The 42,871-nt window shown below is 72.2% G+C and carries 37 protein-coding genes and 1 tRNA gene (1 of these 38 cut by a window edge); 21 read left to right on the top strand and 17 right to left on the bottom strand.

The genetic code is table 11. The features are described from left to right. A partial coding sequence (locus tag ACZ69I_RS31155; RefSeq protein WP_470835912.1) for a homocysteine S-methyltransferase family protein occupies window positions 1–1,304 on the bottom strand: 1,304 nt, incomplete at its 3' end. A 281-nt stretch (window positions 1,305–1,585) separates the two neighbouring features. On the opposite strand from ACZ69I_RS31155, the gene ACZ69I_RS31150 reads away from it, so the two are divergent. The 12 genes from ACZ69I_RS31150 (at window position 1,586) to ACZ69I_RS31095 (ending at window position 15,131) form a co-directional block, all read left to right on the top strand. Beyond that, window positions 1,586–2,350 carry an IclR family transcriptional regulator gene (locus tag ACZ69I_RS31150; RefSeq protein ID WP_470835911.1) on the top strand — a complete coding sequence of 255 codons (765 nt, stop codon included), beginning with the start codon at window positions 1,586–1,588 and terminating at the stop codon, window positions 2,348–2,350. Between the two features lie 435 nt (window positions 2,351–2,785). Next, on the top strand, window positions 2,786–3,577 hold the full coding sequence (locus tag ACZ69I_RS31145; RefSeq protein WP_467680798.1) for an MIP/aquaporin family protein: 792 nt from the start codon (window positions 2,786–2,788) through the stop codon (window positions 3,575–3,577). A gap of 70 nt (window positions 3,578–3,647) precedes the next feature. Next, complete coding sequence (gene glpK, locus ACZ69I_RS31140; protein WP_467680796.1) at window positions 3,648–5,195, top strand: glycerol kinase GlpK; 1,548 nt, start codon at window positions 3,648–3,650, stop codon at window positions 5,193–5,195. 5 nt (window positions 5,196–5,200) lie between these two features. After that, entirely contained in the window at window positions 5,201–6,811 is a 1,611-nt protein-coding gene (locus ACZ69I_RS31135) for a glycerol-3-phosphate dehydrogenase/oxidase (RefSeq protein WP_467680794.1), read from the top strand. Between the two features lie 78 nt (window positions 6,812–6,889). Continuing rightward, entirely contained in the window at window positions 6,890–7,663 is a 774-nt protein-coding gene (locus tag ACZ69I_RS31130; protein ID WP_467680792.1) for a phosphorylase family protein, read from the top strand. A gap of 79 nt (window positions 7,664–7,742) precedes the next feature. After that, window positions 7,743–9,092 (top strand): amidohydrolase, encoded by a 1,350-nt coding sequence (locus ACZ69I_RS31125; protein WP_470835909.1) that lies wholly within the window; start codon window positions 7,743–7,745, stop codon window positions 9,090–9,092. Next, window positions 9,089–9,718: a sulfite oxidase-like oxidoreductase gene (locus ACZ69I_RS31120; protein ID WP_470835908.1), complete on the top strand. Its 630-nt coding sequence runs from the start codon at window positions 9,089–9,091 to the stop codon at window positions 9,716–9,718. The genes ACZ69I_RS31125 and ACZ69I_RS31120 overlap by 4 nt, the downstream gene beginning before the upstream one ends. Continuing rightward, window positions 9,711–10,478: a ferredoxin reductase gene (locus tag ACZ69I_RS31115; RefSeq protein WP_470835907.1), complete on the top strand. Its 768-nt coding sequence runs from the start codon at window positions 9,711–9,713 to the stop codon at window positions 10,476–10,478. Before ACZ69I_RS31120 ends, ACZ69I_RS31115 begins: the two co-directional genes overlap by 8 nt. A 95-nt stretch (window positions 10,479–10,573) precedes the next feature. Further along, entirely contained in the window at window positions 10,574–11,245 is a 672-nt protein-coding gene (locus ACZ69I_RS31110) for a FadR/GntR family transcriptional regulator (protein WP_470835905.1), read from the top strand. Window positions 11,246–11,419: 174 nt separating this feature from the next. Further along, entirely contained in the window at window positions 11,420–12,406 is a 987-nt protein-coding gene (locus ACZ69I_RS31105; RefSeq protein ID WP_467680782.1) for a PAC2 family protein, read from the top strand. 259 nt (window positions 12,407–12,665) lie between these two features. Then, window positions 12,666–14,423: a S8 family peptidase gene (locus tag ACZ69I_RS31100; RefSeq protein ID WP_470835903.1), complete on the top strand. Its 1,758-nt coding sequence runs from the start codon at window positions 12,666–12,668 to the stop codon at window positions 14,421–14,423. A 96-nt stretch (window positions 14,424–14,519) separates the two neighbouring features. Further along, window positions 14,520–15,131, top strand: a complete 612-nt coding sequence (locus tag ACZ69I_RS31095; RefSeq protein ID WP_467680778.1) for a hypothetical protein — start codon at window positions 14,520–14,522, stop codon at window positions 15,129–15,131. A gap of 90 nt (window positions 15,132–15,221) precedes the next feature. On the opposite strand, the gene ACZ69I_RS31090 is transcribed toward ACZ69I_RS31095, so the two are convergent. The 5 genes from ACZ69I_RS31090 to ACZ69I_RS31070 all read right to left on the bottom strand — a co-directional run bounded on the left by ACZ69I_RS31090 (window position 15,222) and on the right by ACZ69I_RS31070 (window position 21,938). Then, on the bottom strand, window positions 15,222–18,293 hold the full coding sequence (locus tag ACZ69I_RS31090) for an NPCBM/NEW2 domain-containing protein (protein ID WP_470835902.1): 3,072 nt from the start codon (window positions 18,291–18,293) through the stop codon (window positions 15,222–15,224). 147 nt (window positions 18,294–18,440) lie between these two features. After that, window positions 18,441–19,670 (bottom strand): cysteine--1-D-myo-inosityl 2-amino-2-deoxy-alpha-D-glucopyranoside ligase, encoded by a 1,230-nt coding sequence (gene mshC / locus ACZ69I_RS31085; protein ID WP_470835901.1) that lies wholly within the window; start codon window positions 19,668–19,670, stop codon window positions 18,441–18,443. A gap of 109 nt (window positions 19,671–19,779) precedes the next feature. Continuing rightward, window positions 19,780–20,601 carry an SCO1664 family protein gene (locus tag ACZ69I_RS31080; RefSeq protein WP_470835900.1) on the bottom strand — a complete coding sequence of 274 codons (822 nt, stop codon included), beginning with the start codon at window positions 20,599–20,601 and terminating at the stop codon, window positions 19,780–19,782. Then, window positions 20,565–21,155, bottom strand: coding sequence for a DUF3090 domain-containing protein (locus ACZ69I_RS31075; protein ID WP_467680770.1), 591 nt, complete (start codon window positions 21,153–21,155; stop codon window positions 20,565–20,567). The genes ACZ69I_RS31080 and ACZ69I_RS31075 overlap by 37 nt, the downstream gene beginning before the upstream one ends. Before the next feature lie 96 nt (window positions 21,156–21,251). Beyond that, a complete protein-coding gene (locus ACZ69I_RS31070; protein ID WP_470835898.1) occupies window positions 21,252–21,938 on the bottom strand; it encodes a histidine phosphatase family protein in 687 nt (228 codons plus the stop codon). 62 nt (window positions 21,939–22,000) lie between these two features. Here ACZ69I_RS31070 and corA point away from each other — a divergent pair, with 62 nt between their 5' ends. Then, window positions 22,001–23,002, top strand: coding sequence for a magnesium/cobalt transporter CorA (gene corA, locus ACZ69I_RS31065; protein ID WP_470835897.1), 1,002 nt, complete (start codon window positions 22,001–22,003; stop codon window positions 23,000–23,002). 15 nt (window positions 23,003–23,017) lie between these two features. Here corA and ACZ69I_RS31060 read toward each other — a convergent pair whose 3' ends face one another. Both ACZ69I_RS31060 and ACZ69I_RS31055 read right to left on the bottom strand, forming a co-directional pair. Beyond that, window positions 23,018–23,806 (bottom strand): ferritin-like domain-containing protein, encoded by a 789-nt coding sequence (locus ACZ69I_RS31060; protein ID WP_470835896.1) that lies wholly within the window; start codon window positions 23,804–23,806, stop codon window positions 23,018–23,020. Between the two features lie 235 nt (window positions 23,807–24,041). Further along, window positions 24,042–25,097, bottom strand: a complete 1,056-nt coding sequence (locus ACZ69I_RS31055; protein WP_470835894.1) for an LLM class F420-dependent oxidoreductase — start codon at window positions 25,095–25,097, stop codon at window positions 24,042–24,044. 171 nt (window positions 25,098–25,268) lie between these two features. Between ACZ69I_RS31055 and ACZ69I_RS31050 the strand changes: the two genes are divergently transcribed. Beyond that, the gene (locus tag ACZ69I_RS31050) at window positions 25,269–26,249 is read left to right on the top strand and encodes an aldo/keto reductase (RefSeq protein WP_467680760.1); all 981 of its coding nucleotides are present in this window, start codon (window positions 25,269–25,271) and stop codon (window positions 26,247–26,249) included. Continuing rightward, window positions 26,246–28,495: a helix-hairpin-helix domain-containing protein gene (locus ACZ69I_RS31045; RefSeq protein ID WP_467680758.1), complete on the top strand. Its 2,250-nt coding sequence runs from the start codon at window positions 26,246–26,248 to the stop codon at window positions 28,493–28,495. The genes ACZ69I_RS31050 and ACZ69I_RS31045 overlap by 4 nt, the downstream gene beginning before the upstream one ends. A 101-nt stretch (window positions 28,496–28,596) precedes the next feature. On the opposite strand, the gene ACZ69I_RS31040 is transcribed toward ACZ69I_RS31045, so the two are convergent. Then, window positions 28,597–29,379, bottom strand: coding sequence for a hypothetical protein (locus ACZ69I_RS31040; protein ID WP_470835892.1), 783 nt, complete (start codon window positions 29,377–29,379; stop codon window positions 28,597–28,599). Window positions 29,380–29,426: 47 nt separating this feature from the next. Between ACZ69I_RS31040 and ACZ69I_RS31035 the strand changes: the two genes are divergently transcribed. Then, window positions 29,427–29,615 carry a DUF5703 family protein gene (locus tag ACZ69I_RS31035; protein WP_389717222.1) on the top strand — a complete coding sequence of 63 codons (189 nt, stop codon included), beginning with the start codon at window positions 29,427–29,429 and terminating at the stop codon, window positions 29,613–29,615. 97 nt (window positions 29,616–29,712) lie between these two features. Here the strand turns inward: ACZ69I_RS31035 and ACZ69I_RS31030 are convergent, their stop codons facing one another. The 3 genes from ACZ69I_RS31030 to ACZ69I_RS31020 form a co-directional block, all read right to left on the bottom strand. Then, on the bottom strand, window positions 29,713–30,561 hold the full coding sequence (locus ACZ69I_RS31030; protein WP_470835891.1) for a chaplin: 849 nt from the start codon (window positions 30,559–30,561) through the stop codon (window positions 29,713–29,715). Between the two features lie 141 nt (window positions 30,562–30,702). Beyond that, the gene (locus ACZ69I_RS31025) at window positions 30,703–30,936 is read right to left on the bottom strand and encodes a chaplin (RefSeq protein WP_389717219.1); all 234 of its coding nucleotides are present in this window, start codon (window positions 30,934–30,936) and stop codon (window positions 30,703–30,705) included. A 189-nt stretch (window positions 30,937–31,125) separates the two neighbouring features. Further along, window positions 31,126–32,451, bottom strand: a complete 1,326-nt coding sequence (locus ACZ69I_RS31020) for a M20/M25/M40 family metallo-hydrolase (RefSeq protein WP_389717217.1) — start codon at window positions 32,449–32,451, stop codon at window positions 31,126–31,128. A gap of 188 nt (window positions 32,452–32,639) precedes the next feature. Here ACZ69I_RS31020 and ACZ69I_RS31015 point away from each other — a divergent pair. Continuing rightward, window positions 32,640–32,727: transfer RNA gene (locus ACZ69I_RS31015), tRNA-Leu, on the top strand. Between the two features lie 42 nt (window positions 32,728–32,769). Here the strand turns inward: ACZ69I_RS31015 and ACZ69I_RS31010 are convergent. Next, on the bottom strand, window positions 32,770–34,053 hold the full coding sequence (locus tag ACZ69I_RS31010) for a caspase family protein (protein WP_470835890.1): 1,284 nt from the start codon (window positions 34,051–34,053) through the stop codon (window positions 32,770–32,772). A 172-nt stretch (window positions 34,054–34,225) separates the two neighbouring features. Here ACZ69I_RS31010 and ACZ69I_RS31005 point away from each other — a divergent pair, with 172 nt between their 5' ends. Together ACZ69I_RS31005 and ACZ69I_RS31000 are read left to right on the top strand one after the other, a co-directional pair. Continuing rightward, window positions 34,226–34,891 (top strand): SIS domain-containing protein, encoded by a 666-nt coding sequence (locus ACZ69I_RS31005; protein ID WP_470835888.1) that lies wholly within the window; start codon window positions 34,226–34,228, stop codon window positions 34,889–34,891. 2 nt (window positions 34,892–34,893) lie between these two features. Beyond that, window positions 34,894–36,366: a trehalose-6-phosphate synthase gene (locus ACZ69I_RS31000; RefSeq protein WP_470835887.1), complete on the top strand. Its 1,473-nt coding sequence runs from the start codon at window positions 34,894–34,896 to the stop codon at window positions 36,364–36,366. Window positions 36,367–36,404: 38 nt separating this feature from the next. Here ACZ69I_RS31000 and ACZ69I_RS30995 read toward each other — a convergent pair whose 3' ends face one another. Continuing rightward, window positions 36,405–38,738, bottom strand: coding sequence for an ATP-binding protein (locus ACZ69I_RS30995; RefSeq protein WP_470835885.1), 2,334 nt, complete (start codon window positions 38,736–38,738; stop codon window positions 36,405–36,407). A gap of 125 nt (window positions 38,739–38,863) precedes the next feature. Here ACZ69I_RS30995 and ACZ69I_RS30990 point away from each other — a divergent pair, with 125 nt between their 5' ends. Then, on the top strand, window positions 38,864–40,234 hold the full coding sequence (locus ACZ69I_RS30990; RefSeq protein ID WP_470835883.1) for a glucose-6-phosphate dehydrogenase: 1,371 nt from the start codon (window positions 38,864–38,866) through the stop codon (window positions 40,232–40,234). A 60-nt stretch (window positions 40,235–40,294) separates the two neighbouring features. On the opposite strand, the gene ACZ69I_RS30985 is transcribed toward ACZ69I_RS30990, so the two are convergent. Beyond that, the gene (locus tag ACZ69I_RS30985; RefSeq protein ID WP_470835882.1) at window positions 40,295–41,323 is read right to left on the bottom strand and encodes a glucokinase; all 1,029 of its coding nucleotides are present in this window, start codon (window positions 41,321–41,323) and stop codon (window positions 40,295–40,297) included. Between the two features lie 112 nt (window positions 41,324–41,435). On the opposite strand from ACZ69I_RS30985, the gene ACZ69I_RS30980 reads away from it, so the two are divergent. After that, window positions 41,436–41,792, top strand: coding sequence for an effector-associated constant component EACC1 (locus ACZ69I_RS30980; RefSeq protein ID WP_470835881.1), 357 nt, complete (start codon window positions 41,436–41,438; stop codon window positions 41,790–41,792). 14 nt (window positions 41,793–41,806) lie between these two features. Here ACZ69I_RS30980 and ACZ69I_RS30975 read toward each other — a convergent pair whose 3' ends face one another. Together ACZ69I_RS30975 and kdpB are read right to left on the bottom strand one after the other, a co-directional pair. Beyond that, a complete protein-coding gene (locus tag ACZ69I_RS30975; protein WP_470835879.1) occupies window positions 41,807–42,475 on the bottom strand; it encodes a potassium-transporting ATPase subunit C in 669 nt (222 codons plus the stop codon). 7 nt (window positions 42,476–42,482) lie between these two features. Beyond that, window positions 42,483–42,871 carry the 3' portion of a potassium-transporting ATPase subunit KdpB gene (gene kdpB, locus ACZ69I_RS30970; protein WP_470835877.1) on the bottom strand. Its footprint extends 1,756 nt past the window's final position, so 389 of the gene's 2,145 nt are visible here — the last part of the coding sequence; the start codon falls outside the window, past its right edge; it ends in the stop codon at window positions 42,483–42,485.

Here is a 42,871-nt window from a genome sequence, read left to right as displayed (position 1 = left end):
AGTTCGGTGGAGTCCAGCACCAGCGGCAGGGTGGAGGCGGTGGCGAAGCGGCCCGCCAGCTCGGCCATGTCCGCCACCCCGTCACGGCCCACATAATCCACACACAGGTCCAGCATGTGCGCGCCCTCACGGATCTGATCGCGCGCCATCTCCACGCAGTCGTCCCAGCGGCCCTCCAGCATCGCCTGACGGAACTTCTTCGACCCGTTGGCGTTGGTGCGCTCCCCGATCGCCAGATAGGCGGTCTCCTGACGGAAGGGCACGCTCTGATACAGCGACGCGGCACCCGGCTCCGGACGCGGCTCGCGACGCGTGGGCTCCACGCCGCGCACCCGCTCCACCACTTGGCGCAGGTGCTCCGGAGTCGTGCCGCAGCAGCCGCCCACCAGGGACAGACCGTAGTCGCGGACGAAGTTCTCCTGGGCGTCGGCCAGCTCCGGGGCGGTCAGCGGGTAGTGGGCGCCATCCTTGCCCAGGACCGGCAGGCCCGCGTTGGGCATGCAGGAGATCGGAACACGCGAGTGGCGGGCCAGATAGCGCAGGTGCTCGCTCATCTCGGCCGGGCCCGTGGCGCAGTTCAGGCCGATCATGTCGATGCCGAGCGGCTCCAGAGCGGTCAGCGCGGCGCCGATCTCGGAGCCCAGGAGCATGGTGCCGGTGGTCTCGACGGTGACCGAGCAGATCACCGGGAGGTTCGCGCCGGTGGCGTCCAGAGCGCGGCGGGCGCCGAGGATGGCGGCCTTGGTCTGCAGGAGGTCCTGGGTGGTCTCGACCAGGAGGGCGTCGGCACCGCCCGCGATCATGCCCTCGGCGTTCTTCTGGTAGGCGTCGCGCAGGACGGCGTACGGGGCGTGGCCCAGGGTGGGCAGTTTGGTGCCCGGGCCCATCGAGCCGAGCACCCAGCGCTGCCGGCCGGTGTCGCGGGTGAACTCGTCCGCGACCTCGCGGGCGATGCGGGCACCGGCCTCGGAGAGCTCGAAGTTCCGCTCGGGGATGTCGTACTCGTTCAGAGCCGCGAAGTTCGCGCCGAACGTATTGGTCTCCACGCAGTCGACGCCGACCGCGAAGTACTCCTCGTGCACCGAGCGCACGATGTCGGGGCGGGTGATGTTCAGGACTTCGTTGCAGCCCTCGAGCTGCTGGAAGTCCTCCATCGTGGGGTCCTGCGCCTGGAGCATCGTGCCCATCGCGCCGTCGGCCACCACCACACGGGTGGCCAGGGCCTCGCGGAGGGCGTCGGCTCGGGTCCTGCTCTCGGACGAAACAGGCGTGGACTGCGACGACGGGGTTGGCGACGAGGCCATGAAAGAGCTCCCTGGAGTGCGACGGCTGTCGGCTTTGCGCCTTCTGGTTGGAGGGCGCACTCGGTCAGGGTAGCCGGGACCAAGGTCCCGCGGTGAAGTAGTCCACGAGACGGACGTGCGGGGCGGACATGGCTCGTTCGCATGCTTGACACGGGGAGCACGGGCAACACGGTCTGTCCGCGCATTAGCGAGAGGTCGACAACGACCGATAGTGTTCAGCATTGTCGAACGTCGACACAGGTGCGGCGACATACTGCGAGGGGACGGAGGTCGGGGCTGCGATGGCACGCAACATCCAGTCGCTCGAGCGGGCCGCGGCGGTACTGCGACTGCTCGCGGGCGGCGAACGGCGGCTCGGCCTCTCGGAGATCGCCTCCGCCCTCGACCTCGCCAAGGGTACGGCGCACGGGATCCTGCGCACCCTCCAGGCGGAGGGCTTCGTCGAGCAGGACTCCGCGTCGGGCCGCTATCAGCTGGGGGCGGAGCTGCTCCGCCTCGGCAACAGCTATCTGGACGTGCACGAGCTGCGGGCCAGGGCCCTGGTGTGGACCGACGACCTGGCCCGTTCCAGCGGCGAGAGCGTGCACCTGGGCGTGCTGCACCAGCAGGGCGTGTTGATCGTCCACCACGTGTTCAGGCCCGACGACAGCCGTCAGGTCCTGGAGGTGGGAGCCATGCAGCCGCTGCACTCCACGGCGCTCGGCAAGGTCCTCTCCGCGTACGACCCGGTCGCGCACCACGAAGCCGTCGAGGCCGAGAGCAAGACCTTCACCGTGCACACGGTGACCGATCCCGACGCCTTCGAGGACGTCCTCGACGTGACCCGCGCGCGCGGGTACGCGGCGGACGTAGAGGAGACGTGGGAGGGCATCGCCTCCGTCGCCGCCCCCATCCACGACCGTCGGCGGATGCCGGTGGGCGCGGTCGGCGTCACCGGCGCCGTGGAGCGGGTCTGCCGGGACGGGGAGCTGCGGCCCGAGCTGATCGCCGCGGTGCGGGACTGCGCGCGTGCCGTCTCCCGCGATCTCGGAGCCGGGCGCTTCTGACGCGGGCCGTCGGCCTCTCTCCCGCCCACCCTCCGCAGAACACCTGCGGGCCCGCCCGTCCTCGCCCCCTGCCGCTCCCTCCGCGGCGCCTCGTCGCCGCCCCCCCCGCCGCCCCGCTCGCGAAGCCTCAACATGCAGGTGACACCCGTTCGCGCGACGATCGACAGGCGTGCGCGGCCTCCCGGACCGCGAGGCGCAGTCCGATAAGGCGAAACGATCAATAACGATCGTGTTTTCAATAACAGAACTCTTGACGAGCGAGTAACCACGGGGTGAGACTCGCGTCCATCGGTCGGCATTGTCGAACACCTAACGGCATTACGCGCTAGAGTGTGACAAGGCCAAGGGCCGGCACAACGACCTCACCTGAGGTCGCGGACCACCGGAGGGACCCGGGGTTCGCCTTCCCCTGGACGAAGGACAAAGGAGTCGCGGGTGTCCAGCTCCGACATCTTCATCGGCGAGACCATCGGTACCGCCGTGCTCATCCTGCTGGGCGGTGGCGTGTGCGCCGCCGTCACGCTCAAGCGCTCAAAGGCCAAGGACGCCGGCTGGCTCGCGATCACCTTCGGGTGGGGCTTCGCGGTTCTGACCGGCGCCTACCTCGCCGGCGGCGTCTCCGGTGCCCACCTCAACCCGGCGGTCACTCTCGGCCTCGCCATCGAGGGCGGCACCAAGTGGAGCGACGTTCCGCTGTACCTGGCCTCGCAGCTGCTTGGCGCGATGATCGGCGCCGTACTGGTGTGGGTCACCTACATGGGCCAGTTCAAGGCCCACCTGACCGACCCCGAGATCCTCGCGGCGCAGCCCGTCGAGGAGGGCATGGTCGACCAGAAGGCCGCCCCCGCGGCCGGCCCGGTGCTCGGCATCTTCTCGACCGGCCCCGAGATCCGTCACTACGTCCAGAACGTGCTCACGGAGATCATCGCGACGGTCGTCCTGGTCCTCGCCATCCTGACCCAGGGCCTGAACGACGGCGGCAACGGCCTCGGCACGCTCGGTGCGCTGATCACCGCGCTCGTCGTGGTCGGCATCGGCCTCTCCCTCGGCGGCCCCACGGGGTACGCGATCAACCCCGTCCGCGACCTCGGCCCGCGCATCATCCACTCGGTGCTCCCGCTGCCGAACAAGGGCAGCTCGGACTGGTCGTACGCCTGGGTGCCGATAGTCGGTCCGCTGATCGGCGGCGCCATCGCCGGCGGTCTCTACAACGTCGCGTTCAAGTAGACCCGCGACAGCGACCGATGACCGCCACAGAGGCCAGAGAGCCGTCAGCAAAGAACTTCTGGAGCACACCGTGACCGACGCACACACCGCAGGCCCCTTCATCGCCGCCATCGACCAGGGCACCACGTCGAGCCGCTGCATCGTCTTCGACAAGGACGGCCGGATCGTCTCGGTCGACCAGAAGGAGCACGAGCAGATCTTCCCGAAGCCGGGCTGGGTCGAGCACGACGCCGCCGAGATCTGGACCAACGTCCAGGAGGTCGTCGCCGGGGCCATCTCCAAGGCCGGCATCACCCGCGACGACATCAAGGCCATCGGCATCACCAACCAGCGTGAGACCACGCTGCTCTGGGACAAGAACACCGGCGAGCCGGTGCACAACGCCATCGTCTGGCAGGACACCCGCACCGACGCGCTCTGCAAGGAGCTCGGGCGCAACGTCGGCCAGGACCGCTTCCGCCGCGAGACCGGCCTCCCGCTGGCCTCGTACTTCGCCGGGCCCAAGGCCCGCTGGCTGCTCGAGAACGTCGAGGGCCTGCAGGAGCGCGCCCAGTCCGGCGACATCCTCTTCGGCACCATGGACTCCTGGGTCATCTGGAACCTGACCGGCGGTGTCGACGGCGGCAAGCACGTCACCGACGTCACCAACGCCTCGCGCACGATGCTGATGAACCTGCACGAGATGCAGTGGGACGAGCGCATCTGCCAGTCCATCGGCGTCCCGATGCAGATGCTCCCCGAGATCCGCTCCTCCGCCGAGGTCTACGGCGAGGTCACCGGCGGCCAGCTCGGCGACCTCCTTGGCGGCATCCCCGTCGCCTCCGCGCTCGGCGACCAGCAGGCGGCCCTGTTCGGCCAGACCTGCTTCGACGAGGGCGAGGCCAAGTCCACGTACGGCACCGGCACCTTCATGCTGATGAACACTGGTGACAAGGCCATCAACTCCTACTCCGGGCTGCTGACCACGGTCGGCTACCAGATCGGCGACCAGAAGCCGGTCTACGCCCTGGAGGGCTCCATCGCGGTCACCGGTTCGCTGGTGCAGTGGATGCGCGACCAGATGGGCCTGATCAACTCCGCCGCCGAGATCGAGACGCTCGCGTCGTCGGTCGAGGACAACGGCGGCGCCTACTTCGTACCGGCCTTCTCCGGTCTGTTCGCCCCGTACTGGCGCTCCGACGCCCGCGGCGTGATCGCCGGCCTCACCCGGTACGTCACCAAGGCGCACATCGCGCGCGCCGTCCTGGAGGCCACGGCCTGGCAGACCCGTGAGATCACCGACGCCATGACGAAGGACTCCGGCGTCGAGCTCGCGGCCCTCAAGGTCGATGGCGGCATGACCTCCAACAACCTGCTGATGCAGACCCTCTCGGACTTCCTCGACGCACCGGTGGTGCGCCCGATGGTGGCCGAGACGACCTGCCTCGGTGCCGCCTACGCCGCCGGTCTCGCCGTCGGCTTCTGGTCCTCGACCGACGAGCTGCGCGCCAACTGGCGCCGGGCCGCCGAATGGACCCCCCACATGGACGCGGGCACCCGCGACCGTGAGTACAAGAGCTGGCTCAAGGCCGTGGAACGGTCGATGGGCTGGCTCGACGAGAACGCTGCCGAGGAGTAAGAACCATGACCACCCTGCAGAGCGTCCCTGCCCTCGGGACGCATCCGGCTGCCGGTTCCCACCAGAGCCGCGCCGAGACCCGGGAGCAGCTTTCCAAGGCGACGTACGACCTCCTGGTGATCGGCGGCGGGATCCTGGGCATCTCCACCGCCTGGCATGCCGCGCAGTCGGGACTGCGGGTGGCCCTGGTGGACGCCGCCGACTTCGCCGGCGCCACCTCCTCCGCCTCCTCCAAGCTTCTCCACGGCGGTCTGCGCTACCTGCAGACCGGCGCGGTGAAGCTGGTCGCGGAGAACCACTTCGAGCGGCGCGCGGTGTCCCGCCAGGTGGCCCCCCACCTGGCGAACCCGCTCACCTTCTACCTGCCGGTCTACAAGGGTGGTCCGCACGGCGCGGCCAAGCTCGGCGCGGGCGTCTTCGCCTACTCGGCGCTCTCCGCCTTCGGTGACGGCGTCGGCCACCTGCTCAGCCCGTCGAAGGCCGCGCAGGACGTGCCGGAGCTGCGCACGGACAACCTGAAGGCCGTGGCCGTGTACGGCGACGACCAGATGAACGACGCCCGCATGGCCCTGATGACGGTCCGCGCGGCCGTCGAGGCCGGTGCCACCGTCCTCAACCACGCCGAGGTCACCGGACTGCGCTTCACCAAGGGCCGGGTCACCGGCGCGGAGCTCAAGGACCGCATGAGCGGCGACGAGTTCGGTGTCAACGCCCGCCTGGTCCTGAACGCGACCGGCCCGTGGGTCGACCACCTGCGCAAGCTGGAGAACCCCGACGCGGCGCCCTCCATCCGGCTCTCCAAGGGCGCGCACCTCGTCCTCAAGCGCACCGCCCCCTGGAAGGCCGCGCTGGCGACGCCGATCGACAAGTACCGCATCACCTTCGCCCTCCCCTGGGAGGACATGCTGCTGCTCGGCACCACGGACGAGGAGTTCGAGGGCGACCCGGCGGACGTGCGCGTCACGGAGGCCGACACCGCCCAGATCCTGGACGAGGCCGCCTTCTCCATCCGCGACCAGCAGCTGTCGCGCGACCTGATCACGTACTCCTTCGCGGGTCTGCGGGTGCTGCCCGGCGGCCCCGGCGACACCTCGAAGGCCAAGCGCGAGACGGTCGTCACCGAGGGCACCGGCGGCATGCTGTCGGTGGCCGGCGGCAAGTGGACGACGTTCCGCCACATCGGCCGTACGGTGATGAAGAAGCTGGAGTCGCTGCCGGGCCACCCGCTCGGCGACGACTACGAGCCGATCTCCGAGCTGCCGAAGAAGCTGCCGCTGCCCGGTATCGCCAACCCGCGCGCGGTCGCCCACCGCCTCCTGGTGGACGGCCCGGCCCCGGGCCCGCGGATGGCCGCCGACACCGCCCAGCACCTGGCGACGCACTACGGCTCGCTCTCCTTCGACATCGCCCGCCTGGCGAACGAGAACCCGGAGCTCGCCGAGCGCGTCCACCCGGACGCCCCGGAGATCTGGGCCCAGGTCGTCTACGCCCGTGACAACGAGTGGGCCGAGACCGCGGACGACGTGCTGCGCCGCCGCACCACGCTGACGATCCGCGGCCTGGCCACGGACGAGGTGCGCGGCAAGGTCGAGGACCTGCTGGGCAAGAAGGCCTGACCCCAGCGGCCGGGTGAGGGGCGGCTCCCGTCGGGGGCCGCCCCTCACCCGTGTCCGGCGCTGCGTACGATCACCCGCGTGAGCTCTCCCTCGACGTCACCCTCCGACGCGCTGCCCATCACCCGAGTCCCCCGCACCGGCCTGCCCGCGCGGGCGGTGGTCGTCGGTGACCCGGGGCGGGCGTCCGCCGTCGCCGACCTCCTGTCCGACGCGAAGGAGGTGTCGTACCACCGCGAGTACCGCACGTTCACGGGCAGTTGGCAGGGCACCCCGGTCGTCGTCGCCTCGCACGGCGTCGGCGCCCCCGGCGCGCTGCTCCTCTTCCAGGAGCTCGCCGAGGCGGGCGTCGGCACGATCCTGCGGCTCGGCACGGCGGGCGCGATCCGGCCCGGCATCCGCGACGGCGACCTGGTCATCGCGGACGCGGCGGTGCGCGACGACGGCGTGACCCAGCAGCTGATCCCCGCCGAGTACCCGGCGTTCTCGGCGCCCGAGGCGGTCCTCGCGCTGCAGCGCGCGGCGCGGGCGGCCGACGCGCCGCACCACCGCGGGGTGGTGTGGACGCGGGCCGCGTTCCAGCCGGGCTTCCTGCCGCTGCCCGGCGAGGCGTACGCGCGGGCCGGGATCGCCGCCATCGAGATGGAGCTCTCCGCGCTGCTCGTCTTCGCCGCCACGCACGGCCTGACCGCGGGCGGGGCGCTGGTCGTGGACGGCGCGAACGCCGACGAGCTGGTCGACAAGGACGCGACCGGCGGCTACGACCCGCACCGCGACGTGGTCGCTCTCGGGGTGGAGCGGGGCGCCCGGATAGCCTTGGACGCGCTGCGTCTGCTGGCCGCCGCCGAGCACTGAACGACGAGACCGAACGACCGAGCACCGGACGACGAGCACCGACGTCGGACGACGAACGACCAGGGAGAGCGCGACCCCGATGCATGCCACTGACCTGCCGGCCCAGGACCGCGGCGGCTCCATAGACCTGCTGGTGCACGGCGGCGACGTCCTGACGGTCGACGCCGAGGGCACCGTCGTGGCGGACGGCGCGGTCGCCGTCCGCGGGGGCCGGGTGGTCGAGGTGGGGCCCGCGGAGCGGCTGCGCACCGCGTACGAGGCGGCGGAGGAGATCGACGCGCGCGGCTGCCTGGTGCTGCCCGGCCTGATCAACACGCACACCCATCTCGCGATGACGCTGCTGCGCGGCATCGCCGACGACGTGACGCTCCAGGGATTCCTGGCCCGCGTGATCCCGCGCGAGGCCGAGCTGCTCTCGCCCGAGACGGTGGCAGCGGGCATCCGGGGCGCGATCGCCGAGTCCGTGCGCGGCGGGGTCACGACCGCGCTCGACATGTACTGGTTCCACGAGGCGGCCGAGGAGGTGGCCCGCGAGGCCGGGTGGCGGCTGCTCTGCGGCCCGACGTTCATGGACGTGCCGGTCCCGCCGGACGGCCGCCCCTACGCCGAGCGGCTCGCCTGGGCGACCCGGTCGCTCACCTCCCGCAAGGCCACGCCGGGCACCCGCCCGGTCGTCTTCGCGCACTCCGCGTACACGCTGGCCCCCGAGCAGCTGACGGCGATCGCCGGGCTCGCGCGCGAGCACGGCGCGCTGCTGCACCTGCACGCCGCGGAGAACGCGGGCGAGGTGGCGGCCGTCACCGAGCAGCACGGCATGCGGCCGGTGGAGCTGCTCGACTCGCTCGGCGTGCTCGGCCCCGACACGCTCCTCGCGCACGCCGTGGACCTGACCGACGCGGAGATCGCGACGCTGGCCCGCACGGGTACGAAGGTCGCGCACTGCCCGGTGTCGAACCTGAAGCTGGGCTGCGGCATCGCGCGCGTGCCCGAGCTCCTGGCGGCGGGCGTCACGGTCGGCCTCGGCACGGACGGCGCCGTGAGCTCCAACACACTGGATCTGCTCGGCGCGGTGCGGGTCGCCGCGCTCGTGCACAAGGCGGGCGGCGACCCGACGGCGGTCGGCGCGGAGCAGGCCGTGCGGATGGCGACCGTCGAGTCGGCGCGGGCCCTGGGCCTCGGCGACCAGCTGGGTTCGCTGGAGGCGGGCAAGCGCGCCGATCTCATCGTCCTCGATCTGGCGCGGCCGCACCTGGCGCCCCGCCACGACCCGTGGTCGACGCTCGCGTACGCGGCGTCGGCCGCCGACGTCCGGGACACCGTGGTGGACGGCCGCGTCCTGATGCGCGACCGCGCCCTGCTGACCCTCGACGAGCCCGCCGTGCTGCGGGAGCTGACGGCGGCCGCCCAGCGGGAGAGCAGCGCGGTATGACCCCGGGCACCGACTTCGAACCGACCCGCGGCTTCACCGGCCGCGCCCGCGCCGCCGACCGCGACCCGCGGCTGCCGCCGGGCCAGTACGACGCGGGCGACACCTGGCCCGTCCTGTCCGCCGAGGTGACCCCGCAACTGGCCGCCGCCGACTGGACGTTCCGGGTCGACGGGCTCGTCGCCGCCCCGCGGACCTGGACCTGGGACGAGGCGCACGCGCTGCCCGCCGCCGAGTACCGGGGCGACATCCACTGCGTGACGAGCTGGTCCAAGTTCGGGGTGCGGTTCGGCGGGGTGAGCCTGGACTCGTTCCTGGCGGCGGCCCGCCCGCTGCCCGGGGCGACGCACGTCATCGCGTACTCCCACACCGGCTACACCTCGAACCTGCCCCTTGCCGACGTGAGCGACGGCAGGGCGTGGATCGTGTGGGAGTACGGCGACGCGCCGCTGCCTCCCGAGCACGGCGGTCCCGCCCGCCTCATCGTCCCCCACCTGTACTTCTGGAAGAGCGCCAAGTGGGTGGCGGGGCTGCGGATCACCGACCGCGACGAGCCCGGCTTCTGGGAGCAGAACGGCTACCACCACCGGGGCGACCCGTGGGCCGAGGAGCGCTACTCCGGTGACTGAACCCTCGTACACCCCCGCGTCGGCGCCGTTCGTGCCGCCGACGGCGTTCGCCGTGCCCGGCCGCATCGACGTGAGCAGTCGCTCGGCGGCCGTGTGGCAGCGGGCGACCGTCGTGGAGATCCGCCGCGAGACCCCGCTCGTCTCGACGTTCCGGCTGAAGGTGCCCGAGTGGGAGGGGCACGTTCCGGGCCAGCACCTGATGCTGCGGCTGACCGCCGAGGACGGCTATGTCGCCCAGCGGCACTACTCGATCGCGTCCGCGCCCGACGGCAGCGGCGAGATCGAGCTGACCCTGGACCACGTGCCGGGCGGTGAGGTGTCGGGCCATCTGCACACCGTGGCGCGCGTCGGCGACACCGTCGAGGTGCGGGGGCCGCTGGCCGGCTTCTTCGCCTGGCCGGGCGACCGTCCCGCGCTGCTGCTCGGGGCCGGCTCGGGCGTAGTGCCGCTGATGTCGATGGTCCGCCACCGCCGCCTCGCGGGCCTTGACGTGCCGCTGCGCCTGATCGTGTCGGCGCGCACGCCCGAGGACCTGATCTACGCGAACGAGTACGCCGACGAGACCACCGTCGTCCTGACCCGCTCCGAAGGCCGCCTGAACGCGGGGCACTTGGCCGGCCTCCTCGGCGAGGCCGGACGGCCCGAGGGCGGCTGGGAGGCGTACATCTGCGGCTCCAACGGGTTCGCGGAGCACGCCTCGCGGCTGCTGGTGAGCGGCGGCCAGCCGGTGGACCGGATCAGGATCGAACGCTTCGGCTGACCGGAGCCGCGCCACGGGCCCATAATCGCCTGACACATCGGATGTCTTTTCGACACTTTCGACTTTGACACTTCTGACTGGCGAGGCGAGGTCCCATGGCTGTCACCGACGAGGCCATCGAGAAGATCAAGGGCATGATCGTCTCGGGCGCCCTGCGCCCCGGCGACCGGCTGCCCAAGGAGAGCGAACTCGCCGCCGAACTGGGACTGTCGCGCAACTCCCTGCGCGAGGCGGTGCGCGCCCTGGCGCTGATCCGCATCCTCGACGTGCGCCAGGGCGACGGCACATACGTCACGAGCCTGGACCCCCAACTCCTCCTGGAGGCACTCAGCTTCGTCGTCGACTTCCACCGCGACGACACGGTCCTGGAGTTCCTCGCCGTGCGCCGCATCCTGGAACCGGCCGCCACGGCGATGGCCTGCGCCCACATCTCGGACTCCGAACTGGACGCGCTGAGCGAGCAGTTGGACGCCCTGGGCGACGCGCCGTCCGTGGAGGAACTGGTCGCCTGCGACCTGGAGTTCCACCGCGGCATCGTCCAGTCGGCCGGCAACTCCGTCCTGTGCTCCCTGCTCGACGGCCTGTCCGGACCCACCACGCGGGCCCGCGTCTGGCGCGGCCTGACCCAGGAGGACGCCGTCAGCCGCACGCTGCGCGAGCACCGGGCGATCCTCGCCGCGCTGCGCGACCGCGACGCGGAGGCGGCCAGGTCGTGGGCGACGGTGCACATCGCGAGCGTCGAGCAGTGGCTGCGTTCGACGCTGTGAGATCACTCCGCTCCCCTGCGTGAACGCGCCGCGCCACCCGGCGCGAAGCCGCCGTTTCCCGGCCCCGGGCGTGGGCAGTGATCACTGCATTCCCCGTGCAAGGGGGCTGCGGACGGACCCCGCCGACGCCGTAAGGTTGGGGGGTACGCAAGGGAACGTCGGAAGGAGGCCTGGGTGATCGAGCTCGAGGGGGTTCCCGAGCTGGTCGACCCGGTCATGGTGGCCGCGTTCGAGGGCTGGAACGACGCAGGCGACGCCGCTTCCGCCGCGGTCGCGCATCTCGACAAGGAGTGGAAGGGCGAGGTGTTCGCGGCGCTGGACGCCGAGGACTACTACGACTTCCAGGTCAACCGTCCGACGGTCTGGCTGGACGGCGGGGTGCGGAAGATCACGTGGCCGACGACCCGGCTCTCGGTGGTGCGCGTCGGCGGCGACAAGCCCCGTGACCTGGTGCTCGTCCGGGGCATCGAGCCGTCCATGCGCTGGCGGTCGTTCTGCAACGAGATTCTGGGCTTCGCGCACGAACTGGGCGTCGAGCTGGTGGTGATCATGGGGGCGCTGCTCGGCGACACCCCGCACACCCGCCCGGTTCCGGTCAGCGGCGTGACCTCCGACCCGGACCTGGCGCGCACCATGGACCTGGAGGAGACCAAGTACGAGGGCCCGACCGGCATCGTCGGCATTCTCCAGGAGGCGTGCACGCACGCGGGCGTGCCCGCCGTCAGCCTCTGGGCGGCCGTCCCGCACTACGTGTCGCAGCCGCCCAACCCGAAGGCGACGCTCGCGCTCCTCAACCGCCTGGAAGACCTGATCGACCTGCGCATCCCGCTGGGCGAGCTGACCGAGGACGCGCGCGCCTGGCAGGTGGGCGTGGACCAGCTGGCGGCCGAGGACAGCGAGGTCGCGGAGTACGTCCAGTCGCTGGAGGAGGCGCGGGACACCGCGGAGCTCCCGGAGGCGTCGGGCGAGGCCATCGCCCGCGAGTTCGAGCGGTATCTGCGCCGCCGCGACGGGGGCGAGGGAGGGGCGTACCTGCGGGACACCCCGAGCGACCGCACCCGGCCCCCGAAGCCGAAGCCCACGCAGCGGCCCGGGCAGGGGACGGACGGCGAGAGCGACGCCGACGACCCCGGCAGCCCGTCCGATTCGTCGGACGACTGAGGGTTTCCTCCGCGTCTCCACCGGATCGCGTCGAACGTCATGAAGGGGGCGGCACCCGTGTGGTGCCGCCCCCTTCATGACGTTCATGGCCGAATTGCACGGGGTTCCCTCTTCAACTTCCCTTCAAACTCTGTTGCGCAAAAGTGGGGTGGACGGCTCGGTCCGCCCGTAGCAGGGTGTGCCCCGAAGACCTGGCCGAGCGCACAACACGGCAACACGGCAGCACGGCACCCGAAGGACGGAAGGGAGCGGTGAAGCGATGACCGAGCAGGCAGACCCGGCACGGGACCCAGGAGCGAGCGGGCCCGGCCCCGACGGAATGGGATTCACCTACCGAGGAGCCGAGCAGGAACTGATCGTCGTCGCCCGGCCCGAGGCCCGGCTCCGCGCGGGCGAGCAGGACGTCCGGTCGGCCTCCGGCGCCGACGTGTCGGCCCTGAACATGTTCCTGTCCGACGAACAGCTCACCCTGGAGCCCCTGTTCGGCAACGAGGAGCGGCTGCGGGCCGCGGCGCCGCCGGGGACGGGCGAGGAGGACCTGCCCGACCTGGCCCTCTTCTACCGCGTCCGGGGCGGCGATGACCGGTCCGAGGAGCTGAGCTCGCGGATGGCGGCGCTGCCGGGCATCGACACGGCCTACGTGAAGCCGGGCGCCGTACCCGCCTCCATCGAACCCTCGCCGACCCGGCCGCAGGACCTCGACGAGTCGGCCCGGCGCCGCAAGGAGGGCATGCCCGTCACGCCCGACTTCACCAGCCGCCAGGGGTACTTGGACCCGGCGCCCGAGGGCATCGACGCGCGCTGGGCGTGGCAGCGCCTCGGCGGCTCGGGCGAGGGCGTCACCGTCATCGACATGGAGGGCGCCTGGCAGCTGCGCCACGAGGACCTCGCCGCGAAGCTCGCGGGCGTCGTCGTCGGCAGCCCCATCGAGGACCTGGCCTGGCGCAACCACGGCACGTCGGTGATCGGCGTCATCGGCGGCGACCGCAACAGCCTCGGCGTCACCGGCATCGCGCCGGAGGCCGTGACGGCGGTCGCCTCGTTCCAGCCCCTCGGTACGGCGGCCACCCTCCACGCGGCGGCCGAACGGCTGAACCGCGGCGACATCATCCTGCTCGAACTGCACCGCCCCGGGCCGAAGTTCGACTTCGAGGCGCGCGACGACCAGAAGGGCTACATCGCCATCGAGTGGTGGCCCGACGACTACGCCGCGGTCCGGCACGCCACCGCGAAGGGCGTGCTCGTCGTGGGCGCGGCGGGCAACGGCGCCGAGTCGCTGGACGACGCGGTCTACGAGCGGCGCCCCGACGGCTTCCCGTCCTGGTGGCGCAACCCCTTCAACCCGGGCAACCGCTCCTCCGGCGCGGTCCTGGTCGGGGCGGGCGCGCCCCCGCCCGGCACCCACGGGCGCGACCACGGCCCCGACCGCTCGCGCCTGGCGTTCTCCAACTACGGCGCCCGCGTGGACGCGCAGGGCTGGGGCCGTGAGACCACCACGACCGGCGGCTCCTGGAACGGGCCCGGCGATCTGCAGGGCGGCGCCGAGGAGCTCGCCTGGTACACGGACACGTTCTCCGGCACGTCCTCCGCGTCGCCGATCGTCGTCGGCGCCCTGGCCGCGCTGCAGGGCATCCTGAAGGCGGCGGGCCGGCCCCCGATGACCCCGGACCGGGCCCGCGAGGTGCTGCGCTCCACGGGTTCGCCGCAGCAGGACGCGCCGGGCAGGCCCGCGTCGCAGCGGATCGGCAACCGCCCCGACATCAAGGCCGCGGTCACGCACCTGCTGCCGTCCGCGGTGGGTTCGGGGCAGGCCGAGCAGTACTGGGACGAGCTCCTCCCGTATCCGCCGGAACTCCCGCCGCGGCTGCGGCTGTTCGTGGCCGGGGAGTGGCGCAACCTCGCCAACCCCTCCCCCGAGACGCGCCAAGCGGTGCACGCCGCCTTCGCGGGAGGCCGTCCGGACGTCCGGGTCTGGTTCTCGGACGACGAGATCGTCGGCCTGGTCGTCACGGGCTGACCCAAAGCGGCACGACAGCACGACCGCGACAGCACGACCGCACTCAGCACTCAGCACTGCTGAAGGACCCAACCATTGAGGGAAGGTGGCACACGCATGAGCACCACCCCGCAGATGAGTCAGATGGGCCAGCAACAAGAACGGCAGTACGGCCAGCAGCAGTACGGCCAGCAGCAGAGCCCGACCACGGCCCCGCCGCAGCAGGGCCGCCAGCAGCAGTACCAGCAGCAGCCCTTCAGCCCGCAGCAGCCCTTCGGCCAGCAGCAGTCCGGCCCCCAGCAGGGAATCCAGGGGCAGCAGGGCCAGCAGGGCATGCAGCAGGTGCCGCCGCAGCTGCGCCAGCAGCTCGGCCAGCTCGGCCAGCAGCAGCCGTTCCAGCACCTGCTCCAGCAGTTCGGTCAGGGGCCGGAGCAGATCTCCCAGGCCCAGCAGCCGCAGGGACAGATCCCGCAGGCGCAGGCACCGGAGATCTCGACCCAGGCCCTCCAGTCCAACGTCGCGACGGCGTTCTGGGACGTCGTCCAGCCGCTCCCGGGTCAGGCGTCGATCCTCTACCTGTACATCGCCAACGCCTGGCGCGCGTACGTCGGCCCCGGTCCGCGGAGCCACGACCAGGTCCAGGAGGCGTTCGCCTACGGACACCAGGTGATCGGGTACTACGACGGCAACAACCCCGACTACCTGCTGGCCATCGTGATCACCAAGTGATCCGCACGAACGTCACGCGTCTCGCGTGAACGTACGGCGGCGCCGGGCGGAGACCTTCCCGCCCGGCGCCGCTCTCCTGTCCCCGACCGGCTACCCGGCCGGCCGCGCGCAGGTGAACCGGGCCGCGGCCCAGTCCCCGTGGTCCCCGCTCCTGGAGCCGTTGGTGTCGGTCACCTTCAGCCGCACGTGCCGGGCACCGCGCACGTCGACGTCGACCGGGACGGTCGCCGACGCACCCGTCACCTTCGGCGAGGTCCACAGCACCTCGCCGTCGGCCTCGACCGAGAAGGCCACCTCTCCGTAGCCGTTGATCTCGTCGTCGATGCCCGCGTCCGCGGTGAACTTCGAGCAGCGTCCGCCCGGGTAGACCTCGATGACGGAGTCGGCGTGGGCGCCGATCCCCTTCTCGTACGTCTTGCCCGCGAGGGTCAGGGTGCGGCCGTCGCTCGCGCCCGACTCGCCGTTGCTGCGGTCGCGTTCGGCGGGTCCGTAGCCGTTGGTGGACGTCAGCCACGTCATGTCGCTCGCCCAGGTGTCCTGCTCCGGCGCCTCGGGCATCACGCCGAGCGAGAACCGCCCGGTGGCGGTGCGCTCCTGGCCCGCCGCACGGTAGCGGGCGCTCGCGGTGAGCGGCAGGTCGCCGGGGGCCGCGTCGCCGGCCGGGGTGACGGCCAGTTCGACGCGGCGCGTGGTGCCCGCCGGGATCCGGCCGACCTCGGCGGCGGTGACGGTCCAGCCCTTCGGCGCGTCGAGCGTGACGTCGACGCCGGTGGCGTCCCTGGTGCCGGCCGTGACGTCCACGGCGACCTTGCCGGGCGTGCCCGCGCCGAGCTCCTGGCCCGCCGGGACGCTCACCGCGGCGTTCGCGCCGGGTACCGCGCCGCCGACGGCGCTGGTGTCGTCGAGCGTCAGCTCGAAGGAGCGGTCGGTGCGCCGGGAGGCCGTCTTCACCTTCACGACGCCGCCCCGGTCGTCCCGGTCGTAGAACCAGCCCTGCCGGGCGCTGTCGTACGCGCCGCGCGACGCGAGCCGCGGCAGCCGGTGCCCGTCGAGCGCGACCCGGCTCGGCGCGTCGCCGGTGTGCAGCGTGAACGCGTAGGGCCTGCTCGCCTGCTTGCCCCGGAACTCGCCCTTGCTCGCGCCGATCCGCACGCTCACGTCACCCGCGCCCGAGCGCGGCGCCCGCACGTCGGCGCGCTGCGTGGCGTACTTTCCGGCGCGGTGGGCCCGGGTCACGCCGTCGTCCTCGTACAGCTCGAAGGAGGACCTGCCCTGCGGGTAGATGTCCCAGGCGAGTGGGGAGTCCGCCGTCCGGTCCCGGTAGGAGCGGATGCCGCCGGGCCACATCGGCACGCTCGCGCCGCCCTTGACGAAGAGGGGCAGCGTGTCGAGGGGCGCGCTGTAGCCGTCGACCGTGGTCGGCCCCTGGTAGGTCCGCCCGGTCCAGTAGTCGGTCCAGGTGCCCTCGGGCAGGTAGATGCCGTCGCGCGTGGTGGTGTCCCGGTAGACGGGTGCGACGAGGAAGTCCTCGCCGGTCAGGAACTCGTACTTGGCGGCGTCGGTCGCGGCCTTGGTGTCATGGGGGTACTCCAGGGCCAGCGGACGGACGGCGCCCACGCCGGTCTCCGTCGCCTCGTGGGCGTACGAGTAGAGGTAGGGCAGCAGCGACTCGTGCAGCTTGAGGTACTTGCGGTTGATGGAGGTGTGGGGCTCCCCCTGCCGGAAGGGCTGCTTGTCGCTGGCGGCCCAGCCGTCCATCGTCATCGTGACGGGCAGGAACATCTTCCACTGCAGATCGCGTACGTACGTCTGGGGACTGCCGCCGAAGATGCCGTCGACGTCACCGGTCGTGTACGCCATGCCGGACATGGTGGACCCGGCGTACGTGGGGATCTGCCAGCGGATGTACTCCCAGCTGCCGCTCTGGTCGCCGGACCACTGCACGCCGCAGCGCTGCGCGCCGGACCAGCTCTCGGGCGCCCAGGTGAAGCCGCGGGCGTCGCTGTTGTCCTCGATGCCCTGGTACGCGTCCTTGCAGCCGTCGAGCGCCTTCTTGTAGCCGTCGCCGACCCAGGCGACGTCGAGCTTGGCGACGCGCTGGCCCGCCTTGACCTGCTCGGCGATCTTGTCGAGGCCGTCCTCGGTCCACAGGCCCATCTTCATCTTGCGTTCGGCCAGGCCCTTGGAGGTCTCGGCGAGGTTCTCGTAGCCGCAGCCGTAGCCGTCGTTGACGAGCATCCAGCCGTTGGGCATGTCGTTCTCGACGTAACCGTCGGCGACGTCGAGGGAGTCCAGGGTGTGGCGCTCGCCGCGGTTGGCGTTGTGCAGATAGCAGTCGGCGTCGCCGATCTCCATGCCGTAGACCGGCGGCATGAAGGGCTTGCCGGTGAGTTTCGTGTACTGCCCGATGACGTCCTTGGCCGCGTCGCCGCCGCGCCCCGCGAAGTAGTAGGCGTCGAAGCGCTGTTCCTTCGCGGTGGCGGTCACCGGCTCGGCGAAGTCGTAGGTGTTGGGGGCGTAGGTGTTGCGGAAGACGCCGTATCCGGCCGAAGAGAGGTAGAACGGGACGGAGTTGGGGTGGCCGCCGTCGTCCCACTCGTAGTCGACGCTGACCTCGACCTTCTTGCCGCGGTGCGAGGTGTTGCCGCGGCCGTTCTGCATCCCGGCGCCGTAGAACTGCTCGTCGGCGCCGCGTGCCAGGCTCTGCGTGGTGGTGTCCTTCGTCCAGGACAGGCCCTTGGACTCGGCCCAGACCCGGCTGCCGTCGGCGCGGTACAGGGCGAAGCGCAGCGGCGACTTGTAGGCGCGCAGCGTCACCTCGGAGGTGCTCAGCTCGTACCGGTCGCCCTTGTCCGCCCACGTGGTGCGCGGCGCCTTGCCCTGCGGCAGGACGATGTCCTTGCCCGTCGGGTCGGTGAACCTTCCGTCGGGCGCGAGTTCGAGCCGGAACGTCTCGGCCGACACGAAGCTGACGCGGGCCTCGGCCTTGCCCGCGGACAGGCGGTAGACGGACCCCTCGTGGGCGAATCCGGTGACGTCGCCGACGGTGGTCGCGGGTTCGTCGACGGCCTGCGAGGAACCGACACCGGGCCCGGCGAACACCGCGAGGAGGCCCAGCAGAGCGGCCGCGGCCGCCGATCTGAAGCGCGTGGGAGATCTCATGGCGGAGGTCTAGCGCGTCAACGGGTGCCATGGCCATGGACTTTGCTGGGCCGCTCCTGGATTTCCGGAGCGGCCCATTCGGGTTTGAAGCCCGTCCGGCGATTGAGGACGGGCCCGAAGGGCGGTCGACCTCAGCGAGGACGACCGCTACAGGGCCACACCGAGCAGCGCGTCCACGGCACGGGAGACGACACCGGGTGCGCCCTCGTCCGTTCCGCCGGTGGCAGCCTGACCCGCGGCCCACCGGTCGACCGCCGCGAGAGCGGCAGGCGCGTCCAGGTCGTTGGCGAGGGCCTCGCGGATCTCCTCGACGAGCCCTTCCGCGCCGGGCCCGTCGGGACGGGACACCGCCGCACGCCACCGGCCGAGCCGCTCGACGGCCTCCGCCAGAACCGCGTCGGTCCACTCCCAGTCCGCGCGGTAGTGGTGCGCGAGGAGGGCGAGGCGGATGGCGGCCGGGTCGACCCCGTCGCGCCGCAGCGCCGAGACGAAGACGAGGTTGCCCTTGGACTTGGACATCTTCGCGCCGTCGAGGGCGACCATCCCGGCGTGGACGTACGCCTTGGCGAAGGGGAACTCGCCGGTCAGGGCCTGCGCGTGCGAGGCACCCATCTCGTGGTGCGGGAAGGCGAGGTCGGACCCGCCGCCCTGCACGTCGAAGCCCATGCCGAGGTGGTCGAGGGCGATGGCCACGCACTCGATGTGCCAGCCGGGGCGGCCGCGGCCGAGCGAGGCGCCGTCCCAGCTCGGCTCGCCCTCACGGGCGGCCATCCACAGCATCGGGTCGAGCGGGTCCTTCTTGCCCGGCCGGTCCGGGTCGCCGCCGCGCTCGGCGGAGAGCAGCTTCATCGCGGCGGCGTCGAGACCGGAGACCTCACCGAAGTGCGGGTCGGACTCGACGGAGAAGTAGACGTCGCCCTCCAGCTCGTAGGCGGCGCCCATGTCCCGGAGGCGTTCGACGAGCGGCACGATGCCGGGTATCGACTCGACGGCTCCGATGTAGTGCTGCGGCGGGAGCAGTCGCAGGGCGGTCATGTCCTCGCGGAACAGAGCGGTCTCGCCCTCGGCGAGCTCGACCCAGTCCTTGCCGTCGCGGATGGCGCGTTCCAGGAGCGGGTCGTCCACGTCGGTCACGTTCTGGACGTAGTGAACCTGCCGCTTGGTGTCGAGCCACACGCGCTGCACGAGGTCGAACGCGTTGTAGGTCGCCGCGTGTCCCATGTGGGTGGCGTCGTACGGAGTGATGCCGCAGACGTAGATACGGGCGACGGGACCGGGGTCAAGGGTGACGAGGCCACCGGTCGCGGTGTCGTGGATCCGGAGGTCGCGGCCCTTGCCAGGAAGGGCGGGGACCTCAGAAGCGGGCCAGGCATGCATGCTCTGAGCCTAACCGGACGGGGCGTCCGTATACGAGTGGGGATCAACGAAACGGTGATCGGTTCGTCACGCCCCGGCCGCCCGGATGGGGTGCGCGGGCCCCTGCGAACTACACCGGCGGCCAGGGAATCGGCGGCCAGTCCCCCGTCGGCTGCGGGTGGCGCCCCGACCGCAGCAGCGCCGCGACACGCTCGCGCAGCGCCTCTGTCTCCGCCGCGGTGATCAGCACGGCGAGCCGCTCGGCCAGCGCGGCCCCCTCCTTGAGCCCGTCCCGCAGCGTCTGCAGCACCTCGACGGCCTCGTCCGTCAGGGGCTCCCCCGCCCACCCCCACAGCAGCGTGCGCAGCTTGTTCTCGGCGTGGAAGGTGACCCCGTGGTCGATGCCGTAGAGGCGGCCGCCGGAGACCAGCAGATGGCCGCCCTTGCGGTCGCTGTTGTTGATCACCGCGTCGAGAACGGCGAGCCGGCGCAGCCGGACGTCGTCCGCGTGCACGAGGAGCGCCGTCCGTTCCTCGTCGACCTGCGCGAAACCGACCGCTTTCCATCCCTCGCCCGGTTCATCGCCGTCGACCAGGGCGAGCAGTTCCGTCTCCTCCTGGTCCTCGATCCACAGCTGGCACATGCCTTCGCCGTGCGGCCCCTCCCGCAGCACGGTCGGCGGCACCAGATCCCAGCCGGTGGCCAGCGACACCTCGTACGCGGCGACCTCGCGCTGGGCGAGCGTCCCGTCGGGGAAGTCCCACAGCGGGCGCTCCCCGGCGACGGGCTTGTAGACGCAGGCGGCTTCCCGGCCCTCGTACGCGACCGTGCAGTAGAGCACCGCGTTCGAGGCCTCGCGGATCCGCCCGCGCACGGTCAGCTCCCCGTGGGTGAGGAGGGCGACGGGATCGGCGCTCACGCGTCCCGCCGGTATCCGTTCTGGCGCGGGCATACGTGTCCTTCCGGGTCGAGCGGGAGGCTGCACAGGGGGCACGGCGGGCGGCCCGCGTTCACGACGTCGAGGGCGCGCTTGGCGAAGGCGCGGGCCTGCGTGCCGGTGAGCCGGACGCGGAGCATCGGCGGGCCGTTCTCCTCGTCCTGCAGAAGCCTTTCCTCGGCGGCGGCCAGGTCGTCGTCGGTGTCGGCGTCCAGCTCGACGAGCGCCTGCGCCTCGACGATCATCCGCTCCTCGTCGCCGTCCCAGGCGAGCGCCATGGTGCCGACGCGGAACTCCTCCTCGACGGGTGAGTGGAGCGGCGCGCTGTCGGCGGTCTCGGCGGGTACGACGGCCGGCACGGCGGCGCTGCCCCCGCTGCGGCGTACGACCTCGTCGAGGAGCTCCTCCATGCGCTCGGCCAACGCGGCCACCTGGGTCTTCTCCAGGGCGACGCTGGTCACCCTGATTCCCGCGGAGGCCTGCAGGAAGAAGGTCCGACGTCCGGGCAGCCCGACCGTTCCCGCGACGAAACGCTCCGGCGGGTCGTAGAGGAACACCTGACGGGACACGTCCTGTCTCCATTGATCGACTGCGAATACGGCTGAACGGCTAGGGACGGGCTGCGCGGGCAGCTCCGGCCCGCCTCACCCTACTGCGGGTGTCGATCACGGGGCGCCCACACCGCCCCCCACCGTGGCGTCGCCGCTCGGCGGCTCCTCGCGCGGCGCCAGCGAGGCGAAGTCACCGGTGTCCCCGAGCCGGACGAGGAAGGGGCGCAGCCGGGTGTAGCGGATGGCCGTGACGGAACAGGGCTCCACGGAGATGCGCTGGAAGAGGTCGAGGTGGAGCCCGAGGGCCTCCGCGACAAGGGACTTGATGATGTCGCCGTGCGAGCACATCAGGTACACGGCGTCCTCGCCGTGTTCGCTCGCCACGCGCGCGTTCCACTCGCGGACCGCCTCCGCGGCCCGTGTCTGCATGGCCCGCATGGACTCGCCGCCGGGGAACGCGGCGGCGGACGGGTGCCGCTGGACGACCTCCATCAGCGGCTCGTCGGTGAGTTCCGCGAGCTTGCGGCCCGACCAGTCGCCGTAGTCGCACTCCCCGATGCGGTCCTCCGTGTGCGCCTGGAGGCCGGGGCGGGCGGCGAGCAGCGGCGCCACGGTCTCCTGGCAGCGTTGCAGGGGGCTCGTGACGACCTCGGCGAGGGGCAGCGCGGAGAGCCGTCCGGGCAGCGCGGCGGCCTGTGCGGCACCGCGCTCGTCGAGGGCCACACCGGGGGTCCACCCGGCGAGCAGGCCTGCGGTGTTGGCGGTGGAGCGTCCGTGCCGGACGAGGATCAGCGTGGGCATGCGGCTCAGCCTAAGCGGCCCAGGGGGTGCAGGACCGGGGTGGGCTGGGAAGAATGCGCGGTGTGATCGTCGACTGTGCCATCTACCGTGAGGGGCGCCGCACCGAAGGCCCCGAAGACTTCTCCGACGCTCTCGACGAGGCGAGGGCGTCGGGCGAGGCGTTCGTGTGGATCGGTCTGCACGAACCGACGGAGGACGAGTTCGACAAGGTCAGCCAGGAGTTCGGGCTGCACCCGCTGGCCGTGGAGGACGCCCTCAAGGCCCACCAGCGGCCCAAGCTGGAGGTCTACGACGACTCGCTCTTCATGGTCCTCAAGCCGGTCGTGTACGAGCCGGACAGCGACACCGTCTCCTCCGGCGAGGTCATGATCTTCATGGGCGACTCGTTCGTGGTGACCGTCCGGCACGGCGAGGGTGCGCCGCTCGGTGTCGTGCGCCACCGCCTGGAGGCCGACCCGGATGTCCTCAAGCACGGCCCGACGAGCGTCCTGTACTCGATCGCCGACGCCTCCGTGGACCACTACCTGGAGGTCGCCGACGAGCTGCAGGCCGACCTGGAGCTCCTGGAGGCGGAGGTCTTCTCGCCGGACGGCGGCAGCGGCTCGCGGAACACGGCGTCGCGGATCTACACCTTCAAGCGGCAGATCCTCGAGTTCCGCCGGGCGACGGGGCCGCTGGCGCTGCCCGTGGCACGCCTCTCCGGAGCGGGCCCCTTCGCCCCGTCCGTGCCGTTCGTGGACGAGACGGCGCAGCCCTTCTTCCGGGACGTCAACGACCATCTGACGCGCGTCAACGAGTCCGTGGAGGGCCTGGACCGGCTGGTGTCGGACATCCTGTCCGCGCACCTGGCGCAGATGAGCGTGCGGCAGAACGACGACATGCGGAAGATCTCGGCGTGGGCGGCGATGGCTGCGGTCCCCACGATGATCGCGGGCATCTACGGCATGAACTTCGACCACATGCCCGAGCTGCACTGGGCGTGGACCTACCCGGCCGTGATCCTCCTGATGGTCGTCCTGGAGATCGTCCTGTACCGGATGTTCAAGCGGCGCGGCTGGCTGTAGCGCCCCGCCCCGCTGTCACGCGAACTCGGGGGCCGAGGTCGCGGCGCCGCCCAGGGCGTCGCGCCGTTCGGGCATCTTCAGGGAGACCATCCGCCGCCAGCCGCCGGCCCGCTCGTAGCCGTACATGGCGTGGATGCCCGCGGCGAGCAGCTGCCGCTTGGCGTGGGGCCAGCCCAGGATGTGGCCCATCCGGTCCATCACGGCGAGACTCACGTCGCGGTAGATCCGGATCTCGGCGAGCGCGCACTCGCGCAGGGTGCGCTGGATGGCGCGGCCGTACCCGGCGTACGCGAACCGCAGCAACTCCTCGTGGCAGTACGCCAGGTGGTTGTCCTCGTCGTGGGAGATCATCCGCACCGCCCGGCCGATGTCCGGGTGGTCGGCGAAGTACTTCAGGAGCAGCCGCATCTGCTCGGAGGCGCGCTGCTCGGTGACTCTGCTGTGCGAGAGGTACGTGACGATGTCCCGCACGGTGAGCGGCTCGTCGGCCTTCAGCCGGTGGTGCGCGAGGCCGATGCCGTGCTTCTCCAGGAGCATCGTGTAGTCGGTCTCGTACGGGACGTCGACCGGCCGCAGGCCGCGCTTCTTCATGAGCGCCTCGAAGATCCTGCCGTGCTTGTCCTCGTCGGCGCCGTGCCGGGCGATCCTGGGGGCGAGGGCGCGCTCGCCCGCCGGGACGAGGGCGGCGATGCGGCCGTTCTCCCAGCCTCCCTGCGCCTCGCCGGAGGCGGCGATGGAGCAGAAGAGCCGGAACGACTCGTCGTGGTCGAGGATCTCCCCGAAGACGCCCTTGGCCGACAGCATCACTGGACCTCCATGCCCTGTGCGCGAACCTCCGCAGACTTACTCAAATGGGAGGTTCCCCATCGGGCAACAGCTGTACGGGCCGACTCGGCCGAACGGAGGACAGGCCGCCGCCACCGGGCCGTAACCGCGGGCCCCGTGGCGCGTTGTTCCCCGTGACGGCCGTGGCGGGGAAGACCCCCCGAGCCCCCACCACGGCCGCGGACTTCTCCTCCTCGCTCCCCAGCCTCTTCGGCTATGCGAGACCGGCGCGCTCCAGGGCCTCGGTACCGGCGCGCAGCGCGGTGAGCCGCTCCTCCAGGGTGAAGCCCGCGGGGGCCAGCGTGAGTGTGGTGACACCGGCCGCGGCGTAGGCCTGCATCCGGTCGGCGATCCGGTCCACGGAACCGAGCAGCGTGGTGGAGTCGATCAGCTGCCGCGGTACGGCGGCGGCCGCTCCGTCCTTGTCGCCGTCCAGGTACTTGTCCTGGATCTCGGCGGCCTCCTTCTCGTACCCCATGCGCTGCGCGAGCTGGTTGTAGAAGTTCTGTTTGCGGCTGCCCATGCCGCCCACGTACAGCGCGGTGTACGGCCGGAACATGTCGGCGAGCGCGTCGACCTGGGAGTCCTCGCCGACGGCCAGCGGCAGCGTCGGGACGACGTCGAAGCCGTCCATCGTCTTTCCGGCCTTCTCGCGCCCGGCGCGCAGGTGGCGGATCGCGGTGTCCTCCAGGTGCTCGGCGGCCGGGAAGATCAGCAGGGCGCCGTCGGCGATCTCGCCGGTCTGCTCCAGGTTCCTGGGGCCGATCGCGGCCACGTACAGCGGGATGTGCTCGCGCTGCGGGTGGACGGTCAGCTTGATGGGCTTGCCGGGGCCGCCGGGCAGCGGCAGCGTCCAGTGCTCGCCCTCGTAGGAGAGGCGCTCACGGGTCATGGCCTTGCGGACGATCTCGACGTACTCCCGCGTGCGGGCCAGCGGCTTGTCGAACTTGACGCCGTACCAGCCCTCGGAGACCTGGGGGCCCGAGACGCCGAGGCCCAGCCGGAAGCGCCCGCCGGAGAGCGAGTCGAGGGTGGCCGCCGTCATGGCGGTCATCGCGGGCTGCCTGGCCGGGATCTGGAAGATCGCGGATCCGATGTCGATGCGTTCGGTCTGCGCCGCCACCCAGGACAGCACCGTCGCGGCGTCCGAACCGTACGCCTCGGCGGCCCAGCAGACCGCATAGCCCAGCTTGTCGGCCTCCTTGGCGACGGCGAGATTGTCCGCGTCCATCCCCGCGCCCCAGTAGCCGAGGTTGATCCCGAGCTGCATGACCGATCCCCTTACCGCTGTACTCATGAGTAACGTCCCTGTGCCGGGGACTGTAGCGCGCGGTCGGCGATCCGTCAGTGACGGAGGGAACGGGTGGGCCGGATCTCCACAGTCGCTGGTTTGTCCACAGGCCCGCCCGTGCCGCGGGCCCGGCCAGTAATCTCAGCGCCCATGGAGCAGAGGCATCTCGGCCGGACCGGCCTGCGCGTGTCCCGCATCGGACTCGGCACCCTCACCTGGGGGCACACCGAGGAGAACGACGCCGCCGAGCTGTTGAAGGTGTTCTGGGAGGCGGGCGGCACCCTCGTCGACACGGCCGACGTGTACGGCGACGGGGAGGCCGAGTACCTGCTCGGGCGCCTGATCGAGCGGCTGGTGCCGCGGCGCGACCTGGTCATCGCGACCAAGGCGGGCAGCGTGCCGGACCCCGAGCGGCGCTTCGACGGCTCCCGGGGCCATCTGCTCGCCGCGCTCGACGCCTCGCTCGTCCGCCTCGGCACGGACCACGTGGACCTGTGGCAGGTGCACGCCTTCGACCCGGCCACCCCTCTCGAAGAGACCCTCCAGGCCCTCGACATAGCCGTCAGCAGCGGGCGGGCCCGCTATGCGGGGGTCTCCAACTTCTGCGGCTGGCAGCTCGCCAAGGCCGCCACCTGGCAGCTCGCCCAGCCGGGCACCCGCACCCGCCTGGCCAGTACGCAGATGGAGTACTCCCTGCTGCAGCGCGGCGTCGAGCGGGAGGTGCTGCCCGCCGCCGTCGACCTGGGCGTGGGACTGCTGCCCTCCTCGCCGCTCGGCCGCGGCGTGCTCACGGGCAAGTACCGGCACGCCACCCCCGCCGACTCGCGCGGCGGCTCCGACCACCTGGCGCCCTTCGTCGCGCCCTACCTCGACGACGCCGCGAGCCGCATCGTCGACGCCCTCGCGACGGCCGCCGACGGGCTCGCGGCCACCCCGCTCCAGGTCGCCCTCGCCTGGGTGCGGGACCGCCCCGGAGTGAGCGCCCCGATCGTCGGCGCGCGCAACGCGCAGCAGCTCACGGCCGCATTGTCAGTGGAGACCCTTAGTCTTCCTGACGAGATCTGCCAGGCGCTCGACGACGTGTCGGCGCCCGTGCACCGCTATCCCGATCACGACTGGAGCACGCTGTGAGTACGGAACCCGCCGCCGCGGAGGACCCCGGGGCCGCTGCCGCGGAACAGACGGAGTCGCCGGGCGCGCAGGACGCCGCGCCGGAGGCGCCGGAGGGCGGTGCCGCCGCCGGGAGCCCTGCCGAGGGCGACGGCGAGGGCACGGACGCGGGCGAGGGCACGGACGCGGCGAAGGGCGAGGGCACCGAGCTGTCCGAGACCGAGGCCGAGATCGCCGCACAGCGGGAGCTGCGGGAGCGCATCGAGCAGCGGAAGGCGTCCAAGGAAGGGCCGATCGCGGCCGGGACGAAGCTGAGCGGCACCGCCGCCGACCTGCTCGCGGCCGTGCGCGCCGTGGAGAGCGGCGAGAAGCCCGTCGCGAGCGCCTTCCGGGAGCCGGCTCCCGCGCCCCGCAGGGCCGCGCCGTCCCACGCACCCGAGCCGGTGCGTCCGCAGCAGCCCGTGGCGGCGCAGGCGCCCGCGGCGCGGACCCTCGAAGCGGTCGGCGTCGTACTGGCCGAGGGCGGCGCACCGGCCGCGCTCGCCGAGCCGACGGCCGCCGCGCTCGGTGACGGCGCCGAGGAGCAACTGCGCGCGGACCCCTGGCAGTTGCTGCGCGTGGCGGGCGTGCGGCCCGAGCAGGCCGACGGGTTCGCGAGGGCCCTGCTCGGCCCGGAGTGCGGGCCCGACGACGAGCGCAGGGGCCGTGCGGTCACCGTATGGCTCCTGGAGCAGGCCGCCGTCGCGGGGCACACCGCGCTCGACGCCACCGCGCTGGCCGCCGCTCTCGGACAGCGCGCGGTGCCGGACCCGGACGCGGCCGTGCAGAGCGCGATCGCCGAGGGGGACGCCTTGGTCTTCCAGGACGCCATCGAAGGCGCGGAGGTGCCCGTCCAGCGCTCCGACGAGGACGCCCGCGAGGGTGAGGACGACGCGGACGGCGAGCCCGAGCGCCCGGTCCGGATCCTGATCGGCCTGGAGCGGTACGCACTGGCGGAGGAGAGCCTCGCCGACGGTCTCGCCCGGGTGATCAACTCGCTGCCCAAGGAGGAGGGTCCGGACTCGGCGGCCGACGGCTGGGAGGCCGCCGCCGCGCGGGCGTCGGGGTCCACGGCCGAGCTGATCCGCGCCGTCGCGGGCCACGGCCTCGTGCTGCACTCCGGCGGCGAGGAGGCCCGCACCGAGCCCGCCGCCCTCGTCGCCGCGGCGACGGCGCTGGGCCTGCGGGTCTGTGCCGCCGCCCACAGCGCCGACGGGCGCCGCCGCCTCGCGCGGGCGGCGGGCGGCGCGGACGGGGCCGCGGAGGACGGCACCGCGGTGACCGTGGCGGGCCTGCTGTCCGGGGCCGAGGGCCCCGGTCGCGACGCGGACGGCGCGCTCGCCCTCGACCTCCTGGTCGTCCTGGACGCGCCGCAGCTGGACGTGGAGACCGCGGCGATGCTCGTCGAGTCCCTGCCGGACGGCGCCCGCCTGGTGCTCAGCGGCGACCCCGGCGTGCTGTGGTCCGCGGGCCCCGGCCGGGTCTTCGCCGACCTCGTCGCCGCACGCTGCTGCCCGCAGATCGTCTCGCGCACCCCGGACCCGGGCCCCATCGGGGAGCTGACGTCCGGCATCGGCATCGGCGAGCTGAACCAGGTCGAGGCGCCCGGCAAGGAGGTCGTCCTCGTCCCGGTGCGCGACGCCGCCGAGGCGATCCACCGCACCGTGCAACTCGTCGCCGACTCGGTGCCGCGGGCGATCGGGGTGCCCGCCGAGCAGACCCAGGTCATCACGCCCGGACACGGCGGAGCCGCGGGCACCCGCGCGCTCAACACCGCGCTGAAGGAACGGCTGAATCCGGGTCCCGGCCGGTTCGGCGGCTTCGACCCCGCCGACCGGGTCGCCCACGTCCCGGCCGCGGGGCGTACGACGCTCGGCCGTGTGGTGCGCGCGGACGCGGAGGGCCTGCACCTGGAGTGCGACGGCGCCCCCGTCGTCGTACCCAAGGAGCGGGTCGAGCGGGAGGTGCGGCACGCGTGGGCGCTCACCGCGCACCAGGCGGCGGGGCTGCGCTGGCCCGCGGTGGTCGTGGTCCTGCCGGGCGACGCGGCACAGGCGCTGACCCGGCCGTGGGTCTATACGGCGTTCACCCGCGGGGAGCGGCATCTCTCGGTCGTACAGGGCGTGGAGCAGGCGCTGCCGCGCGCGGTGGCGGAACGCCTCTGGAAGGACCGTACGACGCGCCTGCAGACGCTGCTGCGCCCGCAGGTGCCCGCGGCGACGGGCTGAGCCTTCGTCGTATCCCCGGTCGTGAGTGCGCTCGCCGCCCCCGAAGGAGCGGCGAGCGCGGGAGTGGGAGCCGAGTGGCGTCGGCGGCGGGCGGGCAGCTCTCAGCGGCCGGCCCCGCGGACCCGCCCCTCTCCGTTCACCTCGCCCGCCGCGTGGACGTCGCCGACGCCCCGGGCATCGTCGTCGTCGGAGAGGACGTCGATCTCGTCGAGGGGCACCGCCACGTCCGGGTCGATGTCGACGTCCGTGTCGAGGCCGTCGAGCGCGTCCTCGTCCAGCTCGTCGTCGAAGACCACGCTGACGTCGAACCTGCAGACCACCCGGTGCGGGTCCGCCTGGTCGAAGGGGGCGTCGAGCCACTCCCCCGGCTCGGCGGGGGTGTCGACCGCGGTGACCCAGAGCGTGGAATCGCCCTCCTCCAGGCCGAACTCCTTGTGCCGGGAGGAGATCTCGTCCGGTTCGAACTCTCCGAAGAGGACGCCGAGCGCGCTGTGCACGGTGTCGGCCGAGCCGCCGGTGCCCCTCCCGCCGCTGTCGAGGTCGGCGACCCGCTGGGCCTGGGCGATCAGCCGCTGCGGCTCCGCCACGGTGTAGTCGCGGCGGATCAGCACGCTCAGCGCGCTCGCCTCGTCCGGGCCCTGGTACGGCGGCAGTGCGTCCTCCGTGCCGGGGATCTCGAAGGGGGTGACCTCGTCGTAGCGGTCGTAGAGGAGTTCGTCGTACTCCTCGGCCGCGGCGGCGAGTTCGTTGAACGCTTCGTAGACGGCAGGGTCGTCCTCGCCCGACCTGCGTTCGACCGCGGCCAGGTGGCGGTCGAGCGCGGTCTTGACCGCCTCGGCGGCGGCGCGTACCTCGGCAGCGGTGGGCTGCGCAGCATCAGACATAGTGCAGACGCTATCCGTACCGAGCCCATGCCCGCACAATAGATGCGATGCCGGAATACGAATTTGTCGACGTGTATGTACCTCGCGGGGTCACCCGCAAGGAAGCCACACGCCTGCTGACGGACCACGCTGAGTACGGACACTGGGAGTTGGACCGCCTGAGACTGCACCCCGACGGCAGTCGTAGGGTGCGGCTGAAACGGAGGATCATCCGCCAGGTACAGGCCACCTGGTGACCCCGGCACGCCGCCGTGCGGTGGGCCGGGAACGGGAAACGGAGCGGGGCCCGCGACGGCGGGGCCCGCTCCGTTCGGCGTGCTCGGACGCGGCGGGTCAGGCGCTCGCGCGCGCCCTCCGGTAGAGCACGGTGCCCGCGAGCAGCGCGCCCGCGCCCACCGGCAGCGCGAGACCGAGCGGCAGCTCGCTGCCCGTCGACGCCAGCTGCGCGGTCCCCTCGGGCTGGGTGAGCTGCGAGACGGCCTCCGGCGGCACGAGCCGCGAGATGCCCGCGGGCGGCGTCAGCTGCTGCGCGCCCGGCCGGTTCGGCATGACGCGGTCCTCCGCGCCGCCCGGCCGGCCCGGGGTGTGCGGCTTGCCGGGGTGACCGGGCTCACCCGGTTCACCGGGCTTGCCCGGATGCCCCGGCTCCCCCGGGTGTCCCGGCTTCCCGGGGTGTCCGGGCTTGCCCGGGTGTCCCGGGCCCGTCGGAGGCTTCTCGCCGCCCGGCGGGGTGACCGTGGAGCCGGACTCATTGGCGCATTCGTTGCCCACGGCGGTGTTGCCGAGGCCGCCGATGGTGACGCTGTTGCCGCAGACGTTCACCGGGACGTCGACCGGCAACTGCACGTTGTTGCCGGAGCCGACACCGGGCGAGTCGCTGCTGTGTCCGCCCGCCTTGGCCCCGCCACCGGACGGCTTGTGCGAACCGCCGCCTCCGCGGGAGGGGTTGGCACAGTGGTTGCCCGACGCCGGGTTGAGGACCCCGACCACGTTCACGGTGTTGCCGCACACGTTGACCGGAGCGTCGACGGGAAGCTGGACGGAGTTGCCCGACAGCACGCCGGGTGAGTCCGAACTGCTGCCGTTGGCCCCCGAGTCCGCGTGTGCGTAACCCCCGGTCCCGGCGAGAACGCCGGTCGCGGCCGCCACGGTGATCAGGCCTTTGCGCGTGACCTGTCGCATAGCTGATTCCTGCCTTTTGCCTGCTGGAATACGTCCGGACGTGCTCGCCAGGACGTGGAATGCCCGTCGGCCCCGGAGAGCGCATGGCGCGCACTCCGGGGCCGACGGACTCAGACCCTCAAGGGGTGAGGCACAACAACGTCACTTGTTGATGCAGGTGTTGCCGAAGGCGGGGTTCAGCAGCCCGATCACGGAGACCGTGTTGCCACAGGCGTTCACCGGCACGTGGACGGGAACCTGGATAACGTTGCCCGAGACGACGCCGGGCGACTTCACGGCGGCACCCTGGGCACCGGCGTCGGCAGCGGCAACGCCCGCACCGGCGAGCACGAGACCACCGGTGGCAGCCACAGCGGCGACGATCTTCTTGATCATTATTCCTCCTTGTTGGCAATGCAGTCCCAGCCGCGGACTGCACCACCTGTAACGAGGAGGAAGTAGTGGGGCTACGAGCCTATGGTCCCTTTCACTCTTTTCAGTCAAGTACGTACGCGCTGGCGATTGTTGGAGAGTCGTTTCAGCACGCAAAGCGGCCGATCCCCGGAAGGATTCGGCCGCATTCCGTCAAGAAGCGTCGATGAACCGGTCGAGCACCCGGACGCCGAACTTCAGACCGTCGACCGGCACCCGCTCGTCGACGCCGTGGAACATGCCCGCGAAGTCCAGCTCCGGCGGCAGCTTCAGCGGCGCGAAGCCGAAGCCGCGGATGCCGAGGTCGTCGAAGGACTTGGCGTCCGTGCCGGCCGAGAGCATGTACGGCACGGCGCGGGCGATCGGGTCCTCGGCCCGCAGGGCGGTCTGCATGGCGTCGACGAGCGCCCCGTCGAAGGTGGTCTCCAGAGCCTTGTCGGCATGCACGTCCTCGCGCTTGACCCGCGGACCGAGAATCCGGTCGAGATCGGCGAGGAACTCCTCCTCGTACCCCGGCAGGTAGCGGCCGTCGACGTGCGCGGTGGCCTGGCCGGGGATCACGTTCACCTTGTACCCGGCGCCCAGTTGCGTCGGGTTCGCGGTGTTCTGCAGGGAGGCGCCGATGAGCTTGGCGATGCCGCCGAGCTTGGCGAGCGTCTCGTCCATGTTCTCCGGGTCGAGCTCGGTGCCGAGGGCGTCGCCGAGCTCGTCGAGGAAGTGCCGCAGCGTCTTGGTGACCCGCACCGGGAACTTGTGCCGCCCCAGGCGCCCGACGGCCTCGGACAGCTCGGTGATCGCGTTGTCCTTGTGGATCATCGAACCGTGACCGGCGGTGCCGTCCACGGTCAGCTTCATCCAGTGCATGCCCTTCTGGGCCGTCTCGACGAGGTAGAGGCGCAGGTTCTCGTTGACCGTGAAGGAGAAGCCGCCGACCTCGCTGATCGCCTCCGTGCACCCCTCGAAGAGGCCGGGGTGGTTGTCGACGAGGTGCCGCGCGCCGTACGTGCCGCCCGCCTCCTCGTCCGCGAGGAAGGCCAGGACGATGTCCCGCGGCGGCTTGCGGCCGCTGCGCATCCGCTCGCGGACGACCGCGAGGGTCATCGCGTCCATGTCCTTCATGTCGACGGCGCCCCGGCCCCACACGCAGCCGTCCGCGATCTCCCCGGAGAAGGGGTGGTGCGTCCAGTCCGCGGCGTTGGCGGGCACGACGTCCGTGTGGCCGTGGATGAGGAGCGCGGGCCGCGACGGGTCCTCGCCCTCGATCCGGGCGACCGTGGAGGCCCTGCCGGGGTGCGACTCGAAGATCTTCGGTTCGAGCCCCACCTCGGCGAGCTTCTCGGCCACGTACTCGGCGGCCTTGCGCTCCCCCGGGCCCGAGTGGTCGCCGTAGTTGCTCGTATCGATCTGGATCAGTTCGCGACAGAGGTCGACGACCTCGTCCTCACCGGTGACGGCCTTGCCCGTGCTGGACCCGCTCACGCTGGTTCCTCCCGCATTCGCTGCTGGTGGTCCCCTTCATCCTCCCTCTCCGGGGCTCCGCACCCAAGGGCGGGCGGGGGTCGTCATCAGCCGTTCACGGGAGACCGGAGGGGTGATCGAGTACCCCTGGAAGCCTGGTAATGTTCTCTGTGTCGCCGCGGGAAACGCCCCGCGAAGACAGACACCTTGTCCGGGTGGCGGAATGGCAGACGCGCTAGCTTGAGGTGCTAGTGTCCTTTATCGGACGTGGGGGTTCAAGTCCCCCCTCGGACACCAGCTGAGACCCCTGTTCATCAGGGGTCTTCTGCATTTTCGGCGTCAGCCGCCGGAGAGTGGCGCGTCCCGCCAGTACGTGTGGTTGCGGCGGGCCGCCCGGGTGTCGTCGTGTCGTTCGCCCAGCGTGGAGCCGTAGCTCTCGGCGAGCTCGGCGAAGGCTGCCGCCGCGCGGTCCGGGTGGCCGCTCACACCGGTCCAGTGGGCGTGCTGCCAGCGGCAGCTGAGCGCGCGGACGTCCGCGGGGCCCAGCGCGCCCGAGGCGTCGACGGAGAGCTCGGCGAACAGGTGGGCGGCGGCCGCGGGGTCCCCGCCGATGCCGGTCCAGCGGGCCTGTTCGTGGCGCGCCTGGAGGGTGTCCGGATGTTGTGGGCCCCGCTCGGCGGCCAGCTCGTCGGCCAGCAGGGTGTACCGCGCCGCGGCATCGCAGGCGCGGCCGCTCTCCCCCTCCGCGTGCGCCAGGGCCTGGTGGGCGAGGAGCGTGAAGTCGTGGCGGGCGCCGAGGACCTGGACGCACTGCCGCGTCAGGACGCGCAGCGCGTCCACCGCTCCCGCCAGGTCGCCGGACTCCGCCAACTCCAGGGCGCCGCGCAGGCGTTCGGGCACGTCGTCGGAGGCCATCGGGCGGAAGGCCGCGTTCGCCGCCAGGGCCAGCTGGTCGCTGGTCCCGGTGCCGCGCCACTGCGGCCTCGGCTCCCCCTTCGCGGCCAGGGTCCGGGCCGTGTGGCGGTAGGCCGCCCCCAGGGTGAGCAGTTCCGGCTCGGCCGCGGAGCCCTCGCGGAGGAACTTGATCAGCTCGCCGGTGAACAGGGTGTGCCGCTCGCCCAGCGGGGCGCGGGCCGGGGTGTTCGCGGGGGCGGAGGCAAGGACGTACGTTCCGGCTATCTCCAGCTGGCCGAAGTAGAGCGAGGCGGCGTCGCCCATGGTGTCGATGGCCCGTCCCGAGAAGCAGCAGTCGAGCAGCAGCACGCGGTTCCTGGCCGGCGCGTACGCCAGTGCCTGGCGGATCAGGTCGAAGCGCAGGCTCGACCAGCCGAGCAGCTTGGTGTCGCTCCCGCTGAGCAGGAGGTGCAGCAGTCCCTGGTCGTCCAGCGCGCCGTGGCCCGCGAAGTAGACGAGGAACATGTCCTCGACCCCGCTCGCGGCACGGCTGAGCGCCTCGCCCACCCGCTGGGGCTCCCTGACGTCGTGCAGCAGGGTGCACCGCTCGTCGGGGAGTGCGCAGTTGCCGGGTCCGGCGAGCAGGTCCCGCAGGTCGTCGAGGTTGTTGCGCACCGCGGGGAGCGGCGGGAGCGCGACGTCGTCGTAGTCGCTGCATCCGATGAGCACCGCCTGCGAGTTTGAGCCACCGGCCAACCTCACGTCGTCCCCCTCTTGCTGCACCGCCCCACTGCCCAAATGATAGCGACGCAACTCATTTGAGGGGCGGCGCTCTTACCGCTGTCCGAGGTTTCGGGCATGCTGGCGAATCCGAAACCGACTGCAACAGGTGGGGGTCGCCATGGGACGCGCGGATGTGGTGGACAACTCGGACGGGTTAGGGCATGAGGGCGGCACGCACCGGGCGTCCGCCGTCTGCACGGCGTTCCAGCAGCTGGTGGCCGATGCCGCCCTCGCCCTGGAGCCGGACAGCTTCGCCGCCGCCGTACGACTGCTGGACTCGGTCAGGGCCGGCGGCAACTGTCTCTACGCGATCGGCAACGGCGGAAGCGCCGCCACGGCGGGCCACCTGGCGTCCGACCTCGCCATGACGTCGGGCCCGCACGCCGCGGGCCTGCGCACGCACGCCCTCACCGGCAACACGCCCCTGCTCACCGCCCTGGCCAACGACATCGGATACGACCGCGTCTTCTCCGAGCAGCTCGCGCGCCTGCTGACCCCCGGCGACGTGGTGGTGGCGATCAGCGTCAGCGGCGACTCCCCGAACATCATCGAAGGCCTCAAGACGGCGCGGGCGCGCGGGGTGCGCTCGGTCGGGCTGCTCGGCGGCTCCGGGGGCGGGGCCGCCGCCCTGGTCGACGTGCCCCTCCTGGTGGACAGTCGCGTGTACGGCGTGGTGGAGACCGTGCATCTGGGCCTGGTGCACTCGCTGGCTCTCGCCCTCGGCACGGGGCGGGGCCACACCCGCGACATCCTGGCTCCCTCGCTCGACGGAACGCAGGGCTGACGGTGGCGCGGGGGCCCGCCCGGACGGCGGGCGCGGCCGATGTCGTGCTCGTGTCCGACCGCGGCCCGGTGACGTTCCGGCCCACCCCGTCAGGACCCGTCCCGGAGCACCGGCCGGGCAGCGTGACCTCGCTGCTCGACCGGGCCGCGCGGGCGCTGCGCGAGGAGGTCCGCTGGCTGGCACCGTCGACGAGCGAGGAGGACCGGCGGGCCACGACGGACGGCCGGTTCGCCCGGCTCGGGCTCGGTTACGGGTTCTCTACGGTCCCCTGCCCGCCCGCGGAGTACCGGCGGTACTACGAGGACGCGGGCGTACGAGGGCTCTGGTACGCGCTCCACGACCTCTGGGACGACCTGCCGCGCCCCCTCGGCTCCGACGGCCCCGGGCCGCCGCGGGATTGCTCCGCCCTGCGCGCGTACCAGCGGGTGAACCGGGCCGTCGCCGCCGCGGCCGCCGACGCCTGCCACCCGCGCAGTGTCGTCTGCTTCCAGGACTACCAGTTCCTCACCGCCCCCGGATTCCTCCGCGCCCGGCTGCCCGAGCAGACGGTGGGCCTCTTCCTGCACGCCGCGTTCGCGGCTCCCGAGGCGCTCGCGGTGCTGCCGCGCGCCGCCCGGGGGCTGCTGCTTCGCGGCATGCTCGCGGCGGATGTGCTCGGCTTCCAGTGCGAGCGGTGGGCGGACTCCTTCCTCCGGTTCGCCGGGGAGGCCGGGTGCGAGGTGGACCGCCGGGCCGGGACCGTCCGGCACGCGGGCGGCCGGACGCTGCTGCGCCGCTATCCGGCGCCGCCCGACCGGGAGTACCTGACCGACGTGTTCGGCACGCCGGAGGCGGAGCGGTGGTCCGCCACTCTGCGTGGGCTGCGGGAGGGGGCGCGCCTGCTGGTGCGCGTCGACCGGCTCGACCCGGCGAAGAACGTCCTGCGGGGCTTCGAGGCGTTCGCGCTCCTCCTCGACGAGCACCCCGAGCTGCGCCGCCGCGTCAGGTTCGTCTGCTGTCTGACCCCGTCGCGGCCCGCGGTGCCCGAGTACGCGTGGTACGCGGCCCGGGTGCGGGACGCCGTCGCGGGCATCCAGCGCGCCCACCCCGGCGTCCTGACCGTCTACTGGGACGAGGACCGGAGGCGCGCCATGGCCGCCCTGCGGGAGTACGACGTCCTGCTCGTCAACTCGGTCCACGACGGGATGAACCTGGTCGCCCAGGAAGGCGTGCTCGTGAACCGGCGGGACGGTGCGGTCGTCCTGTCGGCACGGACCGGGAGCGCCGAGCGGCTGCGCGAGGGGGCCGTGGTCCTCGACGACCCGCGGGACGTCCGTGCGACCGCGTCGGCGCTCCGGCAGGCGCTCGCCATGCCGCCCGGCGAGCGGGCGGCCAGGGCCGCACGGATGCGGGCGCCGCTGGCGACGGCCTCGCCCGAGGGCTGGCTGCGGGCGCAGCTCGCGGACCTCGCGGAGGTCCGCGACAGCAGGGCCTAGGGCCTTTCGTTTGGATCAGGCCGGGCTCGCGGGGCCGGCTACGTCACGCCCTTGCCGACGAGCACCCGGAGGGCTTCGTTCACCGCCTCGGTGCGGGGGTCGCCGAGCCGCGCCAGGTCTTCGAGCGCGAGGGTGTAGTAGACGGCGGCCTCCTTGAGCTGTCCCATGGCGGCCAGCGTCGCGCCAAGGTTGACCGCCGTCGCCGCGGCCCCGGGCTCGTCCCCGAAGGAGCGTCTGATCTGCAGGGCCTCGTCGAAGGCGGCCACGGCCTCGTCCGCCCGCCCGGCGGTCCGGTAGGCCTCGCCCAGGTGGTTGAGCGAGGTGCCCTGGCCGAAGAGGTCCTTGATCTCCCGCTGGATGCCGAGCGCGCGGAGCCAGCAGCCGATCGCCTCCTCGGTCCGGCCGAGGTCGCGGTAGGCGTTGCCGAGGCTGTTGAGGTCGATGCCCTCGTTCCACCTGTCCCGGATCTCGCGGTGGATGGCGAGTGCGTCGGTGGAGTGGCGTATCGAGTCCTCGATCCGGCCCATCCGGCGCAGGGCGCCCGCCAGGTTGTTGAGGGAGGTGCCCTCGCCGTACTTGTCGCCTATCGCGCGGCGGATCGCCAGGGCCTGCTCCCAGGTCTCGACGGCCTTCTCGAACTCCTGGGTGCCGCGGTAGGCGTTGCCCAGGCTGTTCAGCGTCCAGGCCTCGCCCCGGAGGCAGCCGGAGCGCCGGGCCCCGCGGAGCCCGAGCTCGTGGGTGTCGATCCAGTCGCTCAGGAGCTTGCGCACGTTGAAGAAGCTCCACAGGACCACCGGAAGCTGCCAGGCGATCGAGTCCTGGTCGCGGTGGACCGCCTGCCGTACGAGTGCGATCAGGTGGGTCCGTTCCGTGTCGCACCAGCGCAGTGCCTGGGCGCCGTCGGCGAAGCGCAGCGGTTCGCACCGGTCGGGCAGGTCGTCGAGCTCGATCCTGCGGCGGTGGGGCATCAGCTGCCGGTTCGCCGCGTCCGCCGTGTGCAGGTACCAGAGCAGGCACCGCCTGATGGCCGCCTGCCGGGCTTCCTCGGACTCCTCCTCGTGCGCCCGCTCGGCCGCGTAGTCGTGGATGAGGTCGTGGAAGCGGAAGCGGTCGGGCGCCACCTGTTCGAGGAGGTGGCAGTCGATCAGGCCGCGCAGGTACAGGTTGGTGCGCGCCTTGGGGTCGCCGGTCGCGGCGGCCGCGGCAAGCAGGCTGAACTCGCCCGTGGGGTGCAGGCCCATGATCCGGAAGCAGCGTGCGCTGCCGGCGCCGAGGGCGCGGTACGACCAGGAGAACGCGGCCCGCACCTCGAGCTGTTCGGCGCCGGTGTCCTCGACGTCCGCGGTGAACGTGTCGAGCCGGTGGCGCTCGTCCCCGAGGCCTTCGAGGAGGTCGGCGATGGGCCACTGCGGATACGCCGCGACGCGCTCGCCCACGATGCTGAGGGCCAGCGGCAGATGGCCGCAGCCGGCCGCGAGCTCCTCGACGGCGCCGCGCTCGTGCAGGACGCGGTCGTCGCCCACGATCCCCGTGAGCAGTTCGACGGACTCCTGGGCGGTCAGGGTGTCGAGGCGGATACTGCGGGCGCCGTAGCTCCCGACGAGTCCCTGGAGGCGGTTGCGGCTGGTCACGATCACCACGCAGGTGGAGCTGCCGGGCAGCAGCGGGAACACCTGCGCCGTGTTGTGGGCGTTGTCCAGCAGGACCAGCATCCGGCGCTCGTGCAGCAGGGTGCGGAACATGGCGGCGCGCGGTTCGAGTTCCTGCGGGACCTTGGCCGGGGGGACGTCCAGCGCGTGCAGGAAGTCGGCGAGCACCTCCGCGGGTTCCAGGGGGTGGCCCGGCCCGTAACCCCGGAGGTTGACGTACAGCTGCCCGTCCGGGAACGCGGCGCGCGAGCGGTGTGCCCAGTGCACCATCAGCGCCGTCTTGCCCACCCCGGGAGCTCCCCCGACGGAGGAGATGACCGCGGTGTCCGGTCCCGCCTTCTGGGGCTCGGCCAACAGCAGGTCGAGCTCGCGGAGTTCTCCCTCGCGACCGACGAACCCGGGCCTGCCGAGCGGCAGTTGGTGCGGTATCGGCAGCGGCGGGCGGTCCTGCGGCGGTACTTCGACCGACTGGAACCGGACCAGGCGGTCGATCAGCCTGCGGCCGAACTCCGGGTCCTCCGCGACGGCCCGGGACAGCTCGTCCACCGTTCCGACCGTCGGCCTGCCGCGCTCCGCGCCGGAGCGCCGGTCCCCGCCGCGGCGCCGGTCGACCCGTTCGTCGACCAGCCTGCGCAGCCCCTCCCAGCTGGTCTGCGCCCCCGTCGTGGGGGCGTCGCGCGCGGGCGCCCCCGCGCCTGTTCCACCGGTCTCCCCTGCTGACACAGATCCACCCCCGTGCGCCATGGCGAGTTGGGCGAATTATACGTCTCGGACGCCGACGCGAGACGTGTCCCTTTGGGGCGGCTTGGGTATGGTCGCGAGCGTCCGGGTTCTCCCTGAGGAGGTGCGTGACGACCGCGTCATCGGATGCCTTGGTTCTCTTCGGCGCGACCGGAGATCTGGCCCGCAGGAAGTTGTGGCCCGCCCTCTACCGCTTGTCGCTGTCGGAAAACTGCGTCCCGTCGATCGTCGCCGTCGGGCTGCCGGGTCTCGGCCGGGCCGGGTTCGAGACGTTCGTGGCCGGGTCGGTCCACGACGTGTGCGGCCCGGCGGACGGCCGGGTGGTGCACCGGCTGCTCGCCAGGACCCGCTTCGTCGAGGGCGACACGACCCGGCACGGCACGATCGAGGAGGTGGCCCGCAGCCTGTGGGGCGCGGAGCGGCCGGTGTACTTCCTCGGGGTTCCGCCGCCGCAGACGACGGCCACGATCGGGACGATGGGGTCCGTCGGAATTCCCCCGGGCGCCGTGCTCGTGGAGAAGCCCTTCGGAAGGGACCTCGATTCGGCCCGGGTCCTCAACGATTCGCTTCTCAAGGTCTTTTCCGCCGAATCGGTGCTGCGCATCGATCACTATCTCGGCAAGGAGGCGGTGGAGAACCTCCTCGCCTTCCGATTCTGCAATCCCTTCCCGGAGACGGCCTGGGGCCGGGAGACGATCTCCCGGGTGCAGATCACGCACTGCGAGGTCCGCGGCGTCGACAGCCGCGGATCCTTGTACGAACAGATCGGCGCGGTCCGCGATGTCGTCCAGAGCCATCTGCTGCAGCTGCTCGGCATAGTGGCGATGCGGCGGCCCGCGGACGGCACCGCGCAGGCCTTTCGCGAGGAGATCGCGCGCACGCTCGCCGCGGTGCGTCCGGTGGATCCCGGACGGCTCGTCCGGGGGCAGTACGCGGGCTACCGGGCGGAGGAGGGGGTGGCCGCCGACTCGACGGTGGAGACGTTCGCCGCGCTGCGTCTCGACATCGATGTCGACCGGTGGCGCGGTGTCCCGTTCCTGCTGCGCTCCGGCAAGGGCCTCGCGGCCACGGCCATCGAGGTGGTCGTCGACTTCGTACCGACCGCGCACCGCCTCTGGTTCACCCACGAGGACCCGGGTCCGGCCCGCATCCGCTTCCGGCTCGGCTCCCGGGGCGGCACCGTACTGACCCTCAACGCCCGCAGGCCCGGGGCGGACCCCGGCCCGATGGCGGTGGATCTGGACTTCGACCTGCAGGCGTCCGGCGACTCCTGGGAGGCGTACACGCATCTCCTCTCGGACGCGCTGCACGGCAGGACGGGGCGGTTCGTGTCGATGGACGCCGTGGAGGAGTCGTGGCGCATCGTGGCGCCCGCGCTGGACCGGCGGGAGGCCCCGCTGCGCTATGCGAGGGGCTCGTGGGGACCGGACGCGTCGGCCGCGCTGCCGGGGGACGGCGGGTGGTGCGACCCCTTGTAGGACCACTCCGACGGCGGGCCTCTCCGTCGGCGGGACCACGCAGTCAGCGGGGGCTCTCCCTCAGCGGGTCGCGGGCGGTCCGGACTCCGCCGCCCGGACCGCCATGCGGTAGGCGCCCCGCACCCCCACCAGCGGGTCGAGGGCCAGCTGCACCGGGACCTCGGCGAGGAGTTCGTGGTGGCAGGCGCCGGGGCTGATGAAGCGGTCGAGGAACTCCGTCTCCTCGCGAAGGAGTTCCGCCATGCCGGGTGCTTGCAGGACCCCGCTCGTCAGGGTGACGACGCCGCCCGCGGGCAGGCACACCAGGACCACCGCGCGCAGGTACTGGCCGAAGAGGGCGGCGAAGAGCCTGACGATCCCGAGGCAGCACGGGTCGCCGGTCCGGGCCGCCGAGGTGATGACCGGTGCGACGGCCGCCCCGGCGCCGCGGGCGCGGGCCACCCGGTCGCGCACGTCGGGAGCGGCCGGGATGACGCGGCGCACGTAGTCGTACATGCGGTCGAAGCCGCGGAGGCCGCCGATCGATTCCTCGACGGTGACGACTCCGCCGGTCTCCGTCCTGAGGTGCGCGAGGTACCCGGCCTCGAACTCGTCGACCGGCTGCCAGGCGATGTGGCCCGATTCGGCGGCGTGCACCGTGCCCGCCCCGTCGAGCAGGGCGCTGCCGACGCCGCTGCCGACGGAGACCGCGAGGAGTTCGCCCGTGTGGGAGGCCGGGCCGTGGGAGGTGAGGGGCCGCAGCTCGTCGGCGCCGAGGTCCGCCATGCCGTGCGCCGTGGCGGCCATGTCGTTCACGACGCTCAGCCGGATGCCGTGCCGCGCGGCGTACGCGGCACGCTCGAACGGCGGCCAGCCGGGGAGGTTGGTCATCCGCACGTCGCCGTGCGCGGGGACGCGTCCGGCCACCGCGAGCACCACGGTCTCGGGCCGCAGGTCCGCCTCGCGCAGACAGGCGGTCAGCAGGTCCGACAGCGAGGAATGGTCGGCGGTCCGCACCACCAGCTCGGTGTACTCCGCCTCCGTGGTCCATCCGCCGCGCAGTCGGGTCCTCGTGCCGCCCACGTCGAACGCGGCCACCGCTGTACGCACTGCATCACCACTTCGGAATCCGGGTCGGGCCAATTGTCGTACGGCCGGACCGAGTTGTCGTGGGGCACAGTATGACCAAACGTCCATGCACTGCGCGGGAACGGATGCGACGATGCCGATCGAGATCTTGGTGACGGGCGAGGCGGCGGGCGACCCGGCGCTGACGCGGAACCTGCATTCCTGGCTTCAGCGGGAGGACGAGCTGAGGGGGCGTATCCGGCTGCGGAGCGAGGCTCCGGAGCCGGACCGGATGGGGGGCGTGGCGGAGTTGGTGCTGGTCTCGGTCAGCAGCGGTACGGTCGCGGCGCTGGTCTCGTCCGTACAGCTCTGGATCCGCCAGCGCCGCGCGGACCTCTCCATCGTGGTCCGGCACCCCGACGGCAAGGAGGTGGAGATCGACGCGCAGCAGATCTCCGGGGCCGAGGAGTTCATCCGAACGGTACTGCGCGACACCGACCCCACCCCCTGACCGCGACCGTCCCGTCAGCCCTTTGCGGCCACCTCCTTGAGCGCGATGTTGAGCCGCAGGACGTTGACTCGCGGCTCGCCCATGAAGCCGAGGGTCCGGCCGTCGGTGTGGTCGTCGACGAGCTTCTGGACCTGCCGTACGGAGAGGTGGTTCCGGGCGGCGACGCGGTGGACCTGGAGGTCGGCGTAGTCCGGGGAGATGTGCGGGTCGAGGCCCGAGCCGGAGGACGTGACCGCCTCGGCGGGGACGTCGCGCGGCCTGATCCGGTGGCCCGGGGTCGAGTTGTCCCTGATGACGGCCGCCTTGGCGTCCTTCACCTGCCGGATCAGCTCCTTGCTGTCGCCGGCGAGGTTGGTGGCACCGGAGAGGAGCAGCTCGTAGCGGGTGTTGACGCTGTTCTCGCCGAGGCCGTTGGAGGGGCGCGGCTGGAACCACTTGAGGTCGGGCTCGGGGGTCTCCTGGCCCTTCTTCAGCGGCAGGTCGTAGCGCTGGCCGATGAGTTCGGAGCCGACGACCCGGCCGCCCGCCGTCACCTCGGAGCCGTTGGCCTTGCCGGGGAAGAGGGCCTGGGCGACGCCGGTCACCGCGAGCGGGTAGACGACGCCGCAGATCACGGTCAGGACGAGCAGGGCGCGCAGGCCCGCCCCCAGCAACCGGGCGGAGTTCTTTACGGAGTTGTTCATGGCCACGTCACCCAATGCCGGGGAGGAGGGAGAGGAGTACGTCGATGATCTTGATGCCGACGAAGGGGGCGACGAGCCCGCCCAGGCCGTAGACGCCGAGGTTGCGCCGCAGCATCCGGTCGGCCGTCATCGGCCGGTACCGCACGCCCTTCAGGGCCAGCGGCACGAGCGCGACGATGATCAGCGCGTTGAAGACGACCGCGGAGAGGATCGCGGACTCCGGCGACGACAGGTTCATGATGTTGAGCTTGTCGAGGCTCGGATAGGCCACGGCGAACATGGCCGGGATGATCGCGAAGTACTTCGCGACGTCGTTGGCGATCGAGAAGGTCGTCAAGGCGCCCCGGGTGATCAGGAGTTGCTTGCCGATCTCCACGATCTCGATCAGCTTGGTCG

The sequence above is a fragment of the Streptomyces sp. NPDC036815 genome, assembly GCF_055609205.1.
The sequence above is the reverse complement of the archived record's forward strand: the minus strand, read 5'-3'. Positions and strand labels throughout refer to the sequence as shown.

Bases quoted from the DNA above. Each gene is read 5' to 3' on its own strand.
- ACZ69I_RS31150 (WP_470835911.1), top strand. From the start codon at position 1,586: ATGGCACGCAACATCCAGTCGCTCGAGCGGGCCGCGGCGGTACTGCGA.
- ACZ69I_RS31135 (WP_467680794.1), top strand. From the start codon at position 5,201: ATGACCACCCTGCAGAGCGTCCCTGCCCTCGGGACGCATCCGGCTGCC.
- ACZ69I_RS31125 (WP_470835909.1), top strand. From the start codon at position 7,743: ATGCATGCCACTGACCTGCCGGCCCAGGACCGCGGCGGCTCCATAGAC.
- ACZ69I_RS31120 (WP_470835908.1), top strand. From the start codon at position 9,089: ATGACCCCGGGCACCGACTTCGAACCGACCCGCGGCTTCACCGGCCGC.
- ACZ69I_RS31110 (WP_470835905.1), top strand. From the start codon at position 10,574: ATGGCTGTCACCGACGAGGCCATCGAGAAGATCAAGGGCATGATCGTC.
- ACZ69I_RS31100 (WP_470835903.1), top strand. From the start codon at position 12,666: ATGACCGAGCAGGCAGACCCGGCACGGGACCCAGGAGCGAGCGGGCCC.
- ACZ69I_RS31095 (WP_467680778.1), top strand. From the start codon at position 14,520: ATGAGCACCACCCCGCAGATGAGTCAGATGGGCCAGCAACAAGAACGG.
- ACZ69I_RS31090 (WP_470835902.1), bottom strand. From the start codon at position 18,293: ATGAGATCTCCCACGCGCTTCAGATCGGCGGCCGCGGCCGCTCTGCTG.
- mshC (WP_470835901.1), bottom strand. From the start codon at position 19,670: ATGCATGCCTGGCCCGCTTCTGAGGTCCCCGCCCTTCCTGGCAAGGGC.
- ACZ69I_RS31080 (WP_470835900.1), bottom strand. From the start codon at position 20,601: ATGCCCGCGCCAGAACGGATACCGGCGGGACGCGTGAGCGCCGATCCC.
- ACZ69I_RS31070 (WP_470835898.1), bottom strand. From the start codon at position 21,938: ATGCCCACGCTGATCCTCGTCCGGCACGGACGCTCCACCGCCAACACC.
- ACZ69I_RS31060 (WP_470835896.1), bottom strand. From the start codon at position 23,806: ATGCTGTCGGCCAAGGGCGTCTTCGGGGAGATCCTCGACCACGACGAG.
- ACZ69I_RS31055 (WP_470835894.1), bottom strand. From the start codon at position 25,097: ATGCAGCTCGGGATCAACCTCGGCTACTGGGGCGCGGGGATGGACGCG.
- ACZ69I_RS31050 (WP_467680760.1), top strand. From the start codon at position 25,269: ATGGAGCAGAGGCATCTCGGCCGGACCGGCCTGCGCGTGTCCCGCATC.
- ACZ69I_RS31040 (WP_470835892.1), bottom strand. From the start codon at position 29,379: ATGTCTGATGCTGCGCAGCCCACCGCTGCCGAGGTACGCGCCGCCGCC.
- ACZ69I_RS31035 (WP_389717222.1), top strand. From the start codon at position 29,427: ATGCCGGAATACGAATTTGTCGACGTGTATGTACCTCGCGGGGTCACC.
- ACZ69I_RS31030 (WP_470835891.1), bottom strand. From the start codon at position 30,561: ATGCGACAGGTCACGCGCAAAGGCCTGATCACCGTGGCGGCCGCGACC.
- ACZ69I_RS31025 (WP_389717219.1), bottom strand. From the start codon at position 30,936: ATGATCAAGAAGATCGTCGCCGCTGTGGCTGCCACCGGTGGTCTCGTG.
- ACZ69I_RS31005 (WP_470835888.1), top strand. From the start codon at position 34,226: ATGGGACGCGCGGATGTGGTGGACAACTCGGACGGGTTAGGGCATGAG.
- ACZ69I_RS30980 (WP_470835881.1), top strand. From the start codon at position 41,436: ATGCCGATCGAGATCTTGGTGACGGGCGAGGCGGCGGGCGACCCGGCG.
- ACZ69I_RS30975 (WP_470835879.1), bottom strand. From the start codon at position 42,475: ATGAACAACTCCGTAAAGAACTCCGCCCGGTTGCTGGGGGCGGGCCTG.